Below are 55721 nucleotides of genomic sequence, written 5' to 3' on the forward strand. Positions count from 1 at the left end.
GATAAGACATTTGAAACGTATGGTAAAGGTGAGTATCCAAATAAAAAGAATTATATTGAAGGAACTTGGGAATATGATAAGGAAGCTTTTACAATCTATTTACATCTCAATAAACGTTTAGTAGACGGTGTAGAAGATACAATTCAAAAAAAGAAAATAGCATATAAAGTTCAAGATTATGATGGGGAAAACTTGCGATTATTTAATGAGACGTCATTTAATACAATTAAGTATGTGAAGCAAAGTTAAAGTTATGAAGGACTAGGTTTAAATGGCCTAGTCCTTCATTAAAGTGCGAGTATGTAAATAATATGTTATCTTTCGTTCTGTTTACTTAGTATCATGTTATTCTTTAATAGAGTAATAAATGGAGTTTTGCATTAAATATATGAGGTTGGTTACAAATGATAAAGAAATTTACTAGATTAGTATTAATAGTGGTTATCCCAATCAGTCTTATTACAGGTTGTGGGGCTGCTGAAAAAACTGAAGCACAAAAGCCGAAAGCGGTACAAACGGAGAAAAAGGACTATATGGATTACTCATATGGTAGCAAAGGTATATTAGTAAGTGGCAAAGCGAAAGAACGGCAACAATACGAGATTGGATATATGGATGATAATAAGTTAATTGGGATTGATGAAAATATTGAAGACTGCATTATTTTAGATAATAAAGATGAAGCAGGTCTCATTTGGGAACAAATAGAGCGAGGATCTATTATTGAAGTGCAATACGGTAAGGATCGCAATGATATCGTAGGCGTGCAATTCGTAGGAGATCGTGAGTCATATGAAATTAGTGATAAGTTTGATCGGAATACGATAAATGAGATTGTTGAAAACGTTAAAGGGAATTTGTAATAGATGTATTTCGATAGTATAGGATCTCTTATTATGAAATTGTATGCCAGTTATTTGTCTAAGTTTAAATTGATTATTTTGACGGTATTTGTAATTAGTTGTAAAATAATGTTTGTTGACGAATTTTATAAAAAGTATGTTAGATGAAATTCATCTGTAGGGATGACATATAAATATTTTCTTAATGGGTATAAGATAAAATAATTAAAATATATAAATAAAAAGAAAATATAATAGAAGTACATAGTAGATTTATATTTTTAAAAATTAATGTGACAATAAAGGGAGGTTGAGATACATACACGGTGGGAGTGTGTATGTATTTATTATAATAATGAATAAGACAATCAAACAACAAGTAATCGCACTATCAACAAGTCTAGTGATTTTAGGGAGCGTACCTTTATCAGCATCAGCAGAAGAGATAAACAACTCTCAAACTGATCAACTTAATATTGCCCAAGGAGAACACGGAACGAGCGGATTAAATTATTCTAATTTCAAGTTGGAAGTTCCTAATCATGTACAAATTAACGAAGCAGAAGTATCTGAAAATGAAAAAATGCTTTTAGAAGAATATAAGCATAAACATGATGAAACAGAAGAATTAAACAAAATGCAAAATGCTAAGAAGGGACAAGTAGCAGAAAAGGAAGCTATTTCAAACATTGAAAAGGCATTTGAATCTGTAGATGGTCGAAATGATGGATCTGATCGTCAAATGAAACCTGTTGCAAAGCCAAGAGGTATTCAATATAGTGCACAGAGTACGAAGAAATATGGAACACTTGCAGGAGTTCCATTTGTGGAGTGGATTGTTCCAGCAGGAAATCCTGATATTCGTCCTGCAAATCCGATGAAAGCACGTTACATTACAATTCATGAGACCGCAAATACAGCCGCTGGTGCTAATGCTGAAAATCATGCGAAATATTTATACAAGCAAGCAACTGAAGGCACTTTCCGAACAGCTTCATGGCATTTTACTGTAGACGATAAACAAATTTATCAACACTTACCAACAAACGAAAATGGTTGGCATGCAGGAGATGGAGATGGATCAGGAAACAGGGAGTCTATCGGTATCGAGATCGCGGTTAACCAAGATGGTGATTACAATAAAGCTTTAGAAAATGCAAAACGACTTGCAGGTTATTTAATGAACAAAGAAGGAATTGGTGCAGATCATATTTACAAGCATCAACAATGGAGCGGGAAAAAATGTCCTGACATTTTAATTTCACGTGGTAATTGGGCTGGTTTCGTACAAGGAATTCAGTGGTATGCAAATATAAATGCGCAGATTGATACGCCTTTACAAGATAAAAATGACTCATTTAATCCAAATGAAAATAATCCGGCTGAACCTAGCATGGAACTAGTGGTAAATGGTAGTGGCATCAATGTACGTAGTGATGCGGGTATTGAACATCGTGTTGTACGTAAAGCTTCAACCGGAGATCGTTACAAAGTATTAGCGGTTAAAAATGGTTGGTATAAAGTAGGTAATGGAGAATGGATTTTCTATGACCCAAGCTGGATTAAAATTAACTACAATGTACCAAAGGAAGAAGTACAAAAGCCTAAGGAAGAAGTACAAAAACCAAAAGATGATATTACAGGTGGCTGGTTTGAAGAGCATATTCGTAAATTAAACAGTCTAGGTATTATGCAAGGCGAAGGTAATGGTGTATTTGCGCCATATCGAAATGTAACGAGAGCGGAGTTTGCGAAATTAATCTCGAATGCTCTTAAACTACCAGAGGGAAATAAGTCATTTGTAGATATTAATGAGGCACATCCATCACTTCATGACGGTATTAAACGTTGTGCAAGTGCAGGAATTATTAATGGTCGTGGTGAAGGGATTTTTGATCCTAACTCACCAATTACTCGTGAAGAAGTATCTATTATGATTGACAAAGCATTACGATATAAAGGAATTACAGGTGAGTTAGCAGCATTACCATTTACAGATAAGCATTTAATAACATATAAAGAATCAGTTCAACGATTATACAGTCTAAAGGTAGTTAATGGTATTGGAAATAATGAGTTTGATCCCCGAGGTACAGCAACTCGTGGTCAGGCAGCTGCCTTTATTGTGAAGATGTTAGATTCAATGCAAAAATAAAAGGAAACTTTAATCAGTGAGGGCCACTCGCACTGCAATCGAGCAGTTTATTCACCGAATTTTGAAATGAGAGTTTTACTGCCCGCAAATAGCAGAATAAATGGTATGTAGAAGCTGACATTGGTAGAAGTGAAAAATAAGAAGAATTTGAAAGGAGCTATCCAAAATAATAATTTGGAATAGCTCCTATTTAGTAGGAAGAACAAATTGTATTTCATAGATTGTAATGTAGAATGCCCTTCCAAGCCCCTTATAAGCCCCTACCAAGTAATAAATCACTAAGAAAAAACAAAAACAAGAACAAAACAAGCGCGAAAAAATGAAACCGGCGTTGTAGTAGTAAAAAAATTGTAATTCGAATGCCAAAACCATTCCCGTATGCCTATCTTTATAATGAAGGATTAAAATTTTCCTATTTACTAGCAAAGAGTGGAGGGAAACATATGGCGGTATACCGTAATGTGCAGGTGAACTTTTGGCAAGATGAATTCATATTAGATTTAACGCCAGAGGAGCGTTATTTTTACATATATTTGTTAACTGGTACGAAAACGAAGCAATGTGGTATTTACATATTACCGAAGCGTGTGGCAGAGCTTGAAACAGGTTATAGTATGGAGACTGTTGAGAAGTTGCTAAACAGGTTTGTTGAGTATGGAAAGATTTTATATGATACGGAAACGAAAGAGGTATTCATAATAAATTGGTTACACTATAACCCTATTTCAAATACGAATGTGGAGAAGTGCGTATTACGTGAGTTAAAGACTATAAAAAGTAATGAGTTCATACATATATTTTTACGTAAATGCCTTGAAGAAGAATACAAGATTCTATTATTATTGCAGCATTTTGGTATGCCAAAAGAAGAGGATAATAGTAGTTCACAAGTAGTTATTGAAGAGAAAGAAGAAGCGGAAGAGATAGAGGTGGAAACCATAGAAGAGGACGTTCCAAATAGTGAAGTTTATAAGTTTTATGAACAAAATATTAGTAGTTTATCCCCATATATTGTGAAGGAATTGAAGAATTGGATACAAAGACTTTCTGGAGAGAAAGTGTTAGAGGTACTTAAAATTGCGTTTGAAAATAATAAGAAAACGTTAGCTTATGTGAGGGGGATTTTGAGGAATTGGTGTAGTGAAAAATTAAAGGATTTTAGTGGGGAGAAGTGCGTAATGGGAAGTTTAGAGAGAAGGAAATGTATTTTGAGTAGTGTATTTTAATTTACATTAACTTAACATAGAATGTATGTTCGTTTTTGTGAGATTTATGCTATACTACCATTAAATAAGGATATTTTTATAATAGATAAAAAGATGCGGGGGGTACAAAGTTTGACTACTAGTACATCTGAGTTGTTTCAATATATTAATATGACAGAAGAACAGAAACAATTATCACAACGATATTTACAGACAAAAGAAGAAGAGATTTTAAAAGATATTCAACTAACGACAATTCGTGATCAAAAAAGAAGCGATTTTGCGGAGCGATTTATAAACGATTTTAGGAAAGTGCATAAACAAGATCCGGATTTTTTTCGATTATTTTACCATATACTCGAGGAGCAATTATTAAATGTTCTTGTAGTCCGTTTTGCGCATGTCAGTTTTTCTAAAATGAAGATTTATTTAGAAAAAAGTGCACTTCCTTTGGACAAACTTGTAGCAATCGCATGTAAATATTTATCCAGTATTTCAAGTTATGTGAATGAAGCAGATGTTTTTCTTAGAGAGTTAACAAGAGAGAATCCGAACTATATAGAGGGACAATTACATACTTTACCAACTAACCAGCAAGTAACATTACTTCTTGTAATGTTTGATGTAGATTATGAAAAGTTTCGTACATATAGTTCTTTATTGAATGAGAGGTTAGAAGAACATACAGAATTTATATTGAAACTGCTAGGGGAAAAGGAAAAGGTTGAAGCAGTTAAACGGTATTTAAAAGGTAAAGATGATAGTGAAGTATTTATAGGTGGGAATTTACCGGAACATATTTGGCGGCTATTATTTTGTGTTCATAAATATTCGAATGTTGCGAGGCGATATATTGAAATATTGGCGAAGAAAAATGTTTGGGGTTTTATAAACTATGCAACACGTTATATGTGTCACACTCTCGGTCAGTCTCAAAACTACAAAAAAACTGGTAGTGTAAATAGAGAAACATATGAAGAAATTCAAAGTTTTTGTACACAGTTTTGGATTTCTAAGGAAAGATTTTTTGCGCATCGTCTAAGGCAACATGATTTAAATAGTGAGGATTTTTGTAAGACGTATGAATATGAATTGCTATGCTTTATGTTGGAGGAAGATCCTGAATTTATTCAACGTACTTTGCAATATGTAAGTAAAATGAATTATCTCATCATCGCACGCACGTTAGCTGAAAAAGGATATGAGCTAAATATAGGGAAAATGCGAGAAGAATTTTTTGTTGCTGCTTTGCAAATAAAATTGTCTACAGTGCGGGATACATATCGTGATTATTTACTAGGGAAATTGTCACTTGAGGATATGGAGCAAATACTTAAAAATCCGAAATATAGAAGTATGTATTGGGGTATGCCGGTGTTAGAGGTTGCGCTTCTTTGGGATATAGATGATGTAGCGAAGAGGGAAGCTGTACTTACACTACAGTTTGGAGATGAAGATAGTGTTAATTTATACGAACTTCTTTACGAATGTTCTGTCAGAGGAGTAGAACCGAAACAAGTATTAGAAGATCTGCTTTCGTATGGATTAAGTAAGGAAAAGCTTATCGCTTATGCAGTTGAAGAAGCTGCATGCTACAGTGAAGAGCGAAATAAGGCGAAGGAAGCGCTTGTTTGTGTAATTGTAAAAGAACAAGCGTACATCATTGAACGATTTGATGAGTATTCTGCTGTGGCCAAAGCATATATTTTAGAAGAGTTAGCAAAGGATAACATGATTAAAATGCGTCCAATTTTAATTAAAAGCTTAGGAGATTCATCTAAAAAAATGCGTGAGTCTGTAGTTAAACTGCTTTCAAAAGATGTAGAAGCTGCAGCAGATGTAGCAGTTGAACTTCATAATAAAAAGAAAATTGTTCGTGAAAATGTGATGAAAATACTTATAGAGTATAAGCTTGAAAAATATACGAAACTTGTACAGGAAGCTTTGCAAGAAAGTAAAAATGAATCTTTCGCAGGAAAATTCTCGTTTTTATTTCAAACGGAGGAAGAAAAGATAGAAGAACTATGTGCACGTATTTTAACTGAACAAACAAGAAATTCACTTCTGCAATTGATTGGGGATGAGCCACAAATCCGTTTACGTGACTCTGATGAAATTGCTGATGCTGCAATTCCGTTAGCCTATTTACAACAGTATATTTCAGATGCTGTTATTGAGAAGAAAGAAACAGCAGAAGTAATTGGTAGAGCTTTAAATGAAGAGGACTTAAAAGAATATGTGCAAACAATATATCAAATATGGATTTCTCAAGACGCAGATGTGAAGAAACGTGGAATTCTTTCGTTATACGGAATGTATAGTGACGACAAAATGGTCGACATACTTATAAAGCAAATTGATGAATGGGTGCTTCAAATGAGAGGAAAGATAGCAGCGGATGCCGTTCGTGCTTTAGGTTTGTCTTCATCTAAGCTTGCACTTATGTCTATTCATGCAATAGCATTTAAATATAAACATAAGCAAGTACGTAATGCAGCAAAAGAAGCGCTAAGTCTTGCTGCGAAAACACGTGGTATAACAGAGGAAGAGCTGGAAGATCAATTGGTGCCGGACCTTGGCTTTACTATACATGGTGAAAAAATAATTGATTTCGGGAATCGAAGTTTTACTGCCATTTTAACTACAGAGTCAAAAATTGAATTAGAGACAGAAGAAGGAAAACGTATGAAGTCACTTCCAAAGCCGGATGCAAAAGATGATGTAGAAAAGGCTGAAGAGGCTAAAAAAGAATTAGCCTCTTTAAAGAAGGAACTCCGAAATACTCTTTCAATGCAAAAACAACGATTGGAAACGGCACTTTCATTAAAGCGTTATTGGTCACATAATGCATGGAAGTCTGTATTTATGGATAATCCAATTATGAAGCAATTTTCTATTTCACTCATTTGGGGTGAGTATAAGGAAGGGAAGTTGCTGAAGGCATTCCGTTATGCAGAAGGTGGCGTGTTCTGTACAATTGACGGGAAGAGTTATGAACTTTCATCTGGCACTGTTATTGGTTTCGTTCATCCGTTAGAATTGCCTGAGGCGGAGAAGGAATTATGGAAAGAGCAATTAGAAAGTGCGGGAATTGTTCAGCCGTTCCTACAAATTGAGCGTCCAGTGTTTGTAGTAAAAGAGAATGATGAGAGTGCTATTGAGAGATTTGGCGGTATTTTACTAAATGGTCGTTCGTTATTCGGTAAGATGACGAAGCTTGGATGGATCCGTGGGTCTGTTCAAGATGGCGGTGTATATTATACATTTTACAAAGAAGATACTCGTACCGGATTAGGAGTGCAATTGTCATTTAGCGGAGCACCGATTGGTTATGAAGATGAAGAAGATGTATGTGTATTTGACATTCAATTTTATAAAGCAGGTACAGTGAATCGTGGTTCATATGAATACGATGAGATTGATGATGAAAGACGCATTGTACCAAAAGAAGTAGATAAACGCTTCTTTAGTGAAATGTTATATGATGTGCAAGTAGCGACAGATTCAAATCTTGGGCATAATGAAAGTTGGCGTAGCGAACGATAAGAAAAACCCCTTCATTGGTAGGAAAATGAAGGGGGTTTTTCAATGTTTCAAAAGGTTCTTTCATAATAGAAGCGAATTAGGGGGAAGAGGATTTTTATCCTTTTAGAAGGGATTGGTATCATGATCAAATAGATGATTTATCATACGACTACACTGAATACAGCGGGAATAGAAGGGAAAATGTTAACGTTACAGCCACGGTAATGATAGAAAAGACTTTTACTATATGTAAGAGTCTCTTTTTTTGTAAACGCGACAAAATTTGACAAAAAAAATTGTAGGAACTTGTTATAATTTCTGTTGGAATATTTTGTTTAACGAGAAATGGGTGTATAGCGTAAAAGATTTCGGTGTCATACAAATACATTTTTTGTTTTACATTCAAGGATTTCATAAGAGAAGAATTACAAAAATGAATGACATGGAGAAGTCATAGGGGGAGAGGAGATTTAGCATGAGTATTAAAGTAATAAGAGCAACAGGGGTAATGGGAGGAGCAGCAAGAGTTGCTGTAAAGGTAGATAACGAAGTAGTAATGAAACTTGAGAATAACGAAGAATATACGCTTCCTTTTGAATTAGATGAAGCGAATATTAAAGTAAAACAATTCTTTTTTGGAAGTAAAGAAAAGAAAGTAAAGGATGGCGATGTAGTAGAAATTAAGATAAATAGTATTGCTATGCTATTACTGATGGTGTCAATGATGGCTGTTTTATTTGGTTCGTCAATTGGTATAAATATTGTTGTTTTTGGTATGATAGGAGCTTTAGTTACATTAGTATACGGATTGAATAACTGGTTTCGTTTAGAGGTTAAATAATTATTGTATATATATTTATTTCAGTTGATTTACTATACATGGGATGAAAATATTTTTAAGTGGGAAATGGGGAGAATCAGTATGAAGAAAATGGTTGTAATATCTAGTTTGGCGCTAATAGTAGGTTTAACAACTGGTTGTAGCAGTGAAAAAACAAGTGGACCTAAAACAGTATCTGTAAAAAAAGAAAAAGAGTTAGTAGCGAAAGATATTTTTAAAAAAGCAGCTGACGGATTAAAACAAGAGGAATATCTTACATTGACATCTCTTATGTCAATGAAGGGGAGCGGCCAATCAGAAGAAATTAAAATGAAAATACAAATGGAGCCGAAACTGAAGAATTCTAGAGCTGAAATGAAAATAAGTGGTACAGATATTGTAACGTATGAAGTAGATGGAAAGGTCGCTGCTCAAGTGAAAAACCCTGATACAGGAGAGTTAGTTACGATACCTAATAATCAATTTAATGTAAATGATGTAATGGTCAGTAAAAATTTACTTAATGAGTTAGATTTACCGGAAGCTTTGGCTAAGAAAATGAAAGCAAAGAAAGATGGAGACACATATAAACTTACACTTGAATTAAAGGGAAAAGAAGCGGTAGATACGTTACAAAAAATTAATGGAGATATGAAAAAATTAACGGAAGGATTTAATATGGATGCGTTTAACATTGAATATATAATAACAAAAGATTATAAATTTGAAGAGATGCGAACAACTATAAAAGTGAGTGAAAGTAACTCAGATAAAAAAGCTAGTACAGATAAGGAAAATTTGGATGCAGTTGTGAGTATAAAGATTGATTCATATGAAAAGTTTGATTCAATTAAGTTACCAGAAGGGATTCAATAATTTCAATCGTAAAAGGATAAAAAGGAGCGGAAATCTGTTCCTTTTTTATTTTTCCTACTATTTTTAGAAGATTTATATGAATATAGTTGAACGGTACTTCATTTTTTTCTGGAATAAATGTGAAACGTTGTATAAAATAATCAAGAAAGGCAAAAATTATAGGGGGAAAGTTGTGAAGAAAAATAAGAGTTTAATAAGTTTTTTAGGAGTGTTTATTATGTTGTTTTCTTTTTGTTTTCAAGGAAACGTACAGGCAGATGTAAATACTGTTCAATCTGGAAAAATCAAATCAGGAAACGTAACAGTATGGGAAGTTGGAAATGTAGCGAAAGTATTAGCGGATGTGGAGCGCTTAAATTTAAATACAGTAAATGTACCGATTCAAGTAGATATCTCAAATGTGACTTCTACTAACATGGTAATTAATCAAGCACAAAAGCAACAAGCTATTATTTTAATTCAAGAATTATTAAAGCGTAATATTCAAGTTATAGTGGAACCGTTCCCATATATTCAGCAGGGGAATGTTGGAGAGACAGAATGGAACCCAAGTAACATTAATGATTTCTTCTGGAATTGGAAGACGGTTATTCTGCAAGATATTTTTAATTCCATTACAAGTAAATACAATGTGTATGGACTAAAGATTGCTTCTAATTTCGTGAATATGGAGTATGCAGAAGGATACTGGAGCGATACAATTGATTTTGTTCGTAATCAGTATAAAGGAAATGTTTTGTATCAAATGAACTGGTGGTTAACAGCAAGCTGGGATCCTTCTTATGAAGCGAAGTTTAAAGAGAAAATCAATCGCCCGTATTTAAAAAAGGTGGATATTGTTAGCATAGACAGTTGGTTTGAAGTTTCAGGAAAAAGAAATCCAACATATGAAGAAGTGAAGCAAAGTTTATTTGCGACAACAGTATATAATCGTGGGCAAAATGTTGTTCAGCAATTGGAACAATTACATAATGCAACAGGAAAGCCAGTTTACTTCGGTGGATTTAACGTTCCAGCACGTGAACTTGGATTACAAAATCCATGGAATCCAGATGTTTCAAATGTGTTTTCGAAAGATGTACAATTAAATGGATGGCGTGCTTACCGAGATGTATTAGAACCGAAACCATATTTTAAAGGTTTTTCAATTTGGTTTATTGGCTCTAATGATAGTACACATGCGTATCAAATACATAGTAAAGAAGCAGAGACAGTTATTAACGGGTGGTACCGAAAATAATTTTTATAAAATAGGTAAGTTTTAAAGTTTACTACATATATTTTTAGTGAAAGGCCTTTCACCATCTTATCACCTAGGGGGCAATCATAATGAAATTTTTGTCTTACCTTACAGTAATTTTGGTGATTCTTGGCGGTTTGAATTGGTTATTGGTAGCGTTAGATTACAATGTAGTTGAGAAATGGTTTGGTTCTATGCCGGCGCTTGTGGACACTATTTATTGGCTCATTGGTCTTTCTGCTATTTATCAAATTTTTGATCGGTTCTTTACGAACGACTAGCTATTATTCTTTCATTATTAGAGTGTTAAGTACGATTATGTACTTAACACTTTTTTATATGTCCATAAAAAAGTCTGCACTTGCAAGCGATTCCATCGCGTCTTGCGCCATAATAATAGAAAACAAATTGACCGTATATTATATTTTAGGTTATAATTCAGAAAGTTTAAAAATTAATAAAAATGAGAAATAGGGAGGTTATGAGGGTAATGGAGAGAGTCTATAATTTTTCAGCAGGACCATCAATACTCCCTTTGCCAGTTTTAGAGAAAGTGCAAAAGGAGCTTGTAAATTATAACGGGACAGGCATGTCTATTATGGAAATGAGTCATCGATCTTCTTATTTTCAAAGTATTATAGAGGAAGCGAGTAACTTACTTCGTGAATTAATGAGCATCCCTGATGAGTATGAAGTTTTATTTTTACAAGGCGGTGCATCATTACAATTCTCTATGATACCACTGAACTTAATGAATACGTATAAAAAAGCTGGATACGTACTAACTGGCTCATGGTCTAAAAAGGCACTACAAGAAGCCGAAAAAGTTGGAGAAGTACAAGTAATTGCTTCTTCCGAGCAAGAGAAGTTTACTACGATTCCTAAACTGGACGGTTTATTAAGTGATGAAAAACTAGATTATGTACATATTACAACGAATAATACAATTGAGGGGACAAAATATGTGGATATTCCACATGTAGAAAGAGTGCCGCTCGTTGCGGATATGTCTTCAAATATTTTGTCAGAACAATATGATGTTTCGAAGTTTGGTCTTATATACGCGGGAGCACAAAAAAATTTAGGACCAGCGGGCTTAACGATTGCTATTATAAAAAGAGATTTAATTGGGGGAGCAGATCGCTCTTGTCCGACAATGTTAAATTATGAAACTTACAGTAAAAATAACTCCTTATATAATACACCGCCATCCTTTAGTATTTACGTAACAAAACTTGTACTAGAGTGGTTGAAAGAGCAAGGCGGAGTATCTGCGATTGAAGAACAAAATAGAATGAAATCTTCACTTATTTATCATTTTTTAGATGAATCTAAATTGTTTACTTCACCAGTTGATCCTGCGTATCGATCACTTATGAACATTCCATTTACAACACCGTCAGAAGAACTTAACAATGAGTTTTTACAAAAAGCGAAGGAACGCGGCCTTGTTACGTTAAAAGGACATCGCTCAGTTGGCGGTATGCGTGCCAGTATTTACAATGCGATGCCAGCACACGGCGTAAAACGATTAGTAGATTATATGAAGGAATTTGAGCTTGAGAATAGATAGGGAGATGGGGATATGTTTCGTGTTCAAACGTTAAATCAAATTGCAGAAAAAGGTTTGCAAGTTTTTACTGAAGAACGTTATGAAGTAGGAGATAGAATCAATCATCCAGATGGAATTTTGCTTCGTAGCTACTCTTTACATCAAGAAGAGTTTTCAAAAGACTTAAAGGCGATTGCAAGAGCTGGCGCTGGTGTAAATAATATTCCTGTCGAGCGATGTACAGAAAAAGGAATTGTAGTATTTAACACGCCGGGGGCAAATGCAAACGCTGTAAAGGAACTCATTATTGCCAGTCTTATTATGTCTTCACGTAACATTATTAATGGTGTAAGTTGGACGAAAAACTTAGAGGGTGAAGAAGTACCACAGCTTGTTGAATCAGGAAAAAAACAATTTGTTGGATCAGAAATTGCAGGGAAACGTCTAGGTGTTATCGGACTTGGCGCAATCGGTGCTTTAGTTGCGAACGATGCGTTAGCGTTAGGCATGGATGTTATCGGATATGATCCTTATATTTCAGTTGAAACAGCTTGGCGTCTTTCTACACATGTGCAAAGAGCATTTAGCCTTGATGAAATTTTTGCAACGTGTGATTATATTACACTGCATATTCCTCTTACGAATCAAACGAAGGGGATCATTGGGGAACACGCTGTAGAGAAGATGAAAAGAGGGATGCGTCTATTTAATTTCTCTAGAGGAGAACTTGTAGATGAAAAGGTTCTTCAAACAGCATTAGAAGAAGATATTATTACACATTACGTAACGGATTTCCCGAATGAAAATGTAATAAAGATGAAAAATGTAACAGCGACGCCTCACCTTGGCGCATCAACGTCTGAATCGGAAGAAAATTGTGCAGTAATGGCGGCGCGTCAATTACGTGAATATTTAGAGACAGGAAATATTCGTAACTCAGTAAATTATCCAAACGTAGAATTGCCGTATATCGGAAAGAAACGAATTACAATTATGCATCAAAACGTCCCGAATATGGTAGGGCAAATTACAGGATGCTTAGCGGAACATCATATTAATATTGCCGATATGATTAATCGTAGTAAACATTCTTGGGCATACACAATGATTGATATCGATAACGGAATTGATGATATAATAAAAGAGAATATTGTAGAAAATATAAGCAAAATTACAGGTGTTGTAGCCGTTCGAATGATTGTGTAAAGGAGAGAGGAATGTGGCAAAAATACGACCGTTTCGGGCCATTCGTCCAGTAGAGGAAAAAGCGGCACAAGTGGCAGCTTTACCGTATGACGTATTAAATAGTGAAGAGGCAAGGGAAGTTGTAAAAGGGAATCCATATTCTTTCTTGCATGTTGATAAAGCAGAAATTGATTTAGATCCTGAATTGTCACCGTATGATGATCGCGTGTATGAAAAAGCGGGCGACAATTTAAAGCAATTTATACGAGAAGAAGTGTTCATACAAGATGAAGAGCCAGCGCTATATATTTATGAACTGACGATGCAAGGAAGAACGCAGTCAGGCCTTGTCGTTTGTACATCTATTGATGAGTATGAAGATGATACAATTAAAAAACATGAAAGAACACGTCATGAAAAAGAACTAGATCGTATTCGCCACGTAGATGTGTGTGACGCAAATACAGGTCCGATATTTTTAACTTACCGTACAAAAGATGAAGTAAAGCATTTAATTAGAAGCTGGAAAGAAGAGCATGCGCCAATTTATACATTTACAGCAGAAGACGGTGTTAAGCATGTTGCGTGGAAGATTGCAGATGAAGATGTAATTACGACTTTAGTAAACGCATTTGAAGATATTCCTAATCTTTATATTGCAGATGGGCATCACCGTTCTGCATCAGCTGCAAAAGTAGGACTTATGAGAAGAGAACAATATCCAAATTACACAGGAGAAGAGGAATTTAATTTCTTCTTATCGGTTCTATTCCCTCATGATGAATTATCGATTTGGGACTATAACCGAGTTGTGAAAGATTTAAACGGTTTATCAGAAGAACAGTTTTTAAAACAAATCAAGCAATACTTCTATGTAGAAGAAGCACCTGTTTCTCCGTATAAACCAAATGAACCAAAAGCATTTGGAATGTATGTAAATGAGAAGTGGTATAAGCTTACTGTGAAAGAAGAAACATTTGATGCGAATGATCTTGTTAGAGGTTTAGATGTATCTATTCTGCAAGACCATTTATTAAGCCAAGTGCTTGAAATACATGATCCGCGATCTGATTCACGTATCGATTTTGTTGGCGGAATACGGGGGCTAGAAGAACTAGAACGCCTTGTGAACAGCGGCGAATACAAAGCAGCATTCGCATTATATCCGACATCTATGGAAGATTTATTAGCAATCGCAGATGCCGGAGAAGTCATGCCGCCGAAATCAACGTGGTTTGAACCGAAACTGCGTAGTGGGTTGTTTGTTCATTCTTTAAAGTAAATATTGACTTCTATAGTTTTGAAAAACCGAAATGATTTGAGTTTCGGTTTTTCTTATTTTACAAGTGTTTTTGAGGAGGGGGATCGATGAAATTGCAAGTAGGCGAAAAAATTACCTTTGAAAGAACTTTTACGAGAGAGGATGTTGTTTTATTTACAGAAGTATCTAAAGATGAGCAGGGGAGATTTGTTGTACAAGGGCTTTTAACATCAACACTACCTACAAAAATTGGCGGTGATTATAACGTACTAGCTCGTCAACAAAAAGGACATTCCGAGTATTACAAGAAATGTCCTTTCTGCTAAAATGTAAGGTATTTTGCTAAAATTCAAACTCTAAAATCAGTTTACTAGTTTGACCTGTAAACTGATAATTATAGGACCCTCTCAGATTTTCTAAGTTACCGGTAGCTTTAATAATTGTTCCTGGGGAATCTAAATTTCCTTTATCAAATATTCCTTGCTCTATAGCTGTGAATGTCCCTTGTTGCCCCTTATAAATTCCTTCAAAGTGTAAAAATCCAGAAATTTTAGCCGTAGCCAAGTGACCATCATTTATATTTGAGTCTAGATAATATAATAAGTATTCAACAAAAGCTTTTCCTTTTAATTCTCCATCAATATCATATTCAACATGGGCAATATTAATAGGGAAATCTTTTCTAGTATCATCAATTAGTTTTTCATCCCATTTACTTACTGTAAATGTTACTTCCATACACGTAAATCCCCCTTTATCATTAGATAAGTAATCTCCATATCATTTAAAAAGTACTAATTCACAGTCATATCTTATAGGAGTGTTTTTATTTATTTGAGCCCTGTCATATCGTTATCTTATCTCAGAATCACCTGTGCCTCCCCATGAAGGACTTACTGTTGTCACGGTGTCTCCTGCTTGTAACCTCTTTGGTTTTATTAACATGTTAACTCCGCTGCTACAGAATGTAATGGACTACGATTATACAAACTGTATCATTGAAATACATGATGTATGACATTAGTTTCTTCATCATCAATCCGTTTACCTGCTGGGATTCAAGAATTCAGTCTTAGTGTTGAATATAGGAATAACCTATTTATATTTGAAAATTACAGTATGCAACATTGTATGAGAAAGATGGCTGATATTTTCTGCGATTTGTAACTGTAATGATTACAAGTTGATCGTATTCAATCCGAAAAATAAAATCATCATGAATGGAGAGGTTACAGCTTTTCCTGAACAAGAAAGCTATCGCCTTTAGGCCATGGGATGAAAGTGAGGTTTGATACGGATTGTCACTAAAAATCGCAACGTTCGTGGTACTTTAAGTGTCCGAAGTATAGGCAGTTTCTTCGTTTTTTTTTGATTTTTAGGGGATTATTCTTTGATTAGTAGATAGAGAGGTAAAATAAAAATACACCTGATTACTAGGTGTATTTTTTAGACTTGAAAACCACATATGTATTGGAGATTTCTCTCGGTTAGAGTGTATCACAATAGAAATCATGTATATACATAATATTTGTTACATCGGATGGTTTCCTTGTAAGTATATGAAAATGGTAATCTAAATAGATTTTAATTTTGTTAACTTACCAACCTGTACCATGTTCAGAATTAGCAGGGGCGCCGCCAGTATTGCCATGAGATTCAACTTTCGGAGCAGGGAAATGTGTATGCCCTTCCTGTTTAGGAGCTCCACCAGTGTCGCCGATGTTTAATGCAGGAGCCCCGCCAGTATCGCCAACATTTAAAGCAGGGCCGCCAGTATGACCATGCGTTTCTAACGTAGGAGCAAAGAAGTCAGCGTGACTCTCTTTTTTAGGAGCCATTCCTTCTCCATGAGTATTTGTATAAGAAGGTGCCCAAGTATCCCCTATATTGTATGATGAAATAGGAGGTCTACCATGATCATAAGCAGGAGCGCCACCGCCATCCCCAATGCTTACTGATTTTGGAGCAGGAGTATCATCAACATTGAAAGCAGAAGCGCCACCGTGGTCCCCATGGCTTTCTAATTTTGGAGCAAAAGTTTCACCATGCTCAGCTTTTACAACGCCTCCACCTTCTCCAATATTTACACCAAAAAGACCGAAGCTAAATACCGATAACCCTACAACAGCTGTACTAATTTTTCTTTTCAATCTATCTCTCTCCTTTTTATTGTTTTATTTCATTTTGTCTAAACGTGGTAGATAAAATGAAACGAATTGTAAAAAATCCCAAAAATATTACGATATACGAATGATTCTGTGTAATATTTTGTAAAACCTCCTTAAAATTTGAATTTTATAAAAATAAATTTCGACATAGTTCATTTTTCAACTAGTTGAATAGATTTTGATTGAGTTTTTATAAAGCTATTCGTTAACCTTAGGACCGAAAATAGTTCTTAATTTCTTTATACCGTGGTCATAAGGTTATTTTAGCTTTGAATTAAATTAACTATTATAATTCGAGAATTTAGTCCTCTTGCTATATATTTAAAAGTTACAGTATGCAAAATTGCATAAGAAAGAGGGTTGCTGTTTTCTACAACCTGTAACTATAATGGTTACAGGTTGGTCGATACCAATCAAAAAAATAAAATCATCATGAATGGAGATGTTTCATAATGGGTATGAAAAAATTAATTTTAGCAGGTGCTTTAGGGATCGCAGCATTATCAGGAACAAATTTACCAGGACTAGAAGTAACAAAAGCGAGTGCAGCTTCTATTGAATCGAATTTCTCGACGTTAGAAGGACGAGTAGTAGAAGTAGATAGCGGTGTAATTGTTGTAAAATCTAAGCAATATGAGGAACCGGTTAGTGTGTATATTGATTCACTTTCAAATGTGAAAGTAGGAGATGAAGTAAAAGCTACTGGATCTATGATGCGTAATTTTACAGAATATATGGTTGCAACCGCAGTTGAAAATACAACAAACAAGTTAGGTATGCACATGAAAGAAGATGGCTCACCTAATTATGTAATTGGAGAAGTATCAAAAGTAGGAACGATGGAAGATGAGGGAGACGGTGCTACTAAATATGTTGTAGTTGAGTATCCATCGCTAAATGGGAAGAAAGCTATTATTGATGTTTTCTTAACAAAGGGACAAGTATTTAATGCGGGTGAGAAAGTGAAAATTGATATGAAGTATGTAGGGTGGGGCGGAAGTTCTATTAACTGGAACACAGTTGACCATATTGAAAAAGTTCATGAAGCAAAGACGAACGCTGAAAATAATGATGGTGTATGGATTTGGTCTTAATTAAAATCCTGTAAATAACAAATGTATCATGTAGTATCCAGCAAATGGTGATGTGTATGACCATTTGCTGGATACTTTTTTGCTTTGTATTTTTTGAGAATAAGGGATATCCGACTAGAATATGATGTTTAAATCAGAGCGAGTTAAAAAATACAATAATGAAAGAGGTGTTTATATATGGAGCGAGATGAGAATTATTTACGAGCTAAAAAAAGAGTGGAGAATTTAAAAGCGTTTTACATTCATTTAACGGTCTATATATTAGTTAACTTAATGCTTTTTTTCATAAATATAAGCTCTGATTCAAGTGAATTATGGTTTTTATATCCACTTGGAGGTTGGGGGATTGGTATCGTTATACACGGTTTAACAACTTTTCCATTTGGGATATTCGGAAAAGAATGGGAAGAACGGAAAATTAAAGAGTATATGGAGAAAGATAAGTGAAAAAATCAGAGATTTATGAATATAAATCTCTGTGAGCACACGTTTGATGCGAAGCCTATTCTATAGCTTCGCCTATTTGTTTTGTACTCGAAGTTAATGCGAGTACGTGTTCCTATTCATTTTTAGCATGAATTGCATGTGAAATCAAAACTTTAGTTGTAGTACATAATAAATACAGTTATTTTACTTTCTTAATTACAAGTGGATATAGGATAAAGTTGATTTATCATCCTATATTAAAATAAAAAACAAACCACTGTTCGATTTGAATATTCCACGATATAATGGTGAGAGTTTATGACAGAATAAATATTTACATAAGAAGTGAGGTACTGTATGAAAAAAAGAACGACAGACATTATTTTTATTATTATTGGTGCATTTCTTTTTGCTTTAGGTGTCAATTTATTTGTTATCCCAAACGAGTTTGGTGAGGGTGGGGTAACAGGTATCACGATTATTACGTACTATTTATTTGAATGGTCACCAGGTTTAGTTAACTTAATTTTAAATGCGATTTTGTTAATAGTCGGTTATAAATTTTTAAATAAAATCACAACAATTTATACGATTATCGCTGTAGTGACTAACTCGCTATTTCTTCATTTAACAGAAGGCTGGACGATTGCTTCGGATGAAATGCTTGTAAATGCCATTTTCGGAGGAATATTTATCGGGTGTGGTATTGGTCTTATCATTCGCGTTGGCGGAACAACTGCAGGTACTACGATCTTAGCAAGGATGACACATAAATATTTAGGCTGGAGCATTAGCTACGGTCTACTGTTCTTCGATTTAATCGTTGCATTTTCATCTTATTTCATCATTGGTGCAGAAAAACTGATGATAACAATTATTATGCTATATGTAGCAACGAAAGTGATGGAATTTGTAATTGAAGGGTTAAATCCGAAGAAGGCTATTACGATTATTTCTGATAATCCAGATGAAATTGCCGGGAAGGTGACAACCTTAATGGGGAGAGGGGTTACCGTGTATTCAGGTCATGGCTATTACACGAAAACGCCGAAGGAAATTCTTTATGTTGTTATTAATAAGCAAGAAGTAGTGAAGCTAAAGCGGATTGTTCAAACTACGGATCCGGCGGCGTTCATCGCTATACACGATGTTCGTGATGTGTTCGGAGAAGGGTTTGTTGATATTTCGAAGGCTTAGAAATTGTTTTTGATTAAAATAATCTTAATACTAAAACGTAAGAATCTATTTTGAATAATCTTTTTTCAAAATAGATTCTTTTTCTTTTTCTTGCAAAAAATCCAATTGTTTCTTAATGTAGTGATGTAGAAGGATGAACGAGAGAGGGTTTAATGAAGATGATACATATTTTATTAGCTGATGATGATAAGCATATTAGAGAGTTGTTGCATTACCATTTACAAAAAGAGGGGTTTAAAGTTTTTGAAGCAGAAGATGGAAAGGTAGCGCAAGATGTTTTAGAGAAGGAAAATATTCATCTTGCGATCGTAGACATTATGATGCCGTTCGTTGATGGCTATACGTTATGTGAAGAAATCCGGAAGTATCATGATATACCGGTTATTTTATTAACGGCGAAAGATCAGTTAGTTGATAAAGAAAAAGGATTCATTTCTGGTACGGACGATTATATCGTAAAACCATTTGAACCAGCTGAAGTGATTTTCCGTATGAAAGCTTTATTACGACGTTATCAAATGCTGAGTGCAGATATTATTACGTTGCACGGAACGACAATTGATCGAAAAGGTGTAGAAGTAAAGTGTAACGGTCAAACAATTTTGCTTCCTTTAAAGGAATTTGAGTTATTATCACAACTTGCTAGTTATCCTGGAAGAACATTTTCAAGAGAAGAGCTAATTGAATTAGTATGGGGAATGGATTTTGAAGGAGATGAACGAACAGTTGATGTTCATGTGAAAAGGCTGCGAGATCGTTTCTCAAAACGAACGGATGATTTTCAAATTACAACAGTGCGCGGCCTCGGGTATAAGTTGGAGTTGAAATAAGATGAAATCACTATATTCTAGATTTGTATTTATGACGGTCGGCATTATGCTACTTAGTAGTATTATCGGCTTTTTATTAACGAACGTATATTATCAAGTGAAGTTAAAACCATATAACAGTGAAAAGATTTTAAAGTATGCGGAAGAAGTTAAATCGTTATATGAAAAGCAAAGTGAAGAAAATCAAGAGACGTATTTGCATTCTATTGCAAAATTAGGGTATGAGATTTACATTGTTGATGATCAAAAGAATGGAAAGCGTATCGGTAATGCGTTTCGTAAGACGACAATAAGTGATGATACCGTTCATAAAGTATTGCAGGGGGAGACATTTAATGGTGTTTCTACTTATCCAACGCGCCTCTTTATTACAGGTTTTTTCGATAATGAATTAATTAATAGCGTCGGTGTCCCAGTACAACACGGTGATAAACAGTACGCTTTATTCATTCGCCCTGACGTTCAACAACAATTCGGCGAGATGAGAATTTTTCTAGCGGTATTATTAGGGTTTATCGTACTATTAAGTATTATTTTTATAGCGATTGCAGCAGGTTACATCGTTCGCCCAATCCGTAAATTTACGAAGGCTACGCAAAAAATTGCGAGTGGGGAATATGAAATTGAATTAGATGTAAAACGAAAAGATGAAATAGGAACGTTATCTACAAGCTTCCAAAAGATGACGAAGAGTATTAAAGAACTAGATGAAATGAGACAAGAATTCGTTTCGAACGTTTCACATGAATTTCAGTCGCCACTTTCTTCCATACAAGGTTTTTCAAAGACGTTGCAAACAGAAAAGATGAGTGAGGAAGAAAGAAATCATTACTTACAAATTATTGAGGGTGAAAGTAAGCGAATGTCTAGTTTATGTAAACAGTTACTTACGCTCGCTTCATTAGATAAAGAGGAAAAGGTTCTACAAATAAGAGAATTCAATCTGCAGAAGCAAATTAAAGACGTCATTTTTATGCTTGAGTGGAAATGGCGGGAAAAAGATATCGCCGTTGAATTTAATGTGCCAGATATCACTATAAAAGGTGATGAAAACTTACTTCATCAAGTTTGGAGTAACATTTTCACGAATAGCATTAAGTTTTCAAACGATGGTGGAACGATTGAGTTTTTCGTCGAAGAGTTAGAGTCTAGTGTCATTATTTCTATATCAGACAACGGAATCGGTATGGAAAAAGAAGAAATGGATCGTATTTTTGACCGTTTTTACAAAGTAGATACAGCAAGGACGAGAAACGTAGAAGGTAGCGGTTTAGGATTGTCGATTGTGCAGAAGATTGTTGAACTGCATCATGGAAACGTTTCGGTGTATAGTACGAAGGGGGAAGGAACGACCGTTCGGGTGGAGCTTCCGAAATAGATGGAAAGAAAGAGGCTGTTTCGGAACGGCCTCTTTTTTTTTGGTCTCTAGTATACGTGTAAAGTGAAAAAATGTGAGTCATTTTCATTACATACTCGGACGAGTTTGTGGAGTGAAATCAGGAGGAAGTTTGTTTGGAAATGTAGAATTTCTACATAGTTATAAGGATTTTATTGAAACTGTAACTATTTAGGGAGGAAATTACTTTGAAACGAATTGACGTGTTATTAAACGTACTAGATTCAACATTCGATAAAGAGAGTTGGTATGCACCGTTTAAACATGCTATTGAAGGACTTACAGCCGAACAGGCTATGTGGAAACCATCTGGTGAGGAAACGAATACCATTTGGGAGAACGTTAATCATCTCATTTATTACAAAGAGAGGCTTGCTGCAAACTTGGAAGGCCGTGAATGGACACATAATCTTGACGGAAATGACACATTTTATCTTACTAAGCAATCTAATGATGATATGGAATGGAAGAAAGTCGTTGAACGTTCTGAAAATGCTCAGTGTAATTTAAGACAGGCATTAAGTGCAATTTCCGAAAGAGAGCTTGAGCAAAATTCACTAGAGGGGAAATTACTGGATATCATGCTTCATGATGCTTATCATACAGGACAAATTATTCAATTAAGGAAAATGCAGGGTGCTTGGCCATCAAAGCGTTAACTGCCGTTATAAGTTGGTACTATTGTTGAATAAAATTTAGATATTCAAACGACTTTATTGTTATATTTTTAGTGAATTATTTTACATCCAAAATGAAATAACTATATTTTTAACCCCGTCCCCAATTTAGAACGGGGTTATGTTTGGTTTGCTATAAAGCCGCACCTTTCCCACGCTCTTCCTTAAACCGAACCCCAAAAGTATCCGCTGTAATCTCATCAGCTTTCGGCAAAGCCCGTAATTTCGGATGAAGCAGCCATACGAGAGAGATAAAGAAAATCCCGATGCTAGCGAGCGCAAAAATGAGTTGGCTACTAAATACATTTGCGGTGTATCCGCCAATTAAAGAACCGAATGGCATAGCAATTGTGCCCATACTTCGCATGACTGAATTGATGCGTCCGATATATTGATTTGGAATTACAATTTGACTAATTGTCGCAAATAATATGTTCGTGGCACAAATTGGGATCCAAGCTAGGCCGAAAAAAAAAATAGACAGCCATTGAAACGGTACAATCGTAGAGAGAAACCAAAAGATAGCGCCAGTCGCAAAGCTAATAATAGAAGTGCGGCCAACATTACGTTTGCCAACCCATGAACTGAATAATGCACCGATGAGACTACCTGCTGATATAGCAGCTAAGAAGAAGCCATATGATTTCACGCCTCCTAAAGAATCAGCGAAAGAAGGGAGTATCGCCATCGTCATACCGATTGAGAAATTAGCAACAACTGAACCGATTAAGAATGCGCCCATTAAGGAACGGAAGACAATTGAAAAACCTTCTTTTAAATCTGAGAAATATTGTTTTGTTGAAAGTGATGTGCCCGTTTCGGTTTGCTTTGGCATTTTCAATGAAAAGAACAAAAGGGCAGTAATCGCGAATGTGAAAGAGTCGATCACATATAAAGTAATGGCGCCAAGTAGTGCTACTAATATGCCAGAAATCGTCGTACAAATTAAGTCAATACCTTGATACGCAAATGAGAAGAGTGAGTTTCCTTTTAATAATTGTGTTTTATGCAGTAGAAGTGGTAAAGCTTTCGATTGTGCGGGATAGGCGAATTGTTCGATAAAGGCTACGATTGGCATAATGATGAGTAGTAGTTGGACTGTTAATAGATCGAAGTAGTGTGTAATAGGAATGATTAAAATAAGAATGCATTGCAGAACTTGTGTAATGACGAGGGTGTTTTTAATGGACCATCTATCAACGAATGGACCAGTAAGAAATTGAAGTGCAGAGGGTAATAATGTAAGAAAACCAGCCAATCCAGAATAAAAAGGATTACCACTTAGCTTATATACGAGCCACATCGCGGCTACATAATACAAACTATCTCCTATGTTTGTAAAAATTCTCCCTAAAAATAATAAGAGGAAATTCCGGTTTTTCAATATGTCCATTTAATCTACTCCTTTATAATAAATTTATTCGGTAAAATAAATTTGACCGTTAGTGTAAAAAAAATCGTATTACGATTTTTCTTCTTTTTTCACAAATCGCTGCATTGCTCGTTCGTCGATTTGTAGTGCAGTAGTAGAAATGTAATAAGATTTACTATTTGGATCTTTATCCGCATCTTTTGCGATATCATTTAATTCAGCCATCAATTCATGAAACTTTTTTACCCACACTTGAAATTGTTCCGGCGTAGCATCAAACTCCCAGCAAGATGAAACGTAATTCCACTCAGCCGGGTCTTCGCTTTCTTTTCGTAATATAAAAGCTTCTTCAGGAGCAGCGAGAATATGGTTTTTCGTTGTTTCTGCCATTTGTAAAAAGATTTGGCGACCTGATTCGCTTAACATTTCTAAATGAGGTAATAGGTCTGCAGCAGGGGTGAAGCCTCTAGCGACAGATTGATAGAACTTTTGAATGATGCCATTCTTTTCTTCTGTATAAACAATCTCTATAAAACCATTCTTTTCTAATTCTTTTAAATGATAATGAATTTTCGCCCTTGGAATGCCGAATTTCTCAGATAGTAATTGTCCTGTATAAGGACGTTCGCATAGACGCATCATCATTTCGACACGTAGTGGATCGCTTATTGCTTTTAGTTGGCTATAAGTAGTGAGTGTTAACATGGGCTTCAAAATGATCAACTCCTTAAATGGAATTACTCGGTCAAGATTATTTGACTGAATTGTATCAAGGATTTTAGTTATTTTCAATACTTTCTGAAAATTAAATCTTCCTCTCTGTAATCTTCTGTTCATATTCCGTTCATATTTCTTTTTTATGATAAGTGCATAGAAAGAAAGAGGAAGGAGCGAGCGAAATGTTTTTAGCTCTGCGTGAATTGAAACAATCAAAATTAAGATACGGATTAATCGGACTGATTATGGTGTTATTATCATTTTTAGTTCTTGTTATTTCAGGATTAGCAAATGGACTATCATATGATAATGCTTCATCGATTCAAAATATGGAGGCAAATAAGTTCGTTTTAGCAGATGATGCGGAAAATAAATTACTTCGTTCACAAATTAAGAAAGACGATGTAGATAACGTAGTAAATCAAGTAGGCGAGAAAGAAGCCGTTCCGTTTCGTGTGAAAGTTTCAACATATGAAAAGAAAGATAGTTCGAAAAAGGTTGATATCGCTATTTTCTCAAGTGAACGGGATTCATTTTTAGAACCGAAAATTGTAAAAGGGGAGAAATTAGGTACAGCAAACAACGAGATGGTTGCTGACGAATCAATTAAAGAAAAAGGAATTGATATTGGAGATACAATTATTGATCCTGTTTCAAAGAAAGAATTTATAATCGTTGGATTTACGAAAGATCAAATGTTTAGCCATACACCAGTCGTTTATGTAAATGAAGACGTATGGGGTGCTATTTCACAACCAAACCAAAAAGATTATAGTGCAATTGCACTTAACACAGATAAAGAGATTAAAAATGCACACGTAATTGACAAAAAAGAAGTGCTACAAAGTATTCCAGGATTTAAAGAAGAACAAGGAACATTAACGATGATCATTGCGTTCTTACTTGTTATCGCTGCATTACTAATCGGTGTATTCTTCTACGTTATTACACTGCAAAAAACACAGCAATTAGGCGTATTAAAAGCAATTGGTACGAAGAACTCTTATTTAGCAAATAGCTTAGTCGTACAGGCGTTATTCTTATCAGTCGTTGCGATGGTAATAAGTATTGTTCTTGTACAAGGGTTAGAACAAATTTTACCAGCTGGTATGCCATTCTTATTAACAACACCGATGATTGCACAATATGCGGCAATCTTTATCGTTATTAGTATTTTAGGAACACTTATTTCGTTATATCAAGTATTAAAAGTTGATGCATTAGAAGCAATTGGAGGCGGGATGTAATGACTTCATTATTAAAATTAGACAAAGTAAGTAAAGTGTACGGAGAAGGAAATACGGAAGTAACAGCCCTTCATCCGATGTCGCTTGATGTGAAAGCTGGAGAGTTTATCGGAATCGTTGGTCCTTCTGGATCAGGGAAAAGTACGTTATTATCAATCGCTGGTGCTTTATTATCACCGTCAAAAGGGGATATTTACATTCGCGAGCAAAATATTACGAAGCTATCAGAAAAGGAAATGACAGACATTCGTTTGAAAAAAATCGGCTTCATTTTCCAGTTTGCAAACCTTGTTCCATATTTAAATGTGAAAGAACAGTTACTTTACATTGCAAAGCTAAAAAAAGAAAGTAAACAAGAATCCGGAAAGCGTGCAGATCATTTATTAGCGGCATTTGGATTAGGAGAAAGAAAGAATCATTATCCAAATCAACTATCTGGCGGGGAAAAACAAAGGGTAGCAATCGCTCGTGCGTTCATGAACAACCCAGATTTAATATTAGCGGATGAGCCAACGGCAAGCTTAGACTCAAAACGCGCACGTGAAGTTGTTGAAATGATGAAACGCGAAGTGAAAGAGAGCCAAAAAGCAGCAATTATGATTACACATGATGAAAGAATGCTTGATGTATGTGATCGTATATTGACGCTTCGAGATGGACAGTTAATATAAAAAAGGAAAACCGTACATGTATGTGCGGTTTTCCTTTTTTTATGGACTTATTTAGAGAATAACGTTTTAATTTTATTACGAGTAAGTAATAAAACACCGCCTAATACAGATAGCATTCCTAGAGCCATATTGTTTGATTGCTCGCTACCAGCGTTAGGAAGTTCTTTAGCGTTATTGTTTTTAGTACCATTATCTGCTTGCGTTTGTTTAGACTGTGATACTTCATTAATCTTGTTATCAACATTTTGCTTCGTTGTATGTAACTCAGCTAATTTGTCGTCAATTTTTTTCTCAGTATGCTTAAAGTCGTTGATTTTAATATCTAAGTCTTGTTTTTTCTTTGATAAATCATCTGAAACAGTTTGTTTCGATTGTTTAATTTCGTTAATTTTATTAATTAAATCTTGTCTAGCTTCTTGTAAAACAGCTAGTTTGTTTTTTACATCTTGTTTAGCTAATTCTAAGTTAGCGGAAAGACTGTCTAAATTGCCTTTAATTTTCTTAAGTTCCTCTAACGTGTTACCGGTATTCGGCTTGTTTTCTTTTAGTTCAGCGAGTTTGTCCTCAGCAGTTTGTTTCGCTTTTTTTAACTCAGCTAATTTTTCATCTACTTGTTTTTTAACTTCCTTAAGTTCATTAACCTTTTGATCAATGTTCTCTTTATGTTGCTTCATTTCATTCACTTTTTCATCGACAGTTTGTTTATGTTCTTTAATCTCATTCACTTTGTTATCGATATTTTGCTTATGTTCTTTTACTTCAGCAACTTTATCTTCTACTTGTTTTTTATGCTCTTTAATTTCAGCGATTTTATCTTCTGCGATTTGTTTGTCTTGCTGAAGTTTTGCATCTAACTCTTGTTTATGTTGTTTAATCTCGTTAATTTTTTCATCAGCAACTTGTTTACGTTCATGTAGTTCATTTACCTTCGTATCAACATTTTCCTTAACCTTGTTAAGTTCATTCAATGTTTGATCCACGTTTTCTTTGTGTTGCTGTAATTTCGCATCTAACTCTTGTTTATGTTGCTTAATTTCAGCTAATCGATCTCCCGTACTTTGCTGAGGAGTAGCATCATTTACTTCCGCATGAGCAGGGTTCGCGCCAGCAATCATTGCTAAAGCTAGTGTAGACGCAGCAATTGTTTGTTTTGTTTTCATATTTTTGTACCTCTTTTCTTTCATATGCATGAACTGTTTTGTGTAAAAATGAGCATATAGAAGTAGATTCTTCCATCATTATATACCATCTGCGCCGTCTAGAGGAAGTATTTGCATAATAATCTATGATTATGTAATTTTTATAATCTCTTATTTTGGAGTAGGGGATAAATCTTTAGCTAGATGAACAATTTCTTCAATAGTAAAGCTTATATCTTTATTATTGCGAATAACAAACAAATAATCAGCCTCATTTTCTATAGGATCTACCACATCATCGTGAAATGATTCAGTTTATTGTCGATCAAATACTTCTTTGAAACTAGAATATCCACCTCTAAAAATATTGGTACTTCGCGTGCTTCGAGCCACTCTTTCGTAAAGTACATCATCTGGAATGTCAAAATGAACGAGTATGCGTACATATTCATTCTGTGGAAATAATTCGTTTAGTAAATATAACCTTCCATTTTTACTGCGATTGGAGTTACTAATAATAAGGTGTAAATTTGAATGTTCTTTCGCATAATCAACAATGAATTTTGAAAGACCGTGCTTAAATGTATTAGGGCCTTTAGCCGGCTGTAATTTTTCGTAATGCGTGTTAATAAATTCAGCTTGATTATCTTGATCCATAACGAAAGAGTGGGGTAACTCTTTTTCTAATGCTCTTGCAAATGTAGTTTTTCCACTGTGTGTTTTTCCAACTGTAATGATGACTAATCTTTTCATGACGCCCTCCATTTGTATTGTTATGAACTGGAATATTCGGTGTAGATCGAAATCTTCCTGCTAGAGATTACACAAATTGTTGAGCGTTAGTAGGCTGAAAACTTGACAAAAAAACTTATTTATGCTATAATTTACCAATATAAAAATAAAGTGTATAATAGGGTTCTCCTGGCCAGGGGAACCCTATTTTTGTTGTAAAAATGAAGGAGAGTGTATGTACGTGAAACAAGGTGAAGCAAGTGTAACGTCGTTAGTATCAGCTTTCAGCAGGGCATATCATAGTGAATTTGATAATCCGAAGGTCTTTGATGATTATATCGCTAAAGAATTCATATCGCCAAAAGAACGTAACAATATTGAAACGAACATGGTTCAAGGGATTCACTTTTTCAATACAGACATTGCAGAGCGGTTTCAAGACAATCCAAAAGAAATATTAAAATGGATTACACAAGTTCAGTTATCACCAACACCTTTAGCACGTGCCGCATATTGTGAAAGAGTATTACTACATGAAATTACATTAGGAGCGAAACAATACGTCATACTCGGTGCAGGCTTAGATACGTTCAGTTTTAGAAACCGAGAGTTAGAGAATAAAATAGAAATATTTGAAGTGGATCATCCTTCTACGCAGGCGTTTAAGAAGGAAAGAATAAAAGAAGTAGAACTTGAAGTTCCAAATAACCTTCATTTTGTTTCGATGGATTTCACGAAAGGATTTTTCTATGAGCAGTTACAGAATGAAGGATTTGAAAATAAAAAGACGTTCTTTAGTCTATTAGGTGTAACGTACTATTTAACGAAAGAGGAACTTTCTAGTTTAATAGAATGTTTATTTGAGGTGGTTCCGGCAGGAAGTTCTATCGTTTTCGATTATCCCGATGAAAACTTGTTTACGGAAAAGGGACTGTCCAATCGAGTTGAAAATATGGTAAAAATGGCTGCGGTAGGCGGAGAACCGATGAAATCATGTTTTTCTTATGCCGAAATGGAAGCACTGTTAGAGAAGGCGGGCTTACTCATTTATGAACATTTATCGCCAGAAGACATAAATAAATTATATTTTGAAGGACGAAACGATTATTTGAAAGCTTTTGAGACAGTGCATTATGTGCATGCGGTGAAAAGGTAGGAAATTAGTAGGCATGGGGAGGAATCTCTGTGTCTTTTTTTATAAAAAAGGAAATGAGCTGTAGTGGTGGAAAATATAATTATAAATATATATAAATTAATGTTTTGTAGAAACTAAAGGAAAGGGGAAATAGAAGATGTTGAAATTACAAGGGAAATACAATGAAGCAAAAGTGTTTACTACGAATGTAGAAAAAACTGCAGCAGGTCAAATTATTGATCTTTGTAACCAAGAATTCGTAAAGGATAGCAAGATTCGTATTATGCCAGATACACATGCGGGTGCAGGTTGCACGATTGGGACAACAATGACAATTCAAGATAAGATTGTTCCTAATTTAGTCGGGGTTAACTAATCGGCTCAGACTTTAAACTACTCACTCAATTGACTGGGAACCCTAACGATAAAAGGCGAGGGCAATCAGCAGCCAGTGGTTATGGTGACATAATCGAATGGTTCAGAGACTTGTACCATGTTAGCAGACTAAGGTACAGAATTATTCCTCATCCATTTTGAGTTGAAGAGGAATAATTAATACGGTGAGCCTACAGTAGAGACTGCATATCTCGATGACTGTAGAGAAGGTATAGTCCACACTTTCAGGAAACTGGGAGGTAAGTACGATATTGGTTGTGGCATGGAGGTTGTTATAATTAATAAGAAAAAAGAGGAAATCAACTTCGATTACTTAGACGAAACGATACGTAAATTTGTCCCAAGTGGTTTTCGTATTCGAGATAAGGAACATAGATTTTCAAAAATGATTGATTTTGATAGTGTAAGAGCCCCGTTTACATTGCAACGTGCTCAAAAAAGTATTGGTACACTTGGCGGGGGCAATCATTTTGTCGAACTGAATGAGGATGATGAAGGAAATGTATACATTGTTATTCATAGTGGTTCGCGTAATTTAGGGAAACAAGTAGCAGAGTATTATCAAAACTTTGCTTACGAGCAACTTATAAACGTTAAATCTATTAAAGAAGAAATTATTGAGCGTTTAACGAAAGAAGGCAGACAACAAGAAATACATGAAGCTTTACGTGAAATTAAGAAACCGGTGATTCGTAAAGAATTAGCTTATTTAGAAGGACAAGGATTTAAAGATTACATGAATGATATGAAAATTGCACAAAAATATGCGGAGTTAAATCGTAAAGCAATGATTGATGAAATCGTCACTACAATGGATTGGAAAGTAACAGATCAATTCACTACAATCCATAACTACATCGATATGGACAATATGATTCTAAGAAAAGATGCTATTTCAGCTCAGAAAGATGAACGAGTAATCATTCCAATCAATATGAGAGATGGTTCAATCATTGCATTTGGTAAAGGAAATCCAGATTGGAACTTTTCTGGCCCTCATGGAGCAGGGCGTATTATGAGTCGCAAGAAGGCGAAAGAAGTACTTAACTTAGAGGATTTTCAAAATACAATGACAGAGGTTTGGACTACATCTGTTGCAGAAAGTACTTTAGATGAAGCACCAATGGTATATAAGCCAATGGATGAAATTATTGAGAATACAAAAGAAACAATTGATATTAAACATATTATTAAGCCACTTTACAATTTTAAGGCTAATTAAAAGAGGAGTAACGTTTATTAAAGAAAGAGAACTTGAAAAGATAGCATATTTTGTGGCGGTTATATAACAGAGATTAAAAAGACAACATATTAAACTAAGAGATTCATCATATTCATTTACATTTATGTAATGTTAAAGACTAGAAAGCTAGATTGGCGCGAATTGCTAATTGTGGAGTGTGTAGAAAAGACAAAATCTCTTAAAAAACACTTAATTTTTTATTCCATTAATCTTTACAATCTCCCCTTATAATGTGAATTGGACAAGCACCTAAGAGAAGCAGAACATGTCAGTTGGTACATTCTATTATTAGGGGGAGAATTTGTATGAAAAAGACAGTTGCTTCGTTAGCAGTTATGGCGGCATTATTACCGACATTTTCAGCACATGCGGAAGGGAAAGAGCAAGTTCGAAAATCAGCTACAACTTTTAATGTTATTAGTGACATTCAAGGTGATTTAGGAGATTTTGATCACGTATTAAAAGATATGAATAAAGTAACGCCACTTTCTAGAGCGCTTATTATGAATGGGGATATAACGCCGACTGGACAACAGTCACAATATGATGATGTAAAGCGTGTGTTAAATAAAAATAAGCATCCAGAAAATGTATGGTCTACTGTTGGGAATCATGAGTTTTATGCTGGTAAATGGACAGCAGATGGGAAACTCTCCCAAAGTACATGGCCAAATGGTGTAACTGAGGAAACTTTATTTAACCGCTATCTGAAATTTAGTGGACAAGAAAAGGTATATCATAAAAAAGAATTAGATGGCTATCCACTTTTATTTTTAGGAACTGAAAAATATATGAAATACCACGATTCAAAAATGTGGGATGAAGTATATATGAGTGATGAGCAATTAGGTTGGTTAAAACAAAATTTAGAAGAGTATAGTCAAAAAGATAAAAATAAACCAATCTTTATTTTCTCTCATCACGTTTTACCTGATACAGTATCTGGATCAAGACAATCACCATATTTACAAGATTATTTAAACGTGGATAAATTGTACGATATATTAAAAGACTATCCGCAAGTTGTTTTCTTCACGAGTCATACGCATTGGGATTTAAACTTACCTGACTGGGCTGGTAAAAAGAAAATTAAAGGTGGAGATGAAAAAGGTTTCACTGTTGTAAATACGGGCGGGATTGAAACAGGCTGGATGTCAGCAGGACCAAATGGAGGAGAGAAAACTGCTCCAGATGGCTATTCATTTAAACAAGGGTTACAAGTGAAAGCATATGGTAACGATGTAATTGTGACAGCTTACGATTACAAACGTGATAAGGATATAAAGAAGTTATTAATTAGTGATTCAAAAATTGCGCAGATGGCACCAAATGTAACGGCAGATGATAGTGAAAATATAATTGTCGGTGCAACTGAATATATGGAGTATTCTATAGAAGGAACGAATGAGTGGCATACGTATAGTAAAGCAAACCCTCCGAAATTTGATGGGGATAAAGTCGTATACGTACGCCATAAAGGTGAAATGAATTTAGAGCCGGGATTAACACAGTTACTTCGTTTTTCGGTAAATAAGTGATTGGAGGGAGTCTGCATTTGAATGTGTGGGCTCTTTTTTTGTTGATGAGAAAGGGGTTGCCTGTCTGTCGTTTTTTGTCGATAGATCGATATATTAAGAAAATCGTTGATATATTGCAAGTTACGATAGATATATTTGAAAAATCGTTGGTATAAATTTCATGTACCGTAATTAAGTTAAAATCATTAATACGGTTTTACTTATCAAAACGAAATTCTAATACATTTTTAACCGAGAAAGGTGACTTCACCATTTTTACGTGTAATAATAGTAACGTTACATATATTGTGAAAGAAGTACAAAAGGAGCGTTACAATGAATTTAGCTAAATTCCCGAGAAAAAAATATACAGAATCATATACACCAATTGAAAAGTTAAACAACTTTTCTGAAGCACTTGGTGGCCCGACTATTTATTTTAAACGAGATGATTTACTTGGTTTAACAGCTGGTGGCAATAAGACGAGAAAGTTAGAATTTTTAGTTGCGGATGCACAGGAAAATGGTGCAGATACGTTAATTACAGCTGGTGGTATTCAGTCAAATCATTGCCGCCTGACACTGGCAGCTGCGGTAAAAGAAAAAATGAAATGTATCCTTGTATTAGAGGAAGGGCTTGAGCCAGAAGAGAAGAGAGACTTTAACGGAAACTATTTCTTATATCACTTATTAGGTGCTGAAAATGTCATTGTTGTACCGAACGGAGCAGATCTTATGGAAGAAATGCATAAAGTAGCACAAGAAGTAAGTGAAAAAGGGAATACACCATATGTAATTCCAGTTGGTGGATCAAACCCTACGGGTGCTATGGGATACGTTGCTTGTGCGCAAGAAATTATGGCGCAATCATTTGAGCAAGGAATTGATTTCAGTTCAGTTGTTTGTGTAAGTGGTAGTGGCGGTATGCATGCTGGTTTAGTTACTGGTTTTTCTGGAACACAAAGCCATATTCCTGTAATCGGGATTAACGTAAGTAGAGGAAAAGCTGAGCAAGAAGAGAAAGTAGCAAAACTTGTAGATGAAACTTCAGCACATGTTGGTATTCCAAACTTTATCTCGCGCGACGCTGTTACGTGCTTTGATGAATATGTAGGACCAGGCTATGCGTTACCAACGCCGGAAATGGTAGAGGCAGTTCAGTTACTTGCGAAAACAGAAGGTATTTTACTTGATCCAGTGTATACAGGTAAGGCAGTAGCGGGATTAATCGACTTAATTAGAAAAGATAAATTTAACAAGGAAGACAATATTTTATTCGTACATTCAGGTGGTTCACCAGCTTTATATGCGAATACTTCTTTATTTGCGTAAGTGTAAAAAGCATTGGGTATCCAATGCTTTTTTGTTATATACTGGAATTATCTAGAGGTGGGAGGATGATATGAATTCAAATTTAAAATGGATCATATATATGGTACTCGGCATTTCTATTCTATTAATCTTATTTGCGGCTTATGGGGTGTATTCTTATTTTACATTTTAAAACGTAATGGAAGTGAACCATAATGTAATGTATGTTTTAGTTTGATATGTTAATTACTTACAATACTTTCTACAAGGAGAATACATAATGAGAGCAAAGAAACTAGTAACGTTAGCAGTTCCATTTATGCTGTTAGTCGGATGCGAGGTAGGAGATAAAGATTCTACTCATAAGACTGAGCAAACTAGTAAAGCAATAACGAAAACAGTAATTTCTGAACAACAGTATCCGTACTACATATGTGAGCAAGTGGTAGAGTTCCAATTTAAGAAGGATGAACTGTTACTAAACTTAGGAGAATCCTTAAAGGACAAAGAAAAAGCAAAAGCTGTTTTAAAAACATCAAACGAGATAGATAAAATTTTAGACAATATGGAACACATAAAAGTACCTGATACATACAAAGACATTCACAAATCCATACAAGAAGGGGTAACAGAGGCAAGAAAAGCAACGAAGTTAATTAAGGATGCTGGTAAAGAAGATAAACAGAAGATTCAAGAAGCTACAATGAAAGGTACTGAATTTTTATCAGGTGTAGACGGAGAGCATTGGAAAAAAGCAATTTATGAGTTATCACAGGAAAACAAAGATGCTTATAGTAAGGCACTTGATAAGAAAGTAAAGGAGCACTCAAAGTAAAACAGTAACTTGTAACAATACATATCCACCTAAAATTTCCGCGAATGCTATGCTAGGAAGTTAGGTGGGAGATTACTGTCCTTAAATGTGGTTGATTAAAGCTACAGCCACATTCTCCTGTTCTAATTAACTAAAAGAAGAACTTCCCCATCCCGATTAGACTACTGATCATTCCTATTCCACTCATGGTGCCTTTTCCTGCTGTAAGTAAGTTTCCAAGCATTCCTAGCTGACCGTTACCTCCGTTATTTCCCCATCCCATTGGGGCCCACGGACCACCCCATCCTGGAGAGTTTCCGAAAATACCCCCGTTATTGGTATTGAATTTAAAAGCCTTAGCTGGCGGCGATAGTAAAGCTGCGAGATGACCTTGTGCGAACATCCCTGTATGATTGAATGGTTGCGCCCAGGGGAAGGGAGGTTTTTGAAAATTAAAACCTGCATGACCTGGTAATGGAGTCCAATTAGCAGGGTGACCTTGTGGTAGTATCTCTGCATAATTAATTGGCTGCTGCCCCCAAGAGAAGGGAGGAGGTTGGGGATTGAACCCCGTATAATTGGCTGATGAATTCCAACTAACTGGATAGACTCGGTAACTCCAATTCTCAGGAAGCTTCAAATCATTCATTACCTCAGATGTAGTTATTTCGGGCTGTGAATATAATGAAATTTGGTTAGTATATTGTTGCCCATTTCCCTTTGAATTCAAATACCAATATTGGTCCATACGCTTATTCTCCTCACTTTAAAAATGTAATGTTAGACTTAGCCTATGTAATATTCCTTTTTATGGATGGTTACATAACTAGATCTACAAGCCTGTATTTAAAGGAATGGGTGCGTAGTCTTTTTGATTTTTCTCGCTGCCTGTAAAATTCCCATTGATGTAAAGTTTCACTTTATTTTAGAAGGGGATTTTCAGTCGCTTCTTTTTTGTATTTCAGCCTAATTTAAATTCCATTAACAAATATTTTTATAAAGGTTTAATCAACAAAAAGATTTTAAAATGGTATGTTGAGCAAGTGGAATTGCTAAAAAGAGAATATCCATTCGAAGAGTTTGGCAAAATACTGTAAGGGTAATGTTTTCTTGTGCAAATATGTAAACGATTTAAACGAATCAATGAAATTTATAATGAAGGGGCAATTAAATATATGAGTGAAACATTACATAAAAGAAAACCACCATATGTAATGCTTGTAATCCTTTTTATTGGGGCATTTGTTTCATTTCTAAATAACTCCCTTTTAAATGTAGCCTTGCCATCAATAATGAAAGATTTAAACATTCAAGATTATTCAACGATCCAGTGGCTTTCTACAGGGTATATGCTTGTAAGTGGTATATTAATTCCGGCCTCAGCATTTTTAATAACGCGTTTCTCGAATAGGAGCCTATTTATTACATCTATGGTGATTTTTATTCTTGGTACTGCCTTAGCGGCTGTAGCACCTAACTTTGGTTTATTACTTACTGGTCGGATGGTTCAAGCGGCAGGCTCTTCAGTTATGGGACCTTTGTTAATGAATATTATGCTAGTAAGCTTTCCAAGAGAAAAAAGGGGAACAGCAATGGGGATTTTTGGACTAGTTATGATTACAGCTCCAGCAATTGGGCCGACACTATCAGGTTATATTGTAGAGTATTATGACTGGCGTTTGCTTTTTGAAATGATTTTACCGTTAGCAATCATTAGCTTACTGTTAGGGATTTGGAAATCTGAGAATGTCATGAAACAAAACAAAAATGCAAAACTTGATTATCTCTCATTACTATTATCTTCTGTCGGTTTTGGCGGTTTGTTATATGGATTCAGTTCTGCAAGCTCCGATGGTTGGACAAATAAAGTTGTCTTAACAACCTTAATCATAGGCGCAATTGCCCTAATTGCTTTCATTATTCGTCAATTAAAAATGGATGAGCCGTTATTGGATTTACGTGTTTACAAGTACCCAATGTTTGCACTTGCGTCTGTAATTGCAATTGTCAACGCGGTGGCCATGTTTTCGGGTATGATTTTAACACCAGCTTATGTACAAAACGTCCGTGGCATTTCTCCGCTGAGCTCTGGACTGATGATGCTTCCAGGTGCGGTTATAATGGGGATTATGTCACCAATTACAGGTAAACTATTTGATAAATATGGTCCTCGGATTCTTGGCATAGTGGGGCTTTCCATTACAGCTGTTTCAACTTATATGTTGGCAAGTCTGCAAATTGACTCTAGTCACACACATATTATTCTTATCTACACACTGCGGATGTTTGGGATGGCGATGGTTATGATGCCACTTATGACAAATGGTCTTAATCAATTGCCAACTCGCTTAAACCCGCACGGTACAGCTGTTAATAATACGGCTCAACAAGTGTCCGGTTCGATTGGTACTGCTATTCTTGTTACGATTATGAACTCTGTAACAAAAACAAAAGCTGAAAGTTTAATGTCTCATATAGATCCAACAACCTTTACAGAAACTACGAAGGCAATAGTAACTCAGGAGGCTTTATTATCTGGAATTCAATATTCATTTTATGTAGCGCTTGGCATGAATGTTGTTGCACTACTATTAGTTTTTTTCGTTAAACGTGTAGATACAAGTGCGGAAGCTGTCGAGAAGCTAAATCGGTAGAGAAAAATAAAACGCTTGATAATGATTCCTACAAGTTTTTTACTGCTAAGGCGCCAGTATTTAAAATGGGAAAAGAACTGAAAGAAGCAGTGATATAATTATGTAGTGAAAGAGGACCTGATGTTCATATCAGGTCCTCTTTCACTAGTAACACGGTATATTTGCTTATCGTATTGCTTTAACTAAACTACTGATTTTTCGAATACTACAATCTTAAGAGCGTCAACTTCTTTGTTTTGGGGTGTTTTAGAAGAAAATGAATCAAAATAATCGTTTTTATAAACAAATACAAGAGATGGGATCCATTTGCAATTTCTCATAAACATTACAAGTTTAGATTATCTTTTAACACCAACATTAAAAGGCTCCAACTATATTTATTCGCTTCATTTTAATTTAGTATTTTTCTACAAGTTATAAATCTAATTGCCAAGCTTATACGTAATATCATAATCATGAATAGTTAGGGAAAAGATAAAATAAGGTAATCAATTACATATCTTTATCCCAGGCGATTAGTTGCTATTTCCTCTTTATTAAATGGGATATGTTATTTCATGCTTTTTTGAAAGGGTGTTTTAAATGGAAAAAAAAGTATCTGCCATTCCTCAGCCGAAAACATATGGACCGCTGGGTAATCTCCCATTAATCGATAAAGATAAACCGACCCTATCCTTTATCAAGATAGCGGAAGAGTATGGTCCCATTTTTCAAATTCAAACTTTAAGTGATACCATTATTGTCGTTTCCGGACATGAACTGGTAGCAGAAGTCTGTGACGAAACACGGTTCGATAAAAGTATAGAGGGTGCTTTAGCAAAAGTTCGCGCCTTTGCTGGAGACGGATTATTTACAAGCGAGACTCACGAGCCTAACTGGAAAAAAGCTCATAATATTTTGATGCCTACATTTAGCCAACGGGCAATGAAAGATTACCATGCTATGATGGTTGATATTGCTGTACAACTCGTTCAAAAATGGGCACGGCTTAATCCGAATGAAAACGTGGATGTTCCGGAGGATATGACTCGCCTTACGTTAGATACAATTGGTCTATGTGGTTTTAATTACCGATTTAATAGCTTTTATCGTGAGACCCCTCATCCTTTTATTACTAGCATGACCCGTGCTCTAGATGAGGCGATGCACCAATTGCAGCGGCTGGATATAGAAGACAAACTTATGTGGAGAACGAAACGTCAATTTCAGCATGATATCCAATCTATGTTTTCTTTAGTAGATAATATTATTGCTGAACGTAAAAGTAGTGGAGATCAGGAAGAAAATGATTTACTTTCCCGTATGTTAAATGTGTCAGATCCGGAAACTGGTGAAAAATTAGATGATGAAAACATTCGTTTCCAAATTATCACTTTTTTAATAGCTGGGCATGAGACAACAAGTGGATTGTTATCTTTTGCAATTTACTTTTTATTAAAGAATCCGGATAAATTGAAAAAAGCCTATGAAGAAGTAGACCGTGTTTTGACAGATCCTACTCCAACATACCAACAAGTTATGAAACTGAAGTATATACGGATGATTTTAAATGAATCACTGCGTCTATGGCCTACCGCTCCAGCATTCAGTCTCTATGCAAAAGAAGATACAGTGATTGGCGGGAAATACCCAATTAAGAAAGGAGAAGATCGTATTTCTGTTCTTATTCCACAGCTACATAGGGATAAAGATGCATGGGGAGACAATGTGGAAGAATTCCAACCTGAACGATTTGAAGAGCTGGATAAGGTTCCTCATCATGCTTATAAGCCATTTGGAAATGGCCAGAGAGCATGTATCGGTATGCAATTTGCACTTCATGAAGCCACTCTTGTAATGGGAATGCTTCTTCAACATTTTGAATTAATCGATTATCAAAACTATCAGCTGGACGTAAAACAAACATTAACGCTAAAGCCCGGCGATTTTAAGATTAGGATTCTACCCCGAAAACAAACTATTAGCCATCCTACTGTTCTTGCACCTACAGAGGACAAGCTGAAAAACGATGAAATTAAGCAGCACGTCCAGAAGACACCTTCTATTATTGGGGCCGATAATCTTTCACTTCTTGTTCTGTATGGCTCGGATACAGGGGTAGCAGAAGGTATTGCAAGAGAATTAGCGGATACAGCTAGTTTAGAAGGGGTTCAAACGGAAGTGGTAGCTCTTAACGATCGAATTGGAAGTTTGCCAAAAGAAGGAGCGGTACTTATTGTGACTTCTTCTTATAATGGAAAACCGCCAAGTAATGCAGGGCAGTTTGTGCAATGGTTGGAGGAACTAAAACCGGATGAGCTAAAAGGTGTTCAATACGCAGTTTTTGGTTGTGGAGATCATAATTGGGCTAGTACCTATCAACGGATTCCAAGATACATTGATGAGCAGATGGCTCAAAAAGGAGCAACAAGATTTTCTAAACGCGGAGAAGCAGATGCAAGTGGTGATTTCGAGGAACAGCTCGAGCAATGGAAACAAAGCATGTGGTCTGATGCGATGAAGGCATTTGGATTGGAGCTCAACAAAAATATGGAAAAAGAGCGCAGTACTTTGAGTCTGCAATTTGTCAGTCGTCTTGGAGGATCTCCTCTTGCACGAACATATGAAGCAGTTTATGCGTCTATACTAGAAAATCGTGAACTCCAATCATCCAGCAGTGATAGAAGTACACGACATATCGAGGTATCCTTGCCAGAAGGCGCTACATATAAAGAAGGAGACCACCTTGGAGTGCTGCCAGTTAATAGCGAGAAAAATATCAACCGAATTTTAAGACGCTTTGGATTAAATGGGAAGGATCAAGTTATACTGAGTGCAAGTGGACTAAGTATAAATCACATACCTTTAGACAGTCCTGTTAGTTTATTGGACCTTCTTAGTTATAGTGTTGAAGTTCAAGAAGCAGCCACTCGAGCACAAATACGAGAAATGGTAACATTCACAGCATGTCCTCCTCATAAAAAAGAATTGGAAGCATTATTAGAAGAAGGAGTTTACCATGAACAAATACTAAAGAAACGGATTTCAATGTTGGACCTTCTTGAAAAGTATGAGGCTTGTGAAATCCGATTTGAACGCTTTTTAGAACTTCTTCCTGCGCTCAAACCGCGTTACTATTCTATTTCAAGCTCTCCACTCGTTGTACAGAATCGTCTGAGCATTACGGTCGGTGTTGTTAATGCGCCTGCATGGAGTGGGGAAGGGACATATGAAGGAGTCGCTTCTAATTACTTAGCTCAGCGTCATAATAAAGATGAGATTATCTGTTTCATTCGAACGCCACAATCAAACTTTGAATTACCTAAAGATCCAGAAACACCAATTATTATGGTTGGGCCAGGTACTGGAATTGCACCATTCCGTGGATTCTTGCAAGCGCGTCGTGTTCAAAAGCAAAAAGGTATTAACTTAGGAGAAGCACATCTATATTTTGGTTGTCGTCATCCTGAAAAAGATTATCTTTATCGTACAGAACTAGAAAATGATGAAAGAGATGGATTAATCTCTTTACACACAGCTTTTTCTCGTCTAGAGGGACATCCAAAAACATATGTACAGCATTTAATAAAACAAGATAGAATCAATTTAATTTCGTTATTAGATAATGGAGCTCATCTTTATATATGTGGTGATGGAAGTAAAATGGCTCCGGATGTAGAAGATACCCTTTGTCAAGCATATCAAGAAATTCATGAAGTCAGTGAACAAGAAGCAAGAAATTGGTTGGATCGTGTGCAAGATGAAGGGCGATATGGAAAAGATGTTTGGGCTGGTATATGACTGTTTCTTAATTAGATACATATTAACTAATGAACTTCTTTCGAATAAATTTCACTTTATTAGTATAGTGTATTTAGATGAATAGTGATTAACCGGACTATTTAGTATCTACTAAATAAAAAACAGGACCTGATATGCATCTATCAGGTCCTGTTTCACATAGACATTATACATCGATATTTTCCACGCATTATCAATGTTTGTAATGTAGTTAGCCTTTTGAGTCAGCTATAAAATCAGATATTATTTTTTCAATATCGAAAGGAGTAATCCCTTTATCCAAAGAAAAAATGCTTTCTGCTTCTTCGATGTCTTGAACGAGTTCACCTCTAGCTTCAATATGTAATCGGAACAAGTCATATAAATTCGGTTTAACTAAATTAGTTAAAGCCTTCCCAACTAGTATCATACCTTTTTGATTAGCCTCGATGGTATTATCATAAGTTAGATCTCTTGTAAGAGACAAATCTGTCCAAATCAATTTTCGTTCCTTTAAGTCTAAAATAACTGGAATAGAGATTTGGGTGTCGGCAGTAATATCCACTTTATCTTGAACAGTAGAAGGTTCAAATATTTCACCTGAACCAGGATATTGACGAACCATCCAACCAGTAAAGCATTCTGGTAAATCTTTATACGGTTGGTCTGTGTAAGAAAGCAAAGTCATTACTACATAGCGTGCACCATATTTCAGCACAGACGGAATATCGAAATCAATGAATTCAGATGCCCCCTTTGGTGCAGAAGTAATATCTCCGCTATGGTAGGCTTAGAAATTTTTTGAACGTAAGTTCGTGAAGGATACATGTTCTTTGTATTGCCAATCTTCGTCGTACATTGCAGCAGATAAATCAATGTCAACGCGTCCTGTATGTTGTCCATTCACATAGCCTTCTTTCCACCATAGGAAAAAACGAATCGTATCTCCTTCTGGCAAATCTACTTTACTTCCTCGAGATAATGTGCGAAGCGCTTTGCTGGCTGAACGTTGAGAGAAGGGAACTAAGTGATTTTTTAACTGTCCATCCAAAAATACTTTTCCGAGACTTGGAAGTTCTGCGAAGCGATTTTTTAAAGTATCTTCACACATTTTTACAATCATTAAACAAATATCCTCTGAGATAAATGGAAGTGTATTTTCGATACCTATAGCTTTTGCTACATTTCCCTTTGGAAAAAAGGTACGAAATTCATTTTTATCATTTCGATGCTTAAAATGAGCTGTGAGTTGAAGTAATACAGGAGTAGAAACGTTTCCTATTATACTTAGAAAATCTTCGAGAATATTGAAAACATCTGTTGACTTATCACTACATAAACGGATTAAATGATCCAAGCGTCTGGCAAATTCCCCCGGGCGAGTTTTTAAAAGATTTTTTGCTGTCATGATATCACGATTCAACAAAGCTGCTTCTATTTTCCCATTAAATGTTTCAACTTTAATGTTGTTGCGAAGAATCTCAAATGCTCGGTGGGTTTTTGGGAAACGAGTATGATATTCTGCTGGATGAAGAATTTCACCTAAACGAATCCAACGTTTTTTGTATCGAAGCATATCTTCGGTAATGTTTCCGCATTGCTCTAACAAACCTAAAAGGAAGCGTCTTTCTGCTCGGTTAAACTTCTTGAATCGGACGGAGGATGCTAAACTTACATCGCCTTCAGATAAAGCAACTGCAAGGCGAAGAACATCAGTTGCTGTTTTAAAATACTTTGCAGCAGCATCGGCTGATATTTTTCTGTTTATTAATAAAACCCCAATTATAAAAGACATATTTTCCTTATGAGGAATTACATTAGGTAGAAAACAGGAAACATCTTCAGTGTGTGTAATAGCCCATTCTACATCCGTCTTATCAGTTGAGGAAATAGAGCTGTTTGCACTAATCAATTGAGAAATCATTTGATTGAAATCTTCTTCACTTCCTAAGTCAATAACTTTCAAATCAACTCTATCTAAAAGAGGGAGTCGTTCTTCTACTTTTGATACAGGTAGGCGCAACGTCACATAATGAATAATGGCATTGATGTATAAATCAGCGTCACTTAAATCCATCATTTGTTGCGGAAAGTTTGGATACATAGGAGTAAACTGAATATGTGCTCCAACCATTTCTTTTAAATGTTTTACCAACTCTTTGTAAAATGATGTGAATGCATCAACCGAAAGGGTTTGCAACTCTTCTATTAAAGGCTCGGAAAAAGTAAATCCTAAACTTTCCAAGTTTTTTAAAACAGTGGCTAAATAAATGTTCGGTAGTTTATTTTCTTCTCTTTTTATAATTACTTTCAAACTTCTTCTTATGTAAATAGAATTTTTCATGAGAACGCCAGCTATTCACGCCTTATAAAAGAGGGGAATAGTCTGACTGTCCTCCTTTCAGTGGTAGATTTTTATTTTTATATGTATAAACACACTAATTGTAGAAAAATGCACAGAGGGTACATAGCTATTTTTTAGTGAAAAATTAGGGGTATAACATTTAGTTGTTAAGTGGTAATTTGTTAATTAAGAAAAGAAAACCTCTACATCAATGGTTGATAAACTAAAGTTTATTCAATCCCAAAGAAGAAAGAGGTTTTATAGTCTAATTATTTTTCATAGGGAATTGACAACTCTAAAACAATTTGAAATTTCTACAAAGAAGGAAGAATTGTCATAGCCTATGTGTTTAGCAGGAAAGTAACATCCCTATTTCGCCAAAGAAGTTAGAAGGAAGGAACGTCATAGCCTGCTTTATTAGTATATTCTCTTGCGAAGAGCAATTCAAGTATACTGTCTGATTTTTTATTTTTTTCTTAAAGGGGAATTTTCATGATTATCCTGCATTAACGGGCAGCCAGATTGGTGAGGGTGATTAAAGTTTCACTTTATAAATAGGGAGACCATCACATGCCCTTTTTATAATACTATTACGGGAGGATTTTTATTTTTGATATATTATACCATTTATTTAATGGTATAATATGGTATGTGTTCTGTGGAATGGAGTTGAATGAGTATTATAAATACAAAAGGTGAAATTAAAAAAACGAAAAGAAAAGTATTACTAACTATACTTACTATGTTAGTAATTATAATTGGATTTGGATATTGGAAACTTTTTAGTTTGCAAGGTGTTCCAAAAGGGGAATTCATTCGAACAGTGAAATCTCCAGATGGAAAATATCTCATCAAGACTTATTTTCATAATGCAGGATCATTAAGTGCGGATGCTGTTAGGGGTGAATTAGTTAACCTTGATACAGATTCAGAGAAAAATATATATTGGAACTATCCAGATACAGATCCATATATTGAATGGGTAAATAAGAATATTGTTAGAATTGGAGATCAAACTTTAGATGTTTCACAGAAAGAAACCTATGATTGGCGTGATGACGATAAGCACGTTAAAGAAATGCCTAAACAGTTTATTAGATAAAATAAGAAAAATTAAATTTATTTAATCTTATTCGTTTAACTATAGATAGGATTATATGAGTGAAAAAGTCCATTTAGATTTTCTAAATGGACTTTTTTAGGTTTCTAGATACGACTACTGATAAAAATGGAACAAACTTGTTATTTAGGTTGTCTATTAAGTATACGTATAAAACAGGGGTTCATGATAGTTCACTCATTTTATGAAAAGTGAGATGCAAGAGAGTGATATCCGATACACTCTTTAATTGTATCGATATGTATAACACCTAAAAAAACATATATTCTTGAAAGAGGTTGAAAATGTATGATAGTCTTAAACAAGTTTTTTAACATTTTACATTACAAAAAGATGGTACCTGTAGTATTTCTTTCATGTGCAACGCTTATAGGCTGTTCCGATGGTAATACTCAATCTGAATTACCTAAACAAACGAAACAAACAAATCAAATCAAACAAGAAATTACTGGTAATGATTCTTTTGTTAAACTTGAAAAAGAATTTGATGCTAAACTCGGTATTTATGCATTGGACACTGATACGAATCAAACCGTTACTTATCAATCAGATGAACGGTTTGCATACGCATCTACCCACAAAGCTTTAGCTGTGGGAGTACTTTTACAAAAGAAATCAATAGAAGATCTAAATCAAAGAGTTTTGTATACCCGTGAAGATCTTGTTAATTACAATCCAATTACAGAAAAGTATGTTGATAGTGGTATGACCCTGAAAGAGCTTGCAGATGCTTCTCTTCGATATAGTGATAATACTGCACAAAATCTTATTCTTAAACAATTAGGTGGACCTAGTGAATTCAAAAAATCACTAAGAGAAGTAGGAGACACCGTTACAAATCCTGAACGTTTTGAACCAGAATTAAACGAAGTGCCTCCAGGAGACGTACGTGATACTAGTACCCCAAAGGCATTAGCTACTAGTCTTCAGGCTTTTACGCTAGGAGATGTACTTTCAACTGAGAAACGGGATTTATTAATAGATTGGATGAAAAGGAATACTACCGGAGACAACTTAATTCGTGCCGGAGTTCCAGGAGGATGGGAAGTAGCTGATAAGACTGGCTCGGGATCTTATGGAACCAGAAATGATATCGCAATTATTTGGCCACCAAATAAAAAACCAATTGTTCTTGCGATACTTTCTAATCATGATAAAGAGGATGCTAAATACGATGATAAGCTTATTGCAGAAGCAACCAAGATAGTGTTAGATGCTTTAAAAGTGACAAATAAATAATAATAGTAACTAGTTATTATTATTTTCCCGGTTTTTCGTCACAATATTGTGAGTCATGATTTTGCTAGCGGACTAATGTTTATGGAGTTCTTCGTTGGAGTTGCATTTTTAGCAACGATGGCAAGTTGCTTAATGTTTAAAGTTCTGTCGGGAGCATCAAAAGATGTGGCACGTTATCAAACGTTTCGTAAAATTGTTGTCCGCCGAGAATTATTAACAAACTCAATCTATAAAGAGTTATACTTCATATTTTTATTCCCAGCAATTGTCGGGATTACTCATATATTATTTGGTATGAACATGTTTAGTCCTATTTTAATCGATCCGTACTCTCGTATTTGCTTACCACTTGTTATTTTTGTAGTAATTTACTCGATTTATTACTTGATTACAGTTCAATTATATAAAGGAATTGTACTCTCGAAAAAAAGATCAATGTAATGATGTTATTCATAAAGAATGATAGATAATCCTTTTTGGAAAGAACAATTAAGAGAGAGATAACATTAATTATCGACTGTATCGAAAGTGAAATCACTTCTTTACAGAAGGAGATGGAGAATTAAGTCAATCGAATGAATATTATAGCCTTCTAATATCCCAGAGTATGTTATAAATAATATTGCCACTTGGGTGCAAGGAAGATTGAAAGGAAATTAGCAACCATATTTTTAAATAGTTATTTTCAGAGGCAACAAGTGTATTAGGGAGGGGGCATTTGGCTTAGAGGAATCTTCATGTGAAAAGACCTGAAACAGCCTTCCCTATAGCAATAATAAAGATGTCTAATTTCTAATATAGAAAATAATAGCGTTGCTACATTCAATATGTAGCAACGCTATTTAAATTTTTTAAACAGGGTTAAATTTTTCAAGAAATTTACCTATAAAAAATGATATCCAATTAAATTCATAAGTTTATCCTCTATGTATTTTGTAACTACATTTCATCTTGCTGTAAAGAAACAAAAAACACTTTTTTATTCAATAATTCCAATTTCTAGAGCCCTTTGAACAGCTTCTTCTTTGTTACTGACTCCTAGCTTTGTATAAGCTGTGGAAGCATAATTTCTGACCGTACCATTCGATAAATATAACCTTGATGCTATGGTAGTGTAACGAAGTCCTTTTGCTACTAGCTGTAATATTTCTATTTCCCTAGCTGTTAGCTCATAAGCGGTTGCTTTTGATTGTGGTGTCTCTTTTTTCTCATCAAACTTCTCAAATATTTTGTGAGACATTCCCTGATCAATTAGTGTCCCACCTTTGTGAATAAGTCGGATCGTATTGGCTAGCTCCAACGTTTCAATAGATTTAAGTAAAAAACCATCCGCACCGTTGCGAAGTGATTCCACTGCCTGTTCGGTATCTTGAAACGTTGTAAAAATCAATACGCGGATATGTGGCCATTGTTGCTTAATCTTTTTGGTTGCTTCGATTCCATCCATGTGCTGCATATCTAAATCCATAAGTATAACATGGGGTTGAAGGCGCCCACACAAATCGATGGCTTCATTGCCATCCTCAGCTAAACCGACTACATTTAAATCTTCATATCTATCGAGTAGTGTCCTCAAACTTTCCCGGACAAATGGCTGATCGTCTACAATTAACAAACGAATAAGTCCATCTTTTATTTCAGTTTGTCGCGGTATGGTGCATGTAACAAGCATTCCTTCCTCTGGCTTTGTATATACAGACAAATGACCTTGCAAGTTCATTGCCCGTTCTTTCATCGCATTCATACCGAAGCCTTCCTGCCATTCTACATTTCCTTTTCCATTATCTTGAACTTCTAACCTCGTATATTGTTGTTCAAACTGCAATGAAACTATAATTTCAGTCCCTTGACCATGACGTACTGCATTCGTAAGGGACTCCTGTAAGCAACGAACGAATGTGATCTTCGCTTGCCGAGATAGTTGATATTCCTCTCCGAATGTCCTAAAACTTACATTTACCTGAGCGTGCTCCTGAAATTCGGCTCCAAGATTTTGTAGAGATTGAATCAAGGAAGGAGATTGACATGGAGAATCCATTTGATGTAGGTAACCTCTCACGTCCTCGATGCTTTTCCGTCCCATTTCAAGCAGAGAATCTAGCCTCTGTATACCCATTTCAGTAGCAAGTTCGGTGCGCAACGTTTCCATCCCCATAATAATAGAAGTATAAGCGTGACCAACTGTATCATGAAGCTCACTCGACAGTCTGTTCCGTTCTTCCGCCAGTGTGATGCGTTCAATCTGAGACATATATTGCTCAAGTACCGCGTTTTGTTTACGAATTGATTCATTTTGTTTATGATTGACGATTAATAAATGAAAAGCGAAGCCCATTACATATGCGAATCCATAATAGGTGACCATAACCCAATAGCTATTACTTGGCGCAACCGCATAGAAAATTCCAGTCGTTATAAAAACTGTTATTGGAGCTGTCCAATAATAGGACAAATGCTTACTATTCGCAGCAATTAGAAACACTGATATAAGAAATATGTTGTAAGCTTCCGGAAATAATGAGGTTAAATATATACATTGTCCACCATATAGCAGTATTTCTGTGAACAAATAATATTTATAATTGAATAGTAAGGCTACCCATGGAACAGAGAAGGCAATAATTTCCCAAAGAATAATAATCCAAAGTGGTAATGTTAAACCATCCTGAAAATTTAATGTAGCTAGGATGATAGACACACTAGTAAGTAGACGTATCCCTAACATAATCCAATCGTACCAAAACCAATACTTAACCATATCTAACAAGTCATTTACCCCCTAAGTAGCCTACCTTTTTACTTCCTATATTATAAATTAATCCTTCATACATTGTTATACTTTTTAATTTTACACTGCAATTCTCTCACAGAAGGCAAACTTCTATCGATTTAGTTGCCGAATCATGCTACGTGTATAGCCCCCAATTTTCTTTGTCCAACCATCTACTATTCTAATACTTATGGCGGTAAATACTATACCCATAAACATTACAAAAAGTGACTTGGAAAACGTATCTATCTGTATGAAAATAATATTCATTTCAATGTAGCGATACAGTAGTGGTGCCAACAGGAGCATAAGTGGTATTACATAAAAAATGATTGCACTAATGAGACTGAAAATGCCAATCACTAATTTCTGCATTAACCAAAAGACAGCAGACCAAGTACGACGATCTGTAAGCACTAATTTCACCTGAGCCCAGTTCGATGTATCTATTGTTATACTTTTATCATAAGAGTCTGTTGAAATATCTGTATAAATTTTCGTCTGTATGCGCTCGAATTGGATAAAAGGTGTCGTAGTCTGTAGTACGCGTATAACTAGTGGAATCCCAATTACCGTAAATGAAAGGGTGAAACTGAATAGCAGAGCTATTAGATAAAAACAAAAATAAAACAACCCTGTAACGAAAGTTAGCAATAAAAAATAACCATTCTGGATGAATCTTGATTTCATAAAGTTCTCGCTCCTATCTATGTAATAACCGAATTGTACTGCTTTTTTTGTCATTCTCACTAGTGTAAAAGTGTCATATGACATTTTTAAATGATGATAAAAAGGGGAGAGTAACCTACTTCTGGTTAAAAAAGATGCTTATATGAATCACCATAAAACAATCCCGTTCTTACATCTGCAAGAACGGGATTGTTTTGTACTTTTATTTAATATGAGATGGACTTGTTTTTCGAATATGAAAAATAATATCAAATTGCTCAAGCAATGACTTATCAAAGTATGCCGATTCGTTGGGGAAGAGTTGTGCCCCTATACTTAGTAATGGTCTTTTTGCTTTAACCCACTTCTCTGCTGGTCCTTTAAGGTGACGGTTATCCAATAAAAACATGTTATATGGTACTTTTCCGAGGGTATAATTGAAACTATTTACATTTTGTGGAATCGCACGCGATGTAATTTTACCTCCAGTGGAAGGATCATATTCACTGTATAAGGTGAAATTCCCCCCCGTAGTTGTACTACCAATTGTGACATAATTATTGTCTAAACGTTCCTTCAAAAACTGCCCCGCAGCATAAGGGTATGATTCATCATCGATAATTCCTTTAGCTATATGAATATTGTGTCCCCATACCATCGTTTTACCACCGAATGTTTCTTGCGCCCACATTGCATGATCGGCCATGTATTGCTCATGTAACTTTAACAGACTTGGATGGTCGTTAGGAATTAGCATTGTTGTAAATTTCTCTATTGCACTTGCCGTTGCTTTCGCCCAGATGTACTCGGGTGAAACTATTTTTGTGTTGGCTTGCTCATTCTCATCTTTTAGTAATTGGGATACTCTCTCAGCATTTCCTTTGAACTTTTCTTTTATTTCAGGAGCAAGTTTCATATATTCCTGTAAACTTCCAGTAAAAGACGGCAATTCTTTATAATTTTCTTCTACTTCTGCCAGCAAATCTGGTCGATGCAGCCTTACATAATCAATTACTTTATTAAAGCAACCTTGGTCCAACTCCTTTAAGTCGAGCCCAATAAATTGGATCTTTTTTTTAGTGGATGGATCAGCATTATAATCTTTCATCCACTCAATCATGGCTATAATTTCATCAGTAGGATATAACAAGTTTAAAAATTCTCTAGGGTTTCCTTTTCCTGTTTGGATATATTCATTTAGCTTTAAGCCGTTTCCCCAATCTTCTTCCATTGTGAAATTTGTAAAACCCATCTCAGTAACCAAATATTTCACAAGGCGAAACTTCATAGTGAAAATTTCAGAGCTTCCATGAGTATTCTCCCCTAAACCTACATATTGTGCGCTCCCAATCATTTTCTTAAGTGGTTTTAAATCCTCAAATTTTTTTGACGGCTCTATCGTTTTTAATGGGTAAGCCTGTGATTGTATGGATTTAACTATATTTTTTTGGATTGATTGACCTGAATTTTCGACTGCTATTGTTTGAGCCTTTCCTACTTCTACATATCCTGTGACTAATAAAGCTGTACTAACCATTGCAATTATTCTTTTCTTATTCATTTTTTTCACCTCAATTGAATTATTTGTAAAAGCAAGATTGATTCATTGTACTTGCACGAATCAATTGCCTTAATTCAATTGTTATCTATCCCATATCATATTTTCTAGTTACATATTGTCATAAGGTTAATTGACACAGGTCATAGACTAATCATTACACTTTTGTACTATCCGCTATGACAACTTATAAATAATAATTACATTGATGAGTCGTAAGTAAGACTAGATTATAAATTGGGGAGGGATTTTAAAGATGAATGAATTTGTATACAAAAATATTTTTATTCTAAGTTGTGTCTGTGGAAATGACAAGAAGTATATTCGATAAACAAGTGAATTATAGGGGAAGGGCGGATTAAAATGATATTACACGCAAAATCGTTCCACAATAAAGATAAAATCCAACGTGCTAAAATAGGACTTCAACTTTTTCTAAGTATCTTAATCATTACTTCAATTATCCTAAATGTAGTAATAATAATTACGAAAAGTATGCCACTTATTGTGGTATATATGTTTACCCCAGCATTATCTTCTATTTTAACTCGCATAATACTGAAAGAAGGGTTTAAAGATGTATCTTTTAGTCTCGGTAACTTAAAGATATGGAAAGGGATTGGTTTTGCTCTGTTAATACCTATGATTATTTGTGGAATTACGTATTCTATCGCCTGGTTGAGCGGAATTGCGGGGTTTCAGTATCCCGAAGTTGGTATGTTTATTTTAGAACCGATCTACAATATGCTTGGGCTTCAGTATGTAACGGCACCATTCAGCTTCATTTATCTAGTAGTATTGAGCGGCATTTTCGGAAGTTTGCTTGGCTTAATCCCAGCTTTGGGAGAAGAAATGGGTTGGCGAGGTTATATGCTCACAAGGCTAGTCGATGCAGAGTTTTCGCGGCCCATCCTTATTAGTGGATTGATTTGGGCAACGTGGCATGTTCCAATAGTTATTGCTGGTCTATATGTAGCGGGACCATCTGTCGTTCTTTCAGTACTTGGTATCTATCTTTGTATTGTACCATTCGGTTATATTATAGCTTATTTACGACTTATCACAGGTAGCATTTGGCCTTCGGTTATCATCCATGCTACTTGGAATGCCATTATTCAAGGACCTTTCACACGTGCAAGTACAGGGTATCAAACTGAGATTTGGATTGGAGAATCTGGCTTGATAACCGCTAGTATTATCTTGATTACTGCAATAATTACGTCTCGAATTGTAAATTTTACTAAATAGCATACGGATGTGTTTTAAATTCAATTAGTGAAATATGACGAGGCGAAATAAGATGCTCCTAAAAATATTAGAAAAAATCTAGTTGAACAGACTCTTACTTTATCTTAGGCTGCTGGATATGTGGGTACATCAAGCTAAGAAAATAAACTTGGTTGCCATAAAAAATATAATGTTTTCATTTAAAGGCTATGAGATGAAATTTCATCATCTTCATCAAGTTTGACTTTCAGGAAATAAAAAGTTAAACGATTATACAAATACTCTAACTGAAAAAATGATAGTCCTTCTACATTTTAGATAGAAGGACTATCGTTTATTTTTTTGACAAAATTAGGAGGTGATGTTCATAAAATGGATAATATAATTCGTATTTGCGTAAAGAGAAAAAGTTTTCCAAAGAAGATGTAGTTAATTTCCTTGGTATAACGGTTGATTGAAATTTCATTTTATAACTTGTAAAGGGCTGTGCAATGCATCGTACTATTGAAAAATCTAAATTTAATCATTAAATTGCGATAAAATGTGGTCGGAAATAATGAAATTTTAGGAAAAATAAGGTACACTAGTTTATGATTTTAGTTGAAAATCGTTTGACGTTAATGCATACGGGGGAAAGATTGATGAACAACAATACAACAAATGAATCAGTTGAAGAAATTGATCAAAAACGAGTAAGATCAAAAAAACGTTCTACAAATTGGAAGTTTATTGCAGCGGGTATTGGTGTAATTGCACTTCTTATTGGGGGAATGAGTTATTATCAGGCAACTCACTTCAATTCGAATGTTACAATTAATGACACAAAAGTTGGTGGTCTGAGCGCTGATCAGGCAATACAGAAATTAAAGACATCTGGACTAGCAAACAAAGTCTATGTTGATCAACAACAAATTTTAGATGAAAAAGATACAAAAACGGAACTTACGGAAAAAGATTTGCCTCAAGTTAAGAAACTATTAAAAAACCAGTGGACATTTTTCCCTTCCTCAAAGGGAGAAAATTATTCATTGCTACCAGAGAAGGCAGATCAGTATCGTAGTGAAACGATGAAAAAACTTGTAGAAGAAAAGCTCATCTCTATGAATGAGAAATTAAAAGCGCCTCAAGATGCTATGGCGAAGCTAGAACAAGGGAAAATTGTTATTTCGAAAAGTGTTGAAGGAAAACAGTATGATGTTACTAGTCTACTGAAAGATTATGATAAGCAAAAATATAAAAGCGAAATTCATCTGAAGTCTGCATACATAAAACCTATTAAAGAAGACGATCCGATTGTCAAAAAAGAGGAGAAAGCACTACAGAATCTTCTTGGGCAGTCTATTGAGTATAAAGTGCAGGATGAAGTTTATCCTTTAAAAGCGAAAGATTTAATTCAAAATGCCTCTATGTCAAAGGATATGAAAGTTACAATTGATGCGAGTGACATTAAGAAGAAAATTACTGAAATTAATAATGCCAAATCAACATTAAATAAAGATTTCTCATTTAAAACTCATTCCGGTTCAGTCATATCAGTAAAAGGAGAAGGATACGGCTGGGCACTAGATGTTGAAAAAGAAACTAAACAAGTTCAACAAGCCTTTGAGAAAGGCGAAAAATCGCTTTCTGCTTCTAATATTCACGGGAATGGTTGGGAGAAGGAAGGTATCGGTTATAAAACAACATCGAATAATGGCATCGGAGACACGTATGCAGAAGTTTCAATTGCAGAGCAACAAATTTGGATTTACAAAGATGGAAAATTAGTTGTTACAACAAATGTAGTAACTGGTAAACATAGTACTGGTGAAGATACATCACCAGGTGTGTGGTACGTCCTATATAAACGAACACCATATACGCTAAGAGGTAACGCAGTAGGAAAAGCTGATTATGCGGTTAAAGTAGATTACTGGGTTCCGTTCACAAATAGTGGTCAAGGATTCCACGATGCCGGCTGGCGCAAAGACTGGGGAAATAATGCTTATTTAACAGGAGGATCAGGTGGGTGTGTGAACCTTCTTCCTAATGTTGCAAAAACTGTATATGATAGTTTGAACACGTATGATCCAGTTATTGTGTATTAAAAAATAGCTACGTATCAAGAAATAAACAAAGCAGGAAATCTTACCTGATGGTATATGAAAAAACACCTCTTGCATTCGCATACTAAGTGTGCAAATGCAATGGAGGTGTTTTTGTTTGAATACAAGAGCGTATTGCTTATAAGAAACAAAGTAGAAAGAAATAATAAGTATTCAAATAGTCAATAAAATTGACAATGAATATCATTTTCACTTAATATAGAATCATTGTATTTAATTAGACATGAATTTTTTGTTAATATAATAGATTTCTATTAAGTTGTCACATTTAAGAACTATCATTAAATATTTTAAGAATTTAAACGTAGGAAAGGGTAATATAAAATGAACTGGAAAAAAGGCGGATTATGGGTTATTATTTTTTTCGTTGTAAAAGGCACGATTTCTACACTTTTAATCGTTACAGGTGCTAAATATTTTGATTTATCATTTATGCAACTTATCTTATTAATTCTGACCTTATTAGTGATTTCTCTAATAAGCCGAAAATTGCTGTATAGACATAAACAAAACAAAAAGCAAAAAGAGCTAAATATATAATGGAGCCCCAGAGACCTTTGGATTTCTGGGGTTTTATTTATTCAATAGTGAGTTTTCGGTCCGCGATACGAATGGTACATTCCATCAGTTTTATCGATTGTAAATCAAGAATTCGCTGATTTTATTGAATAAATAGAAAATGATTTTCTTTTTCTTGTGTTTCATTTAATATCAATAAGGGCACTAAAAAATAGATAGGGGTGCTAAAATGTACGGTATTATTAATTATGAAGTGTTTTTACTAACAGGAATTTTATTAAATCTAATTCCTGGTGCAGACACCATGTATATTGTGGGAAAAAGTATTTCACAAGGTAGAAAAGCAGGTGTGTATTCTGTTTTTGGTATTATTACTGGTTCTTTAGTCCATACGTTATTGGTTGCTTTTGGTTTATCTATTATACTTACAAAATCCGTTGTGTTATTTAACACCATTAAGATTATAGGTGTTATCTATCTTGTATATTTAGGAATGAAAATGATACTTGATAAGACAAATGTAGATTTTCAAGCCCCATCCAATAAATTGAACATTAGAAAGATATATTTACAAGGGCTCTTAACAAGTCTTACGAATCCAAAAGTCTCTTTATTCTTTATTGCGTTTCTGCCGCAGTATATAGACACAAAGGCTTCAGGTCCTATACCTTTTATCATTTTAGGAATTACTTTTACAGTAACAGGACTATTGTGGTGTTTATTTGTTGCTTATTTCTCTTCCTATGTCACCAAAAAATTAAGAGGAAGTCAAAAGGTAGGAATGATTCTAAATAAAGTAACAGGACTAATTTTTATTGGGATGGGGTTAAAGTTGCTTCAAGCGAAGGCTCCTCAATAAACATGAATAATAAAAAAATGCCCCCTTCAAGAGATGTTATCTTTGCTTTAAGCTAATTTCTATATATTAAAAAGCCCCTTCAAATTGAACTGAACCCAAAAAATTAGACAAATATATTAAGCAGCTACTAAGGATTGAACTCTGTATTGCACAGG

43 protein-coding genes and 5 pseudogenes (1 of these 48 cut by a window edge) are annotated in these 55721 nt (G+C 35.0%); 37 read left to right on the top strand and 11 right to left on the bottom strand.

Annotated elements, in window-relative coordinates; genetic code table 11:
- The 13 genes and pseudogenes from QO049_RS17120 to QO049_RS17180 form a co-directional block, all read left to right on the top strand.
- A protein-coding gene (locus QO049_RS17120) for a DUF3994 domain-containing protein (protein ID WP_284489357.1) crosses the window boundary here: on the top strand, positions 1-249 show its 3' end. It extends 708 nt beyond the left edge of the window; only the last 249 of its 957 coding nucleotides appear in the window; the start codon falls outside the window, past its left edge; its stop codon occupies positions 247-249.
- Between the two features lie 155 nt (positions 250-404).
- Positions 405-863, top strand: a complete 459-nt coding sequence (locus QO049_RS17125; RefSeq protein ID WP_098568543.1) for a hypothetical protein — start codon at positions 405-407, stop codon at positions 861-863.
- A gap of 334 nt (positions 864-1197) precedes the next feature.
- Positions 1198-2997 (top strand): S-layer homology domain-containing protein, encoded by a 1800-nt coding sequence (locus QO049_RS17130; RefSeq protein WP_097998419.1) that lies wholly within the window; start codon positions 1198-1200, stop codon positions 2995-2997.
- Positions 2998-3440: 443 nt separating this feature from the next.
- Entirely contained in the window at positions 3441-4223 is a 783-nt protein-coding gene (locus QO049_RS17135; protein ID WP_284489358.1) for a DnaD domain-containing protein, read from the top strand.
- Positions 4224-4334: 111 nt separating this feature from the next.
- Positions 4335-7748, top strand: coding sequence for a DUF4132 domain-containing protein (locus QO049_RS17140; protein ID WP_042891309.1), 3414 nt, complete (start codon positions 4335-4337; stop codon positions 7746-7748).
- 454 nt (positions 7749-8202) lie between these two features.
- Positions 8203-8568, top strand: coding sequence for a hypothetical protein (locus QO049_RS17145; protein ID WP_000025025.1), 366 nt, complete (start codon positions 8203-8205; stop codon positions 8566-8568).
- 81 nt (positions 8569-8649) lie between these two features.
- Positions 8650-9423 (top strand): DUF6612 family protein, encoded by a 774-nt coding sequence (locus tag QO049_RS17150; RefSeq protein WP_084064124.1) that lies wholly within the window; start codon positions 8650-8652, stop codon positions 9421-9423.
- Positions 9424-9595: 172 nt separating this feature from the next.
- Positions 9596-10663: a glycoside hydrolase family 113 gene (locus tag QO049_RS17155; protein ID WP_118414756.1), complete on the top strand. Its 1068-nt coding sequence runs from the start codon at positions 9596-9598 to the stop codon at positions 10661-10663.
- Positions 10664-10752: 89 nt separating this feature from the next.
- Positions 10753-10944, top strand: a complete 192-nt coding sequence (locus QO049_RS17160) for a DUF378 domain-containing protein (RefSeq protein WP_000670805.1) — start codon at positions 10753-10755, stop codon at positions 10942-10944.
- Positions 10945-11153: 209 nt separating this feature from the next.
- Positions 11154-12236, top strand: coding sequence for a 3-phosphoserine/phosphohydroxythreonine transaminase (gene serC / locus QO049_RS17165; RefSeq protein WP_118414755.1), 1083 nt, complete (start codon positions 11154-11156; stop codon positions 12234-12236).
- A gap of 12 nt (positions 12237-12248) precedes the next feature.
- A complete protein-coding gene (locus QO049_RS17170) occupies positions 12249-13421 on the top strand; it encodes a 3-phosphoglycerate dehydrogenase family protein (RefSeq protein WP_000490230.1) in 1173 nt (390 codons plus the stop codon).
- Between the two features lie 13 nt (positions 13422-13434).
- Positions 13435-14682 carry a DUF1015 domain-containing protein gene (locus QO049_RS17175; protein WP_001063069.1) on the top strand — a complete coding sequence of 416 codons (1248 nt, stop codon included), beginning with the start codon at positions 13435-13437 and terminating at the stop codon, positions 14680-14682.
- Between the two features lie 86 nt (positions 14683-14768).
- Positions 14769-14942 (top strand): annotated as a pseudogene (locus QO049_RS17180) (hotdog family protein); the annotation flags it as partial.
- A 61-nt stretch (positions 14943-15003) separates the two neighbouring features.
- Here QO049_RS17180 and QO049_RS17185 read toward each other — a convergent pair.
- Complete coding sequence (locus tag QO049_RS17185) at positions 15004-15399, bottom strand: DUF3224 domain-containing protein (protein WP_000454079.1); 396 nt, start codon at positions 15397-15399, stop codon at positions 15004-15006.
- Between the two features lie 860 nt (positions 15400-16259).
- Positions 16260-16811: a hypothetical protein gene (locus tag QO049_RS17190; RefSeq protein WP_246960541.1), complete on the bottom strand. Its 552-nt coding sequence runs from the start codon at positions 16809-16811 to the stop codon at positions 16260-16262.
- Between the two features lie 470 nt (positions 16812-17281).
- Between QO049_RS17190 and QO049_RS17195 the strand changes: the two genes are divergently transcribed.
- From QO049_RS17195 to QO049_RS17220, 6 genes are all read left to right on the top strand, one after another.
- Positions 17282-17923 carry an ATP F0F1 synthase subunit alpha gene (locus QO049_RS17195; RefSeq protein WP_098207461.1) on the top strand — a complete coding sequence of 214 codons (642 nt, stop codon included), beginning with the start codon at positions 17282-17284 and terminating at the stop codon, positions 17921-17923.
- 177 nt (positions 17924-18100) lie between these two features.
- Positions 18101-18370 (top strand): 2TM domain-containing protein, encoded by a 270-nt coding sequence (locus tag QO049_RS17200; protein WP_000438992.1) that lies wholly within the window; start codon positions 18101-18103, stop codon positions 18368-18370.
- A 336-nt stretch (positions 18371-18706) separates the two neighbouring features.
- Positions 18707-19546 carry a YitT family protein gene (locus tag QO049_RS17205; protein ID WP_000747492.1) on the top strand — a complete coding sequence of 280 codons (840 nt, stop codon included), beginning with the start codon at positions 18707-18709 and terminating at the stop codon, positions 19544-19546.
- Positions 19547-19698: 152 nt separating this feature from the next.
- Entirely contained in the window at positions 19699-20376 is a 678-nt protein-coding gene (locus tag QO049_RS17210) for a response regulator transcription factor (protein ID WP_000781961.1), read from the top strand.
- Position 20377: 1 nt separating this feature from the next.
- Positions 20378-21754, top strand: coding sequence for a sensor histidine kinase (locus QO049_RS17215; protein WP_000839528.1), 1377 nt, complete (start codon positions 20378-20380; stop codon positions 21752-21754).
- A gap of 206 nt (positions 21755-21960) precedes the next feature.
- Entirely contained in the window at positions 21961-22431 is a 471-nt protein-coding gene (locus tag QO049_RS17220; RefSeq protein WP_000821015.1) for a DinB family protein, read from the top strand.
- 151 nt (positions 22432-22582) lie between these two features.
- On the opposite strand, the gene QO049_RS17225 is transcribed toward QO049_RS17220, so the two are convergent.
- The gene (locus tag QO049_RS17225; protein ID WP_284489359.1) at positions 22583-23842 is read right to left on the bottom strand and encodes an MFS transporter; all 1260 of its coding nucleotides are present in this window, start codon (positions 23840-23842) and stop codon (positions 22583-22585) included.
- A 69-nt stretch (positions 23843-23911) separates the two neighbouring features.
- Positions 23912-24535: an ArsR/SmtB family transcription factor gene (locus QO049_RS17230; RefSeq protein ID WP_000803871.1), complete on the bottom strand. Its 624-nt coding sequence runs from the start codon at positions 24533-24535 to the stop codon at positions 23912-23914.
- 185 nt (positions 24536-24720) lie between these two features.
- Here QO049_RS17230 and QO049_RS17235 point away from each other — a divergent pair, with 185 nt between their 5' ends.
- Together QO049_RS17235 and QO049_RS17240 are read left to right on the top strand one after the other, a co-directional pair.
- Entirely contained in the window at positions 24721-25785 is a 1065-nt protein-coding gene (locus QO049_RS17235; protein ID WP_284489360.1) for an ABC transporter permease, read from the top strand.
- Positions 25785-26456, top strand: a complete 672-nt coding sequence (locus QO049_RS17240) for an ABC transporter ATP-binding protein (RefSeq protein ID WP_000202607.1) — start codon at positions 25785-25787, stop codon at positions 26454-26456. The genes QO049_RS17235 and QO049_RS17240 overlap by 1 nt, the downstream gene beginning before the upstream one ends.
- Positions 26457-26503: 47 nt before the next feature.
- Here the strand turns inward: QO049_RS17240 and QO049_RS17245 are convergent, their stop codons facing one another.
- Positions 26504-27616 (bottom strand): LPXTG cell wall anchor domain-containing protein, encoded by a 1113-nt coding sequence (locus tag QO049_RS17245; RefSeq protein ID WP_016118247.1) that lies wholly within the window; start codon positions 27614-27616, stop codon positions 26504-26506.
- A 150-nt stretch (positions 27617-27766) separates the two neighbouring features.
- A pseudogene (locus tag QO049_RS17250) lies at positions 27767-28348 on the bottom strand (ATP-binding protein).
- Between the two features lie 214 nt (positions 28349-28562).
- On the opposite strand from QO049_RS17250, the gene QO049_RS17255 reads away from it, so the two are divergent.
- The 6 genes from QO049_RS17255 to QO049_RS17280 all read left to right on the top strand — a co-directional run bounded on the left by QO049_RS17255 (position 28563) and on the right by QO049_RS17280 (position 34764).
- Positions 28563-29483 (top strand): class I SAM-dependent methyltransferase, encoded by a 921-nt coding sequence (locus QO049_RS17255; RefSeq protein ID WP_246960535.1) that lies wholly within the window; start codon positions 28563-28565, stop codon positions 29481-29483.
- 136 nt (positions 29484-29619) lie between these two features.
- Positions 29620-29838, top strand: a complete 219-nt coding sequence (locus QO049_RS17260) for an RtcB family protein (protein WP_000916240.1) — start codon at positions 29620-29622, stop codon at positions 29836-29838.
- Positions 29839-30120: 282 nt separating this feature from the next.
- Positions 30121-31080 carry an RtcB family protein gene (locus tag QO049_RS17265; RefSeq protein ID WP_284489361.1) on the top strand — a complete coding sequence of 320 codons (960 nt, stop codon included), beginning with the start codon at positions 30121-30123 and terminating at the stop codon, positions 31078-31080.
- Positions 31081-31406: 326 nt separating this feature from the next.
- The gene (locus QO049_RS17270) at positions 31407-32639 is read left to right on the top strand and encodes a DUF4073 domain-containing protein (RefSeq protein ID WP_000754277.1); all 1233 of its coding nucleotides are present in this window, start codon (positions 31407-31409) and stop codon (positions 32637-32639) included.
- Between the two features lie 315 nt (positions 32640-32954).
- Complete coding sequence (gene cuyA / locus QO049_RS17275; protein WP_001046619.1) at positions 32955-33950, top strand: D-cysteate sulfo-lyase; 996 nt, start codon at positions 32955-32957, stop codon at positions 33948-33950.
- 259 nt (positions 33951-34209) lie between these two features.
- Positions 34210-34764: a hypothetical protein gene (locus QO049_RS17280; protein ID WP_001201801.1), complete on the top strand. Its 555-nt coding sequence runs from the start codon at positions 34210-34212 to the stop codon at positions 34762-34764.
- A 130-nt stretch (positions 34765-34894) separates the two neighbouring features.
- On the opposite strand, the gene QO049_RS17285 is transcribed toward QO049_RS17280, so the two are convergent.
- Positions 34895-35491 carry a hypothetical protein gene (locus QO049_RS17285; protein ID WP_246960529.1) on the bottom strand — a complete coding sequence of 199 codons (597 nt, stop codon included), beginning with the start codon at positions 35489-35491 and terminating at the stop codon, positions 34895-34897.
- Between the two features lie 427 nt (positions 35492-35918).
- On the opposite strand from QO049_RS17285, the gene QO049_RS17290 reads away from it, so the two are divergent.
- Positions 35919-37397 carry a DHA2 family efflux MFS transporter permease subunit gene (locus QO049_RS17290; protein ID WP_246960526.1) on the top strand — a complete coding sequence of 493 codons (1479 nt, stop codon included), beginning with the start codon at positions 35919-35921 and terminating at the stop codon, positions 37395-37397.
- Between the two features lie 582 nt (positions 37398-37979).
- Positions 37980-41177 carry a bifunctional P-450/NADPH--P450 reductase gene (gene cypD, locus QO049_RS17295; RefSeq protein WP_246960523.1) on the top strand — a complete coding sequence of 1066 codons (3198 nt, stop codon included), beginning with the start codon at positions 37980-37982 and terminating at the stop codon, positions 41175-41177.
- A 211-nt stretch (positions 41178-41388) separates the two neighbouring features.
- Here the strand turns inward: cypD and QO049_RS17300 are convergent.
- Positions 41389-43500, bottom strand: a pseudogene (locus QO049_RS17300) (TerD family protein).
- A gap of 673 nt (positions 43501-44173) precedes the next feature.
- Here QO049_RS17300 and QO049_RS17305 point away from each other — a divergent pair.
- The 4 genes and pseudogenes from QO049_RS17305 to QO049_RS17320 all read left to right on the top strand — a co-directional run.
- Entirely contained in the window at positions 44174-44602 is a 429-nt protein-coding gene (locus QO049_RS17305; RefSeq protein ID WP_000022538.1) for a DUF5412 domain-containing protein, read from the top strand.
- 306 nt (positions 44603-44908) lie between these two features.
- Complete coding sequence (bla, locus tag QO049_RS17310; RefSeq protein WP_000636458.1) at positions 44909-45859, top strand: class A beta-lactamase; 951 nt, start codon at positions 44909-44911, stop codon at positions 45857-45859.
- Positions 45860-45904: 45 nt separating this feature from the next.
- A pseudogene (locus QO049_RS17315) lies at positions 45905-46300 on the top strand (ABC transporter permease); the annotation flags it as partial.
- Positions 46301-46321: 21 nt separating this feature from the next.
- A pseudogene (locus tag QO049_RS17320) lies at positions 46322-46519 on the top strand (alpha/beta hydrolase); the annotation flags it as partial.
- 319 nt (positions 46520-46838) lie between these two features.
- Here QO049_RS17320 and QO049_RS17325 read toward each other — a convergent pair.
- From QO049_RS17325 to QO049_RS17335, 3 genes are all read right to left on the bottom strand, one after another.
- Positions 46839-48626, bottom strand: a complete 1788-nt coding sequence (locus tag QO049_RS17325; RefSeq protein ID WP_246960520.1) for a helix-turn-helix transcriptional regulator — start codon at positions 48624-48626, stop codon at positions 46839-46841.
- Between the two features lie 114 nt (positions 48627-48740).
- Entirely contained in the window at positions 48741-49319 is a 579-nt protein-coding gene (locus QO049_RS17330) for a sensor domain-containing protein (RefSeq protein WP_246960517.1), read from the bottom strand.
- A 202-nt stretch (positions 49320-49521) separates the two neighbouring features.
- Complete coding sequence (locus tag QO049_RS17335) at positions 49522-50859, bottom strand: erythromycin esterase family protein (RefSeq protein ID WP_001036187.1); 1338 nt, start codon at positions 50857-50859, stop codon at positions 49522-49524.
- A gap of 360 nt (positions 50860-51219) precedes the next feature.
- Between QO049_RS17335 and QO049_RS17340 the strand changes: the two genes are divergently transcribed.
- From QO049_RS17340 to QO049_RS17355, 4 genes are all read left to right on the top strand, one after another.
- Complete coding sequence (locus tag QO049_RS17340; protein WP_098348205.1) at positions 51220-52104, top strand: CPBP family intramembrane glutamic endopeptidase; 885 nt, start codon at positions 51220-51222, stop codon at positions 52102-52104.
- A gap of 620 nt (positions 52105-52724) precedes the next feature.
- Positions 52725-54170 carry a L,D-transpeptidase family protein gene (locus tag QO049_RS17345; protein WP_246960511.1) on the top strand — a complete coding sequence of 482 codons (1446 nt, stop codon included), beginning with the start codon at positions 52725-52727 and terminating at the stop codon, positions 54168-54170.
- A 342-nt stretch (positions 54171-54512) separates the two neighbouring features.
- Complete coding sequence (locus QO049_RS17350) at positions 54513-54728, top strand: hypothetical protein (RefSeq protein ID WP_001104104.1); 216 nt, start codon at positions 54513-54515, stop codon at positions 54726-54728.
- Between the two features lie 208 nt (positions 54729-54936).
- Positions 54937-55566, top strand: coding sequence for a LysE family translocator (locus QO049_RS17355; protein WP_098348207.1), 630 nt, complete (start codon positions 54937-54939; stop codon positions 55564-55566).
- Positions 55567-55721: the final 155 nt, after the last annotated feature.

This window comes from Bacillus sp. RB3 (assembly GCF_030164735.1).
Lineage (GTDB): Bacteria > Bacillota > Bacilli > Bacillales > Bacillaceae_G > Bacillus_A > Bacillus_A cereus.

Bases quoted from the DNA above. Each gene is read 5' to 3' on its own strand.
- QO049_RS17125 (WP_098568543.1), top strand. From the start codon at position 405: ATGATAAAGAAATTTACTAGATTAGTATTAATAGTGGTTATCCCAATC.
- QO049_RS17130 (WP_097998419.1), top strand. From the start codon at position 1,198: ATGAATAAGACAATCAAACAACAAGTAATCGCACTATCAACAAGTCTA.
- QO049_RS17135 (WP_284489358.1), top strand. From the start codon at position 3,441: ATGGCGGTATACCGTAATGTGCAGGTGAACTTTTGGCAAGATGAATTC.
- QO049_RS17145 (WP_000025025.1), top strand. From the start codon at position 8,203: ATGAGTATTAAAGTAATAAGAGCAACAGGGGTAATGGGAGGAGCAGCA.
- QO049_RS17150 (WP_084064124.1), top strand. From the start codon at position 8,650: ATGAAGAAAATGGTTGTAATATCTAGTTTGGCGCTAATAGTAGGTTTA.
- QO049_RS17160 (WP_000670805.1), top strand. From the start codon at position 10,753: ATGAAATTTTTGTCTTACCTTACAGTAATTTTGGTGATTCTTGGCGGT.
- serC (WP_118414755.1), top strand. From the start codon at position 11,154: ATGGAGAGAGTCTATAATTTTTCAGCAGGACCATCAATACTCCCTTTG.
- QO049_RS17170 (WP_000490230.1), top strand. From the start codon at position 12,249: ATGTTTCGTGTTCAAACGTTAAATCAAATTGCAGAAAAAGGTTTGCAA.
- QO049_RS17185 (WP_000454079.1), bottom strand. From the start codon at position 15,399: ATGGAAGTAACATTTACAGTAAGTAAATGGGATGAAAAACTAATTGAT.
- QO049_RS17195 (WP_098207461.1), top strand. From the start codon at position 17,282: ATGGGTATGAAAAAATTAATTTTAGCAGGTGCTTTAGGGATCGCAGCA.
- QO049_RS17200 (WP_000438992.1), top strand. From the start codon at position 18,101: ATGGAGCGAGATGAGAATTATTTACGAGCTAAAAAAAGAGTGGAGAAT.
- QO049_RS17205 (WP_000747492.1), top strand. From the start codon at position 18,707: ATGAAAAAAAGAACGACAGACATTATTTTTATTATTATTGGTGCATTT.
- QO049_RS17210 (WP_000781961.1), top strand. From the start codon at position 19,699: ATGAAGATGATACATATTTTATTAGCTGATGATGATAAGCATATTAGA.
- QO049_RS17215 (WP_000839528.1), top strand. From the start codon at position 20,378: ATGAAATCACTATATTCTAGATTTGTATTTATGACGGTCGGCATTATG.
- QO049_RS17225 (WP_284489359.1), bottom strand. From the start codon at position 23,842: ATGGACATATTGAAAAACCGGAATTTCCTCTTATTATTTTTAGGGAGA.
- QO049_RS17235 (WP_284489360.1), top strand. From the start codon at position 24,721: ATGTTTTTAGCTCTGCGTGAATTGAAACAATCAAAATTAAGATACGGA.
- QO049_RS17240 (WP_000202607.1), top strand. From the start codon at position 25,785: ATGACTTCATTATTAAAATTAGACAAAGTAAGTAAAGTGTACGGAGAA.
- QO049_RS17245 (WP_016118247.1), bottom strand. From the start codon at position 27,616: ATGAAAACAAAACAAACAATTGCTGCGTCTACACTAGCTTTAGCAATG.
- QO049_RS17255 (WP_246960535.1), top strand. From the start codon at position 28,563: ATGTACGTGAAACAAGGTGAAGCAAGTGTAACGTCGTTAGTATCAGCT.
- QO049_RS17260 (WP_000916240.1), top strand. From the start codon at position 29,620: ATGTTGAAATTACAAGGGAAATACAATGAAGCAAAAGTGTTTACTACG.
- QO049_RS17265 (WP_284489361.1), top strand. From the start codon at position 30,121: ATGGAGGTTGTTATAATTAATAAGAAAAAAGAGGAAATCAACTTCGAT.
- QO049_RS17270 (WP_000754277.1), top strand. From the start codon at position 31,407: ATGAAAAAGACAGTTGCTTCGTTAGCAGTTATGGCGGCATTATTACCG.
- cuyA (WP_001046619.1), top strand. From the start codon at position 32,955: ATGAATTTAGCTAAATTCCCGAGAAAAAAATATACAGAATCATATACA.
- QO049_RS17280 (WP_001201801.1), top strand. From the start codon at position 34,210: ATGAGAGCAAAGAAACTAGTAACGTTAGCAGTTCCATTTATGCTGTTA.
- QO049_RS17285 (WP_246960529.1), bottom strand. From the start codon at position 35,491: ATGGACCAATATTGGTATTTGAATTCAAAGGGAAATGGGCAACAATAT.
- QO049_RS17290 (WP_246960526.1), top strand. From the start codon at position 35,919: ATGAGTGAAACATTACATAAAAGAAAACCACCATATGTAATGCTTGTA.
- cypD (WP_246960523.1), top strand. From the start codon at position 37,980: ATGGAAAAAAAAGTATCTGCCATTCCTCAGCCGAAAACATATGGACCG.
- QO049_RS17305 (WP_000022538.1), top strand. From the start codon at position 44,174: ATGAGTATTATAAATACAAAAGGTGAAATTAAAAAAACGAAAAGAAAA.
- bla (WP_000636458.1), top strand. From the start codon at position 44,909: ATGATAGTCTTAAACAAGTTTTTTAACATTTTACATTACAAAAAGATG.
- QO049_RS17330 (WP_246960517.1), bottom strand. From the start codon at position 49,319: ATGAAATCAAGATTCATCCAGAATGGTTATTTTTTATTGCTAACTTTC.
- QO049_RS17335 (WP_001036187.1), bottom strand. From the start codon at position 50,859: ATGAATAAGAAAAGAATAATTGCAATGGTTAGTACAGCTTTATTAGTC.
- QO049_RS17340 (WP_098348205.1), top strand. From the start codon at position 51,220: ATGATATTACACGCAAAATCGTTCCACAATAAAGATAAAATCCAACGT.
- QO049_RS17345 (WP_246960511.1), top strand. From the start codon at position 52,725: ATGAACAACAATACAACAAATGAATCAGTTGAAGAAATTGATCAAAAA.
- QO049_RS17350 (WP_001104104.1), top strand. From the start codon at position 54,513: ATGAACTGGAAAAAAGGCGGATTATGGGTTATTATTTTTTTCGTTGTA.
- QO049_RS17355 (WP_098348207.1), top strand. From the start codon at position 54,937: ATGTACGGTATTATTAATTATGAAGTGTTTTTACTAACAGGAATTTTA.